We start from the raw sequence: 55,507 nt of genomic DNA, 5'->3' as shown, positions 1-55,507 counted from the left end.
CGTCTACGACGTCTATGCGACCGCAGCGACTGCATGGGCGGTCGTAATCAAAGCGCATGCAACGCGCCTGTTTTGGACGTTGGCTTTGATCAGCATGGTATGGACTTTCGGCATGATGGTTTTACGGAGCGCTGACGTCGCGGAATTTTTCGCCGAGTTCATCAGATTTACGATTTTCACTGGCTTTTATTGGTGGCTGCTCGACAACGGTCCAGCTATCGCTATTGCGATAATTGACTCCATGCGATCAATCGGTGGGAGCGCAAGCGCAGGCACCCATGCCTTTGGCTATCCTCTCCCGTCCCCCAGCAGCATCGTTGACATAGGGTTCTCAATCTTTGCCAAGGTAGTCGCGAACTCATCGTTCTGGTCTCCGTTTACCAGCCTAGTGGGCGTCCTGATTAGCTTGATCATATTGCTTGCACTAGCTCTGATGGCCGTCAATATCCTCATCGTGCTGATCAGCGCGTGGATTCTTGCCTATGCCGGCATCTTTTTCCTTGGCTTCGGGGGATCGCGGTGGACGTCGGACATGGCCATAAGCTACTTCAAAACGGTTCTCGCGGTGGGCGCACAGCTCTTGGTCATGATACTTCTGGTCGGCGTAGGAAAGACATTCATCGACACCTTTTACTTGCGGATGAGTTCGGGTCTAAAACTGACCGAGATGGTTGCCGTCATGGTCGTCGTGGTAGTGATGCTCTCACTGATCAACAAGCTCCCTGGCTTGGTCGCAGGACTGGCTACAGGCGGCGGAGCAGGCGCGCTAGGTAGCGGATACAACGCTGGATCAGCACTAGCTGCCGCTTCGATGGCGGGAGCAGCCATCTCCGCAGTTGGAGCGGCTATTGGCGGTGCCGCAGCGAACGTCGCAGGCGGGGCGCAAGCGTTAATGGCAGCGGTGGCAAAGGGAAGTGCAGCGGAAAGCGACTCCGGCGGATCAGCCAGCGACTTCATGCCTGGTGAGTCGAGTAGTAAATCCCAAGGCGGCGGCACCGGCGAAAGCTCCTTTGCCCAAGCTATGGGTGGCGATTCATCTGGCGGCGCCACAAGTGCGTCAGGAAATGCATCCAGCCAAGGCGAGTCACAGTCTGGCAGTACGTCTTCTGGCCAGAGCGCCGCAGGCGGTACCGGAAGTACTAAAAGTCATGCCAGCACATCGTCACGTGCTACCAGCAGCCCTGGTGCGAAAGCAGCCAGAGTTGCTGCTGGTGCCGCCAGCAGCTTGATCGGTGGCATCGCTCAAATGGCAAAGGAATCGATGAATGATCGTATCGCCAATACGGTCGGCGGTAGGCTCGCGAGTACCATTCGCGCTAGCATCGACGGGGACAAAGCTGACGGCGGTGGGAACTCTCTCTCGGCTGGCAAGCAAGGCGACTTCGATCCGAAAGCGGAAGTTGCCGCGTTCCGCGACCGTGACAAGAAAGATGGCGACGACTCTGAACCGCCAAAAAAGTAGGCACCAAACCAAGGCGAAGCCATGCCCCCCGCCGACTTTCCACCTCAGCTTCACGACAGCGTGTCCTGCAGCATTGCGGCGGCCGCCCGCTACGGCATTCCCGCCAATATCATGCTGGCGGTCGCCGAAAGCGAGGCAGGCTCGCCGGGGCTGTGGGTTAAAAACCGCAACGGCACAAGCGATGTAGGCTCCATGCAGTTCAACACCGCCTATCTGGCCACGCTTGGCAAATACGGAATCACGCCGCAGGCGGTGGCCGCGCCCGGCTGCTATGCCTACGAGTTGGCGGCATGGCGCTTGCGACGGCACATACAAAAAGATCAAGGCGACTTGTGGACCAAAGCTGCGAACTATCATTCGCGCACGCCCATCCATAATGTCCGCTACCGCCAGGCCCTGATAACGAAGTCCGCACGCTGGGCTGAACGGCTGGAGCGCTGCACGGCAGGCTCCTGCGGATACGTGCCCACGCAACGGCTGACTTCATTCGCGACACCAGGCCATTCGGCGCAACTGCCGCAACAAACCGTGGCGCGGCCCGGCTACGTGCCTCGCGCTATCGTCGCTATCCCTGCACGCTGACGTCATGACAGGCATACTCAAAATCCATTCGCGTGCCGCTGAGGCGGGCCGCCTCGGGCACAGCTGGATAGAGTATTGTCCCATCGATGGCAAGCCGGTCACATTCGGAACATGGGGCAACAATCCCACCGGCCAAGGCAACGGCCTGCTGGAGAACGCAGAGGCTGAGTTCCAGCCACATGCCACACGTAGCCGCATCGTCGACCTTCAACAAGAGCGACGGCTATTCGAATTCATTCAGGATTACAGAGGGCGAGGCGAGCAAGCATGGACACTGCTGAGGCCATGCTCCACCTTCGCAGCCGAGGCATGGGAATACGTTACCGGCGAAACCTTGGCACATCAGACCGCGCTAGTTAGCAATCCTGGGCGGCTCGTGCGGTCAATTGCCGAGGCAAACATCCTGGATAGGCCTGCCAGATCCGCGCCCAAAAGCGCGCCGGAGACGAAGCAGAAAAACCGACCTACCGGGGCCTCCAACAAGTCGAGCAAACCGGACTCTCCGCGAAAACGGCATCCGCGCCGCCACTAGAGAACTATACTAAAAGCGAAAGGAGAATCGTCATGAGCCATATTCGTTTTGCCGAATCCGCCGATGTTCACTTCCACAATATCGCCGAAGTGAACCTGAACGGAACGCGTCTCTTGTGGATCAAGGGCCTGATCATGCATAGCTCGGTTGTCGCCGATCACATTGACCTGCATCATGAAAAGCATGCCGTACACATACTCGTATCAATGGCGCTGGCCGTCCGTCCCGGCAAGAGTGGACTCTTTGAACTCTACATCCCGATCCCCGACCAGATCAGCCAAGTGACTTTTGGGAAGGAACGGGCTGTATTGTGGGCCTCCGAACAGAATAATCAGGATCAGCCTGCAAGGCAGTTCGCCAATCAGAATTTCGGATAGCTGATCTCGTCCACAATGCAGCAGATCAGCCGGTGGTCGAGCACGCGAAACAGAGCAGCATCGGCCCCGTCCTGATCGTCAAGGAAGAACACGAAGGCCTTCTTCTGCTTCTGGCCAGCCTCGAACGCCTGCTTGGCTTCCTCGCGGGCCGCTTCGATCTCCTTGCGCACAGCGTTCTTCCTGGCGTCGCTCCAGCCAGCCCATTCGATGCGCACCCGGTGCCCGACGAGCAACTTTCCGCCTTCGCGCTGACCGGCATCCAATCCGATTTCCATGTAGGCGTCGCCCTCAACCGGTTTCGCCCAGCGCAGCGCCGCGTAAAAGATCCTTGGCTCGGGATAGCGCAGCATGTCATCCCACTTCAGCTTCTTGAACGCGGCATAGTACTTGTCGGCTTCAACGCCAGGCAAGCTCAGTCCCAGGTCGCGATCGTAAGGGAAATTGATGAAGGTCCGGCATATCTGGCGAATGGTCCCGACCGTGCGATTGCGCGGCATGCCCGGCGCGCTGTGCGAAGGCGGTACCGGCGCATCGCGCCGTCCTTCGCGCGAGGCATCGGTTGCCCTGTCCGCTATTTCGCGACGATCATTCAGCACCAGCCTGGAAGGATATGGGACCGGAAATCCATCGTGCGAGGTTGTTACCCGCTGCTGGCGGCCACGCTGAACCAGACGCTGCTCGCCATCCACATCGCATCCGGGACGGTGCGCACCGGCGCTTCCCACGGTGAAGTACGGCCGAACCAGATTCGTTGGCCTGTAGGATGCCGGGAGCACCTTTACGCCGCAGCCCCGGCACGCGTAACTCTCCCTGTCCACCTGGTCGAGCAGCCAGAGCTGCTCGGCCTCGACAACCTCGCCTGTGACGCTGTCCAGCGCTGACTCCATGCTCCCCCCTCAAGACAGCTTTCCGCTGTGGTGCAAGTACAGATAGGCCAGGCCCACGGGCGCAATGAAGATCGCGAGGAACCAGCACATCAGCATCGTCATGAATTTGAAGCCGATAAGCAAGAGCGCAGGCAGGATAAACAAGTTCTTCCCGACAATGAAATCGACTACTCCCTCGTAAGCGAACCGGGAGTACGGATAGAGGAAGGTGGTTGCAAACGCCCACAGCCAGCCGCTGAATGGCGTTGCACCGCCTTTAACCGTCGCAAGCAGGTAGATGCCCAAGAAGATGCAGCCGAAGAACAACTGGCGGCCGTAGTAGCTGGGGGTTAGGCCCCCGAAGGTTTTCTGGATAACGGGATGCATGACATTTCTCCTCTCAGTGAGTACTACACCAGCGCAACCCACGCGCCGGTCGCCAGCATGAACGACGGACGCGTGGGCACAGATTTCTTCCGCCTACGTCACCGGCCGACCGGCCTACCCCATTTTGATCGCGTGGCGCTGCCCCAGCGCCTGTCGCTGCTCATGGGCGAGGCGTTCCATCGCTGCCTGGTGCTTCTCGACGGCATCGGCGACGACCGGCCGGACCTGCCGGTCCACGCCATCCATTCCTAGCTTGCTTTTATGGGCAAGGTCGTTGAAGTCGGTGTAGCCCTTGGGGTCCTGCCCCACTTCCCCAGGCGCGAAAATCGGCAGCACCACGCGGCCATTGGTGATGCGCGCCGCTTCCTGCGCCTTCTTCTTGCCCGGATTGATGCCTTGCGTGGCTTCAAGGTGCTGGTCGTTGTCCCCAGCGATCACGACGGGCTTGTCGGGAAACTTCTTGTGCAGCGCCATGGCCACGTCCGGCAAATTGCCTGAGTCGAAGGCCGCGACCGTGGCGTGGCCAAGCGAGCGCGCCAGGCTGCTGGCAGTGGCGTAGCCCTCGGCGATCACCAGCGCCGGTGCTTTGGCCAGAGCTTCCAGCCCGCCGACCGCGTGGAAGCATCCGGCTTTGCGGCTGTCCTTGGCGAACCTTTTGGTGCCGTCCTCCTGTATGTATTGGGTCGTCCACTGCTTGCCGTCGGCGTCCGTGGCGGGTATATATGTCGTCTTCCCATCCTTGTCCGTGAGTGCGCCGGGCATAGGATCGAGCCCCTTTGTCTGCATGTAGGGCGTCGGCTTTGCGATGGGCGTCAGGTCCGCCATCTGCCGTGACACCCGGTCGGCAGCCTGCTCGTGCTGGCGCGCCTGCTCCTCGCCGCGCACCTGCAGCTTGGTCGCGGCCTGCGCGCGCAGCTTGGCCTTCTGTTCCGGATCGAGAGCGTAGCCCTTCGACTTCCAGTTCATCTCAACGCCAGTCTTGTTGTTCTTAACGTAGCCAGCGGGATGTCCGTCCAGGTGGCCGACGTAAAAACCAGCGCCGCTGTTTTCGCTGTGCTTTTCTCCTGCGACGCTGATCCGGTGCTTCTGCCCATCCATGATCGGATGCTCACCCGCCACCACGCAGCCCACGGCCCGCAATGCGTCTGCGAACTCGTCGCGCGGCGTCATGGCGGGATTCTGCTCGACGGCGTGGTTGTCGACTTTCCACCGTGCGAGCGCTTCCGCATCCGCGTCCGGCCCCGCATACCAGGACTTGGCCGTTTTGTCCCATTCCGCGCCCGCCGCCTTTGCAGCTATGCGCTCGCCGTAGGGCACAGCGAGGTAGACGCGGCTCGCTACGACGTCATCGGCTTGCGCCACAGTCTCGGGCGTTCGGCCGATATGCTGCGCACCATCGGCCTCCCTACCGCCTTGACGGGCAAATTTTTCGAAGGGCGCCGGGTCCACGCCGGACGGTACATACCACGCCTGCTCGCGGCGGTCCCACTTTGCGCCGAGTGCCTTAACCTCGTCCTTGTCCTGATAGGCTACATCAAGATAGGTCAGCGCTCCAGCTTGCGTCTGCGGGCTTTGCGCCACCGTGTCCGGCAGCGCCGCCCGGGCCCTCTCCTGTTCCGCTATGCGGCGCAGCAAGTCGGCATCGTTCTGGGTGGCGTTGAATTCGGCGTCCTTGCGGGCCTCGCGCGCGGCGGAAATATCTTCCGCCGTACTCTGTGGATCAAGCCGCACGGCCTCCTCTCGGATGCGGGCCAGCTTCGCCGCCTTCTCGAACGCGTTTTCCTCCGAGTGCGCGTCGATCAGTTCCAAGCGGCTGGCAAGCCGGTTGGCATCCTGCTGCGATGGCGCATCGGTGAGCCATTGTTCCCTGCCATCCGCACGTGCGGCAAAGATGCTCCAAGGTACGGCCCCCGATTCTGACGCGCTGCGGCCATCCATGCCGGCAGGTTCCAGGCTCTCCTGCACCCGGACACGTCCATTCCAGTCAAGCGGCAGTTCAAACCCGAATTCGCGCATTGCGGCGGCATCGAGTGCACCACCATTGCCGCTGTCGCCAAGGCGTGCGCGCACCACTGCGGCTTCCCCTTCAGTCAACTGCATCGCCTCGCTGTCATTTGCCGCAGGCCGGCGCGCAGCCTCCTCCGCAGGCGTCCGCCGCATGGTTCCGGCTTTCATACTCACCTCCATCTGGCTTTGTTCACCCATCACGACACCTTCCACCTCGGCCAGTATCGATTCCGAAGGACGCCGCACTCCTGCAGTGGCCGCAGCCAGCGTCTGCGCGACGTAGGCGGGAACTATCCCCTCCAGCATGCCGGACACTCGAGGCATAAGGCCCTGAACCCTTTGCTCGTCGCCTAGCAGCTTGCGTAGCTCGGGCGGCGCCTCCCGGGCGTGCTCCTCCACCTTCTCGGGGAACAAGTTGTGGTTCGCCGCGATGAAATCCGCCAGCATCTGGGCCTCTTCACCCTCGCGGCCGGGGGCAGCAGGCAGCGCGGCGCGCGAACGGTTGGCGCGTTCCGCCCGCTCGTGAGCGTCTCCGCGTCCAAGGGTCGATGCGATGATGGCCTGCGTCTCGTCGATATAGGCCTGGTTCAGGTTATGCAGCAGCTGGTCGACCTGCTTGTCGAGCGCCTTCATCCTCACATCGTCGGCAAGCAGCGCTTTCAATGCCGGCGGTGCCGCTTCGGTGTTGGCCGCAACCTTTTCCGGCAGCAGATTCATGTTGGCTGCGATGAAATCGGCAACCATCTGCGCGTCGTCCAGGTCGGAATCCGGCACCGCCGGGTAGGCAGCGCGCACGGACTGCGCCGTCACCGATGCAAGCCCTGCGTCGTCCCTTCCCAGCGTGGAGGCGATCACCGCCTTGGTTTCCTCGATATAGGAACGGTTGATGCCCTGCAGGAGCGCGTTGACGCGCGCGTCCAATGCCTTCATCTTTACCTCGTCGGCCAGGATCGCCTTTAGTTGGGGATCGGCGTCCAGCGTGTTCTGGACCACCTTGCCAGGCAAAAGACTTTGGTTGGCGGCGACGAATTCGGCCACCTTTTGCGCAGCGGCTTGTTCCTGCATCTGCTTCTGTTCGAGTCCAATCACGTAGTCCTGGATCTTCTCGGCGTCGGCGGCCGCGCGGAATATCTCCAGCGGATCGTCCTGTATGGCCTTGATCCACGAACCGACATAGGCAGCGTGCTGTTTCGGGTCGTGCCCGATGCCCAGCTCGTCGCCCATGATCATGCTCGCTATCTCGGCGCGCAACTCCTCGCGCGCGTAGCCTTCGCTGCCGAACGGGTGCGCCATGTCCCGGTCGAGCCGCGATTGGTGGCCCGTCCAGTGACCCAGTTCGTGGAGCGCGGTCGCATAGTACCGGTCAGCGCTGTCGAACTGCCCCTTGTTCGGCAAATGGATCGTGTCCGTGGCCGGACGGTAGAAAGCGCGATCCTGTTCGCCGTGCCTGACGTTGGCGCCGGTCGCTTGCAGGATTCCTTCGGCGCGCTCGCTGGCGGCCCACGCCTGCTCCTTGCGCGGCTGCTGAGGCGGCAAGCCGTCTATCTGCTCCGCGTTGAACACGGTCGCCATGAACAGCGCGGGGCGCTCCAGCCTCACGGTGTGCTTGACGGCCTTCCCGTCCGCATCCAGCATCGGTTTGTCGTTCGCGTCAGTCTGCGTTTGCTCCTCGCTGAACTTCCAGTACTGGATCGGCGTGCCCTTCTCGCCCTTGCGCACCTGCGCGCCGATGGATGCGGCCTGCTTGTAGGTCATCCAGCGCTGGTCCTCGTGGTCCTGGCTCATTAGATGCAGGGCGTTGATGCCCTTGTAGCGGTTGCCCGTCACCGGATTGGTCGGCATCGCCGCGCCCGCCTCGCCGGGCTGCCAGGGCTTCTGCCAAGGCGCCACGCCTTCCTTCAGTTGATCTATCAGCCGTTCCGCCACCGTTTCCACGAATGACTTGCTCATTTCGCTCATGATTTTCACTCCTTCGCTGCGCTCATTTCCGGCGGCGGCAGGTCGATGTCGCTTGCCTCTGCCTCCGCTTCTCCCAATGCTGATTCCTCGAACGCGCCCGCTAGCTCGGCCTCGTCGGGCGCGAACTCGGCCCAGAAACCGGGCGTCTGAGCGTCCGCCAGTTTTTCGTTCAGCACCGCCGCCGTCACCGGGTCGGCATTGCCCGCCGCCTTTTTGCTGGATTCGTCCATGCCCCTACCTCTCTGGTTTTGATGGTTTTCCCCAAGTGAAAACCGGGGTGACAACGTCCTTCACCTGGCCGCGCTGCACCGGGCCGAAGTAGCGTGCGTCGAACGAGCGCGGGTTGCTGTCGCCCATCAGCAGAAGCTGGTGTTTGCTCAGCACATACCTATCCGCCTGAAAGCGCGGCATGGTCCGGCCGCCTGCATCCGCTTGCAGCGGTGCGCTCATGTCCAGCAAGCGGCCGTTGATTCGCACGCCGTCGTTGCCAATCTCCACCTGGTCGTCCGTCACGCCGGCCACCTGCTTCATGATGTAACCGTAGCCACCGGGGCAAAAGCCCGCGCCAAGATAGCCCCGGCGCTTCGCCTGATCGAAGACTTCCACCGGCGGCGGGCAGAACATCACATACGCGCCCTTCTCCACCGGTTCGCTCACACGCCAGTACAGGCCGACCGGAATGCTCAACGTCGTGTTGACGCGGGCGCCCAGCAGATACAGGAAGACACCCTGGACCAGCAGCGCCAGCGCACAGATGGCGATGCCGATGCCGACTTTTCTCGCCAGCCCTTTCATAATTTGATCCCTTCCGTGTCGTACATGCCGCGCAGTTTGTCGCTCACTTCCGGCGCGGGGACGGCGGCGCGCGCCTTGAAGATGGGGTCCTGGAAGTACAAGGGCTGCTTCCCGTAGATCGCCGGATAGCCCGCCACGTAGATCACCATGTCGCCCGCCTGCTTGATGTCGCCGCTGGCGTCCTTGACCGGGCCCGGCATGCGCAGACATTCGTCCGGCGTCAGCAAGGGACGCTGGGTTTCCTGTATGGTGCGAGACACCTGGCCAAGTAAAGCGCTCGTGCGGCGCCCGCTGGTGGTGATCTGCTCCTTCGCCACGGTGGTCTGCCCGGTGAGCTTGGACAGGTGTTCCGCCGTCTCCACGCGGTTCGGCGGATAGGCGTTCTGGATATGGCAACTGGAGGTGATGCTCTCGTCGTGCCCGTAGCCCGTCTCGCGGCTCTTCAGCTGGTTGATGTCCTGGCAGATCAGATAGCATTTGATGCCGTAGCCCGCCAGGAAGCCGAGCGACTCCTGCATGATGTCGAGCCGGCCAAGGCTGGGGAATTCGTCCAGCATGGCCAGCAGGCGGTGCTTGTAGTGCGCCACCGAGCGCCCCTCCTGGAACGTCATCCGGTCGGCCAGCTGGCGCACGATCATGTTGACCATCACTCTGACCAGTGGGCGCAGCCGCGCCTTGTCGTTGGGCTGCGTGACGATATACAGACTTACCGGGCTGTCGTGGTTCATCAGGTCCTTGATGTGGAATTCGGACTTGCTCACGTTGCGCGCCACGATGGGGTCGCGGTACAGGGCCAAGTATGACTTGGCGGTGGACAGCACCGATCCGGCCTCCTCCTCCGGCCGGTCCAGCATGTCGCGCGCCGCCGAACCGATGGCCGGATGGCTTTTTCCGTCCACATGCGGATAGGTGATCATTTCCATCCAGAGTTCACCGATGGCCCGATTCGGATCGGACAGCATCGCGTCCACCGCAGGTAACGTTGCGGGCGTGCCTTCGGCGCGCGCCTTGTACAAAGCGTGCAGGATAACTCCGACGATGAGCGCCTGGCTGGTTTTCTGCCAGTGCGTTTCCAGCCCTTTGCCGTCCGGGTCGACGATCAGCGTTGCGAGGTTCTGCACGTCGCCCACTTCGTTCTCGGTGCCGACGCGGATTTCGTCCAGCGGATTCCAGCACACGCTGCCGCTCGCCGTGGCGGGCTCGAAGCGCAGTACCTTGTTGCGCGCGTGCTTCTGGCGCCAGCCCGCCGTCAACGCCCACAACTCCCCCTTCAGGTCGGTGATGACGGCGCTGCGACTCCACGACAGCAACGTGGGAACCACTAGGCCGACACCTTTTCCTGAGCGAGTGGGCGCATAGGTGAGAACGTGTTCAGGGCCATCGTGGCGCAGGTACTGCGTGCGCCCCTTGCGGTCTATCCACGCACCGACATAGACGCCGCCATGGCTGGGCGGCAGCTTGCCGGTCAGCCGCTGCAACATGGTCTGTGTTTTCGGCAGCAGCCCGGCCGCGCGGATATCCTTTCCGTTGGCCCAGCGCGCCGAGCCGTGCAAGTACTCGTTGGCCTTGGCGGTGTTCGCCAGCACCATTTTGACGACGACCAGCACAATCAGCCCCACGCCGGCGACGCAGATGCCGACGCTGCCCGCGCGCATGAAGGCGTCCGGGTAGGTGCCGTACCATCTTGCCGCCCACTTGAAAATGTCCCATGGGGCGTAGACCTGGTTGACGTGGTGGCCCAGCACCGGCTGGTACTTGAAGCTGTGCGCGAAAAATTGGGTCGCGCTTTGTAGTCCGGCGGCGAGCACCAGCAGTGCCAGGATCGGTATGGCCAGGTTCGCGTGCTTGGTTGGCAGCCGCACCTGCGGCCCGACGGCGTTGTTGAAGCGGTCTTTCATCGGCTCCTCCCTTTTGTCCTGATGACGCCGTTGCCTGCGACCGTCACCGTGTCGCCGCGCGCCAGCCGCTTGAGCCGCCGCGCCGTGGCGTCGTCAATCGGAACGACCACGATCTCGCCCCCGCGTTTGAGCAGGGCGAGCACTTGGTCGTCCACTGTCCGCAGCCCTGCGAAAGCGGCCTGGCCTTGAAATCCATCATAGGCAAGGTGTTTCGGTATATCGAAAAAAGTGAGCCTTCTTTGCTCCCGCTCAAACACAAACTTCGTGGAGGCTGAAATTGCTGAGATTTCGTGCTGCGAAACAGGTGGAGGCGTGGTGCTGGACACCGGCGCGCGAGCCGCAATCGCGCCGCCCTGGGGATCGCTCCACCGCGCCGCGCGGGAATCGGCTGCGCCACCAGCATCTTGCAGACCGCGCAGCCGATTGCGTCCCGCTGGCGGTGGCTTGCGTCCCGTGCGATGGCGTGCCGCCTTCGCCTGCCGACGCGCGGCGCTTGCCGTTTGCGCTTTGGGGGGGCCGTCATTCTCCGCTAATCGTCCTGTCCCAGAAACAGGCCGTCGCACGCGGTGATCTGCTGCGGGTCCTTGCTGCTCCATGTGACCAGGTACATCACCCGGCAGTAACACCTCACTTCCACCGGGGATGCGAACCATACCGAGTTGGGACAGCCTTCGCAGACGGTCTTGGGATTCGGGCGGCGGTTTCTTTCCAATGCCGCCAACGTTCGGCTTTCTGCCGTAGGCTGCGCCGCGTGTGGTGTTGCCGGCGGGTCGGCTTCCTCCACTTGTCTGAATGCCGCTGTCAGCAGGTCTTCCCTGCCGGGGGTGCTGTCGGTTTTCATCGTTTGCCTCCTTGGTGGTTGACGCTTGAATGAGTTCGAGCCGGCGCGCCTCCAAAGCCACGTCGTCGAACGTGACGGAGAGCCTCGCGCTAACGGCCGCGCGCGCGATTCGCTCCCGGAATTCGGCCGTGCCGTCCACGCGCAGGCAAGTGCCATAGCGCTCCGCCGCGAGACGCAACGCCGCCTGCAGGCCCGCCTGCTCGAACCCGCGCGTGACGGCAAGCTTGCTGCCGTCGTCGCGCAATACTGTGGTCCCGGCGCAGATGATGATCGTGCCGTGCTTGGTAACGCCGTCGATACCGTCCGCGCGTGGCGATTTGTTGCGGCGCCGTCCCGTCAGCGTGTTCCCGGAGAGTCCACCCGCCCCCTCGCGCGAGCGCAATGCGGACAGGGCTTCGTCGTTTCCCCGCTTGGCCTCCGAATGAAGCCAGTCCGCCCAAGTCCCGCGCTGGTGTTTCTGGTAGATGCGCTCGCGCTCCTTGAAATACTCCTGATTGATCTGCTTGATTTCGGACAGCAGCGTTCTGCCAACCGCAGCGAACAGGAAGCGCTTGCTGAATCGGTCGCAGGACAGCAGCTTGATTGCCGAGCGTTTGAACTTGGCTTTGTACTTGGCGGCGGCAACCAGGCGGTTCTTGCGCTCGCGTGCTGCCGCCCACTCCTCGGCACGCGTGCTGCCTTGTCGATCCTGTTCTCTCAGTTCCTTGTATCGTTTGTAAAGCTCCGTCGTATCGGCGCCGAAGCGGAACGGTTTGCTTTCGTACCGCTTGGCCGGCTCGAAGCCGCCAGCTTCCCCGCCAGGCTGGAACGGCCCGAACCGCTCTTCCAGCCGAGCCTTGGAAAATTGCCTGTCCAGCGAACTGGCTTTGACAGTGGTGCCGTCTTCGGCCGTGATGACCAAGCCGTTACCGCGCGCGTGCAACCGCAGTCCATTGGCTGACATGATCTCGTGCAGCGCGTCCCAACTGGTGGCGACGCGCATCTCGTCCCAGCATTCGCGCTTGATCCAGCCCAGCAGGCTTTCCACGCCCGCGTGCCGTTCCATGTCGTCCGCCAGGTTGTCCGCGCGGTGCTTGCGCGCCGTGTGGTTGTCGCGCTGCAGGCCGAACTCCTGTTCCAGCTTCTGGCAGACCTTGCCAAGGGTGAGGTGGTCGTTGTAGGGGCTATGTATCGTGTGCCGCGTCGGATGGATCTTGTTGATGGCGATGTGGACGTGCAGGTTGTCGGTATCGTGGTGGACCACGCTGATGCGCTGGTGCTCCGCGTAGCCGAGGGCAGCGCAGACGCGGGCTTCCAAGCCGTGCAGGGTCGCGTCGTCCGGTTGCTCGCCGGCGCGGAAGCTCAGCATCAAATGATAGGTCTTGTCGCCGGTGGCGCGCTGGTTCAGGGACTGGGTGTTGAGGATCTCGATGGTGGCCACGCCCGGATCCATCGACTGGCAGTTCGTCACGCGCACGTCGCCCACGCGCTCGTTCTTGTTCTGCGGCCCAAGCAGATATTGCATCAGACCTGCGTAGTCGCTCTGTTTCAGCGCGCGCATGGACATGTGCTTGGCGATCATGGCCGCCCCTATTCCGCTTTAGCCGCTAAAGATGCTTGCGCCCGGCAACGGGAAGGACCACTTCGCGCATGATCCGCTGCATCTCTCGTTGCGAGTCTTCGATCTTGGACAGCACGGCAAGTATCGTTGTCTCGCCGAATTTGACCGTGCGAGGATCGTCGGTGAGCCACAGCTTGAGCAAGCCTCCCAAACGGCCGAGGTCGCCGTTGATGCGCGCCAGTTCCTCCACTCGCTGGTGGTCGAGGATGCCGTGCAGCCGGTAGCCCAGGCCGACGCTGCGCAGGTAGGCCGCGACGGGCAGGCCCGCTGTAGTTGCCAGCCTGCGGATCTCCAATGCCTCCTCCGGCATGACGGGCACGCGCAGTTGGTGCGACTTCCTTGTTGGCGGTTTGCTGTTCGGGTCCATGGCGTCCACTCCTCTGGTTCGCGCATTTGGCGGCGGCAGCCGCCTGGCCTCGCAGAGCAGGTTCCCGTTGAGCGCCGCAGGCGCGAATAAGGGAAGTGAAGATAGGTAACCGGCCCGCCGGTTAGCTAACTTCACATATCCTGCCCGCGTTCGCGGGGCTATTACGCCACGAAATTGTGCGCCCGGACTTTCGATTTAACCTTTGCGAAATGTCAAATTGAACGCAACTGGAAGGGCCAATATAACGAAATGCGGAAAGTGGCGAGGCAATCGCGATTAGTGGCGATTCGGTTGCGTTTAGTGGCACGCGGTGGCGCTCAGTGGCGAGAAAATCGCACTGCAGTTGCGTTTCTGTGGCGTTCAAATATCGGCAAGAGATCAGCATGGGCAAGAACTATCCGGATCAGCTGGGCGACTGGGTCAGGCAGCGCGCCGCGACAACGCGCGACAAGAATCTTGTCGCCTTCCTGGCCGTGCGCGACGACGTGCGCGCCGCACTCGATGCCGGATACGCGGCCAAGACCGTGTGGTCCAACCTGCGTGAGTCGAAGCGCATCGCCGTCAGCTACACGGCATTCCTACGCTACGTGCGGAAATTCCTCAACCAATCTGATGACGCCGCGAGTTCACAACCAGCTCCGTCGACCAAAACTGCGGCGGTATCAGAACACAATGACCGGCCAGCAAAACCGGCCGGCTTCGTCTTCAATCCGAAACCCAAGAAAGAGGAGTTACTGTGATGGCCAGAATCCACATAACACTGCAAGGGAAAGGCGGCGTTGGAAAATCCGTCGTCGCTACAGTCGTCGCCCAATACCTCGCCAGCAAGGGTACGCGGCCGCTGTGCGTCGACATCGACCCAGTCAACGCCACCTTCCACGGCTATCAGGCGCTGGACGTGCAGCGCTTGCAGATCATGGAAGATGACGAGATCAATTCCAGAAAATTTGATGCCTTGATCGAGCTGCTGGCGTCGCTATCCAGTGCGGCCGTCATCGACAGCGGCGCCAGCTCGTTCGTGCCGCTGTCGCATTACCTGATCAGCAATCAGGTCCCTTCCCTGCTGGCTGAAATGGGACACGAGCTGGTGGTCCACACGGTCATCACCGGCGGCCAGGCGCTGCTCGATACAGTCAGTGGGTTCGCTCACCTCACTAGCCAGTTTCCCAAGGAGACCATCTTCGTCGCCTGGCTTAATCCCTACTGGGGCCCAATCGAGCACGAGGGGAAAGGCTTCGAGCACATGAAAGCGTATATCGCGAACAGAGACCGTGTTTCCGCCATCGCGCGCATTCCGCAGCTGAAGGACGAGACCTACGGCCGCGACCTTGGCGACATGCTGCAGGCAAGATTGACCTTCGATGAAGCACTTGCTTTGAGCTCGCTCACCATCATGACGCGGCAAAGGCTCAAAATCATCAAGGGCCTATTGTTCAACCAACTCGACCACACGGCGGTGATCTGATGTCCGACCAAATCGAAGAACTGATCCGGGAAATCGCCTCGAAGCACGGCATCGCCGTGGCGCGTGACGATCCCATTCTCGTCCTGCAGACCATCAACAACCGGCTGCTCCAGGACAGCGCCGCCGCCCAGCAAGCGCAGCTCGACCAATTCAAGGAAGAACTGGAGGCGGTCTCGCTGCGCTGGAAGGCCGATGCGAAGGATAAGGCCGAACGCGTTGTCAATGCGGCCCTGGCTGCCAGCAAGAGCGCGATGGATCAGATCCTTCGCGATGGCGCGCACGCCACAACTTCGCTACTAAAATCGGAGTTGGAACGCGCGTTTTCCTCCATGGCTAGCCACGCCCACGAGGCGCGGCGCACCGCCCTGCTCAACCTAGCAGCGTCCTGCATGACAATATTTGCCGTCGTCATCTCGGTCTGGCTTCTAAAGTAGCAAACTCAGCTTTATAGAGGTCCTGGCTCAGGAATGCCTACGACGCATGTGGCGGTTCAGGGCAGAGCGGCCGAGATGCTAGAATCTATTGGGAAGCGCGCTCCCGCGTTTTGCCCATGAAAATGCCGAGGAATATATGCTTGAAGAGTTTGATCGCTCCACATTGCTAATAGTCCCATGCTGCGCGGCCAAATCCGCTGGTGGCCGAATGAATGTGGCAGAGCTTGATCCGCTCAGAGATCTATCAACTCCCTCTGCCTATCGCTTGGCATTGAAAGCCAGATCGGAAATTCTTCACTACGTTCGTCGCGCTCCGAAATTCACGGCAGACAAATACCTGAAGAACATTTCAATCACTGATGGCGCGGACTTTGGCTCCGTGGCTGGCGCCGGATTAGCAATGCCAGCGTTGGATCGCTATCAAGGACTGCTGTATAGGGCTAAAGGACTCAAAGCTAGCATTCGCGAGGCAGTGTCGTCTACCGAAGGGCCGCGCGTGCTGATCCTCTCAGCGCTATACGGTCCGCTTCATCCGCTAAGCCCCATCCAGGACTACAACCTCATGATGTCCGACGCGCCTGCCAGACCTTGGTCAACAGCCTTTCCACAATTTCTCGCCGCCTTTGCCGAGCTTAATGACATTCGCCGCGTCGCCCTTTACGTCGGCACTTCGACCGCCTACTTTAAGGTCGCAAGAAAGGCCGCGCTGCCACTTCTTGCCAGCGGCCGCCTGACCAAAGCTGTGCAGTACCATGTCGTCGACGGAAGCACGCGCGAGACCCCGTCTCGCCACGGCGCGTTGTTGGCTGCGCAGTTGGCCGGCGCCGACGTATCGCCGTTCTTTGCTCAGGGTATGACACTGGAGCGCTCACTGTGAGCAGCTCAACCATCGGGCGAGAAACCGCCCGCTTTTACGCTCTCCTCTCTGCACTGGAAGCGTTGCCGTTCCAAGGCACCAGCTTGGCCTCGGTCATCGCGGTCAACTCCCTGCCCAAGCGCGGCGTATACTTTTTCCGCGAGTCAGGCGAAATGGTCGCACCTGGCACGGCCGCGTCGCCTCGTGTCACGCGTATCGGCACCCACGCCGTCAGCGCTGGTTCGAAATCGACGCTGCGCGCTCGGCTTCGGGCTCACTTGGGAGCAAAATCTGGAAGCGGAAACCACAGAGGCTCCATCTTCCGCCTTCACGTCGGTAATGCCTTGCTTCATAGGGACTCCCAGACGCTGACCACATGGGGCGTCGGGTCCGTTGCTCCTAAGGCTCTTAGGGAAAGCGACAGCGCGAAAGCGGCAGAGACCGCGCTCGAACGCCGCGTATCAATGCTGATCGGCGCAATGTCCGTCCTCTGGCTCGACGTTCCGGACGAAGCAGGGCCGGCTAGCGAGCGCTCAATCATCGAGCGCGGCGCCATCGCGCTATTGTCGAATAATTTGAATCCGCTTAACGCGCCAAGCGCCGCCTGGCTGGGGGGACACAGCGTTCGCCAAGAGATCCGCGAGAGCGGATTGTGGAACTTGCGTCACGTCGCGGAGCGGGCCAATCTTGCATTCCTCGATGCTATGGAACGCGCCGTCGAGCGCACACTAGCTGACAGTGGAAAGTCTATACCTATTACGTAAAGCCAATGGCCGACGAAGGCGCTCGTCAGCGCTTAACGCCCTTGCTCTGCTTAATCGCAGCCTCGCTGGCGAAGGCACGGTCCGCGTCATACCGAACCGCGATATTGGCGCCCACGGACGGACTTTTCGGAAAGTCGTGTGAGGAATGCCGCACGCAGGTTTGGCCAACTTGCTGATAGACATGCTCATGATCCGTGTGTAGCACGACACCATCGTAGGTCTTATCCTTGCTGGCTGCAACCGCCCCGCTGATGTTGTAAATGCCAGGCGGGATCTGGCCGGCCTTGCCGACTTTCGTCGTCACCCATTCGTTGTCGTATTCGCTTTGGACGAGGCGCTGTCCGTTCATCACCAGTATGCGCTGCTTCATCAGCCGCCTCTCCGCTTTGGGACCGTCATGGGCCTTCCTTCACATTGTAGCGGGCATCACCCGGGATCACAGGCACCGCTGCGGCGGACACGATCTGCATCAATTCCAGCTGTTGCTGTCGGGAGACGTCCAGCTCCCCGCGCAGCACCGCTTCTGCCTGCCGCGCGTCGGCCCGCACGGCTGCCAGCTCCAAAGCATGGGCTCGCATCGCCTCGCGGCCGCCGGCGTGGGCTGCGGCCAGCTCTTGGTGGGCATGATCGAGTTCGCGGCGCAGCTCACTGGCGCGTCGCTCCACTTCTTCCATTCGCGCAGCGTCGCGACGCGCATCTGACTCTGAGGCGGCCAGACGCGCGCGCAGGCGGTCAATCTCGCCCTGCAACGCCTTGCCGGTAGCGGCCGCGCTTTCGGCTTGGTCTGCGGCGGCACGCATCCCGCTGCGTAGGCCCTCAAGCTCTGCCGCCTGCGCTTCGAAGGCATCGGCCATTTCCTTGTTCAGCGTTTCAAGCTGATTACGCTCGGCGTTCCAAGCGGCCTGTGCAGCGCCAAGCGATTCGCCGGCAACGGCCTGCGCAACTTGCCATACTTGCGCCACCAGCGTCGCCTGTACCTCGGTGATTGCCGCCGGCACCTGCACCGCTGCGGGGACGGCGCGCGCCATCTGGTTGCGCCGCCACTCCCGCATGCCGCTGTTGGCATCGTTCATGTTCACGCGCGCCGCCTTCCGGACCGCATCGACGGTGGGATACGTGGCGCGTCCGTTTTGCTCGAACAGCTCATCCGCCGCCGCGCTGATGCGCTCCATGGTGTCGCTGGCAGGTCTCATGATCGCCGCTCCGGTGGAAGTCATAATAAGAATAATACGACTACTATTCTTATCGACCTTGAGGCAGATCAAACGTACGGGCAATTCCTATGATCGCCGGAAACCTGGGGCCACCCGCCTGGCAGGAATAGTATTATTCTTATTCTTATTACTCATTTGGCTCGCATGTCCTCTCCGCAATGGCAATTCGCCGCCCGCTTCCGCCGCAACGCCTTCGGCTGGAAATCCGATACCCCCATCCTGCGGCTGAAGGAAGCCCTGGCCGAAATCAAGTCGGCCGCACGGGCCGATCCGCTTCTCGCTGCCGACGGGGCGGTAATTCTATTGGAAAAGCTCTCGCCAGCGATCAGCCAGGTGGACAGCTCGTCCGGTGCCATAGGTTCGGCGGTGTCCCGCGCCATCGAGACGCTGGTGCCGCTGATCGCCGCAGCCGCCAGTACAAGCTTGGTCAGGCATCGCTGGCTGCAGCGCCTATGGGCTGCTGTCGAGGACGATGATGTCCCTTACCTGGAGTCTTTGACGGAGTTCTGGGGCGAGCTGTGCGGTTCGCCGGAAACGGCTTCGGAGTGGGCGGACATCATGCTGCCCCCGGTTCAAGCGGCCTGGCAGCCCGGAGCGCCCCGTACGAGATATCTGAAGGAGACCACCGCCTGCCTGGCCTGCCTGTACGCCGCGCGCAGGCACGACGAATTGCTGGCGCTACTGGAACGGGCACCGTTCAAATGGTGGCACGATCACCGCTGGGGCGCCAAAGCGCTGCTGGCGCAAGGAAAAGTAGCGGACGCGATTGTCTACGCCGAAGCATCCAAAGGCCTCAACGCGCCGATGGGCGCCATCGCCAGCTTCTGTGAAAGTGCGCTGCTCAATGCCGGCCAGGTGGACGAGGCGTATGCCCGCTATGCCATAGCTGCCGCCCAGGGCGGCACCAATCTCGCGGTATTCAGGTCGGTCCGCAAGAAGTATCCGGGCGTGCCGGCCGACACCATTCTGCGCGATCTGGCCGCCAGCCAGCCAGGCCAGCAAGGAAAGTGGTTCGCCGCCGCCAAGGACGCAGGGCAGTACGGGCTCGCCATCGAATTTGCACGCCGCAGCCCGGCCGATCCGCGCACGCTGGCGCGCGCGGCGCGCGATTTCGCCGAACGCCAGCCTGAATTCGCATTGGATGCGGCCATGGAAGCGCTCAAGGCTATCGCGCAGGGCTACGGCTACGACATTACTGCGGCCGACGTACTGGAGGCGCATGCGGCGGCCGTGCGTGCTGCCGCCGTGCTCCAGCTTCCAGCGGACGCGGTGGGCGAGCGGCTGGAGGCCTTGCTTGCCCATCCCGGCATTAACGGCGCCTTCATCCTGTCGGTGCTGGGACGGGTCCGGTAGCGCATTGCGCGGCGCATCGGCGGTACCGGATCGCGCCCGGAAAAGTCCATGGGATTAGCCTTCGATCAGCGCCACCAACTGGACATCGGCCAAATCGACTTCGGCCAGTTCGCAATCGTCGTCATAGCGCAGCCATGCCTTGCCCACGGCGGTGGGACGGCGCCGTATCAGCAAGCGCCCCTCCCTGCCATCATGCCGCACCGCCAGCACCGGGTTCACCCAGGATGTCGGCTTGTCGTTGTGCGTGTCACCATTCCCGTGCTTCGGCGCACCAGCGATGACCACCTCCGGACTGGGGCCGCTAGGCGCCTCGGCGCCTTTTCGCAAGCTGCTCTTCTGTTCAACGAAAGCGCGCAACATGCGCACCGACCGCCGGGTCACTTCCTGCGTCTCGTCCGACAGCCAGGCCGCGACATCGGCCGGCGCCTTGCGATGCACGAACACCAGTTCGTTGACCAGCGTGACGTCCCGCACGCGGCCGCCGCTGAAAGCCGCTGCGACGGCTTCGGGCAGATCCAGCAACGCCGCGTGCTGCGTCACGAAGGCGGCCGACTTGCTGATCTGCCGCGCGATTTCCCCCTTCCTCAATCCCTTCGCCATTTCGCGGCCGATGTAGTCCGCGATCTCGCGCGCGGTCAGTTCGTTGCGGTGCAGGTTCTCCACCACCTGGTCGGCCAGATTGTAGTTGGCGTCGATGAAACCGGGGATGGTGGCCATTCCCGCCAGGCGTGACGCGCGGTAGCGGCGCGCGCCGTGGTTGATCAGGTAGCGCCCTGGCGCGGCCGGGTTGGGACGCACAGAAATGGGCGTTTTCACGCCACGCAACTTGATCGCGGCGGCGAGCTCGGTCAGGCTCTTCGGGGAAAAACCGGGGTTGTCCCTCGTGCGGGGCTGCGCCGGATCCTCGTCGATCAGATCCAGAGGCAAGGCAAGCGGACCGCCCCGCGCCGCCTCGGCCGCCAGCAATTGCACTTTGCCTGCCACGCCATCACCTTTGTTCACTTGATCCGCCGGCGCCAAGCGCTGTAACGTGTCCGATTCGGATCGCTCTTTGAAAACGGTATTCATTCAACCAAACCCATCATGCTTGAGTCCTCGAGTTTTACGGCGGGTCCGCCTGGCTCAGCGGCGCGGCAACGGCGGCACGTACAGCACCAGATAGGTCAAGGCGCCGATTAGCAGGATATGCATCAACGCGGCAAAACCGGTCAGCCCGCCAATGAAGGCAAACCGCAGCAACTGGATGAACAGGTCCAGGCCGACGAACCAGCGCAGCACCGGCCAGGTGCAAGCGATGAAGGCGATAAACAGGCGGTAGAGCGCTTGGGTGATCGGGTTTTCCCACAGCTCCCGCCACGGGTGTGCCATGCCCCCCAACGGAGACTGGGAGGTCCGCCCGCCTTGCGCGCGGGGCATTTTGGGAAACTGAAAAATTCGAGCCATGGTCGCCGCTCCTTTGCGCGCGCATCGCGCTCACGCCATCGTCACACCACTACAGCAGCGCGTATTGATCCAGATCAAACGAACCCACCGTTCAACGCCGCCTTTAGCAGCTAAAGCGCAACCGACGCGCGAGCAAGTACCAATCGGAAAACCTAGTTGACAAACATTTGATCAATTCGATATGAACGACGTGTCGTGCTTTCAAACTTCACCGCAGTCGCCTAAAACTGAAAGTGGAAATTCGGAATATCGGTTGTTCACACCGCTGTAAGCGAAAGGGAGGGCATCGTGAGCGCGCAAATGCTGCAGGTTTTGACGCCAGGTCAGCTTCACAACAGGCAGGGGGCGACAAATGAACAGCGCTGAACCGCCAATGGCCAGCGTGCGGTCCGGCACGGATGACGGCGCACAATACCCCGACTGGGAGAACACGGTCTGGATCGGCGAGTGGCAGTCCAGTGACTACGGTGAGTGCGAAACGCGGCCCCGTGTCGTCCAATCGACAAGAGGGTTCCATACGGGCTTGGAAATCTCCTACGGCGGAGGCGACTGCACTCCGAATTGCCACTATGAAGCCTTCCCCACACAAGAGCAAGCAATTGCCAAGGCCCTCAGCAGAGAGGCCCGATGGCACCGAGAAGCGTATGCGCAGAATGACACAAACGCTCCCCACAAAGACCGCACGCAAAGAAAAGATATTTGCGACAAGACTGGCAGAAGTCGCTAACAGCGCCTTCATGACGTTCAGCGAACTTCGACTGGACGCGGTCAGCCGCGCCGAGAAGACTGGAGGGTTATTTGGAATCGGGGTCAACACCAGTGACAAGGAGGATATCGTGAGCGAACAAATGCTGCATCTAAGGAGCCCGGGGCGTTGGGACGACACCGGCGCAATTGTAGGAGACCGCCTCGCACTGCTGGCGCTCAGGCGAGCGGTGGACATGGCCCTCTCAACCGGCGGGGGAGGAGCCTTCCTGTTCAGTTCGGACGGAGAGGGTTACGCACTAGCCGTAGCGCTCGAGGAAAACATGTGGAACGTGCAGACCGCTTATGCCGATGAAGTCGCACCGGTGCGTTCACTGCGTGAGGTTGTGCCGCTATACGCAGTCGCGAATTTCGCTGCTGCCTTGCGCGTAGCCATACACGAGCGCGACCGATTCGCATCGTGCGGGGCCAAGGATTGCCATCACGCGATTGTGGAGGTGCCAAAATGAATCGCCATGATCCGTCGAATGCACGAACACTATCCGACAGCGAATTGAAGACGCCGGGGAAGGTGCTTATCAAACGCAAGCACCTGCTGCAGAAGGTGCCGTTGTGCGAAAGAACCATACTGGATATGGAAAAGCGCGGCGAGTTTCCGCGACGCTTTGCCATCACCTCCCGCATGGTTGCATGGGATCTGGATGAAGTCGAGGCATGGATCAATCTCCGACGCACCGCCGCCGCGCAAGCACCGTCCCCCGGCGGCAAGCGGAGCTAGGCATCGTGCTGATAACCAGGACGAGTCCAGGTCTCCACCATGTCCGCCCAATCCTGCAGCATCGCGCGCCGCTGCTCCGCGTATTCGGCCTTGTTGTACACGGCGCGTACCCCCTTCTGTTCGTGGGCAAGGCACTTCTCGATCCAGTCCGTGTTGTACCCCGCCTCATGCAGCATGGTCGATGCAGTCCGGCGCAAATCGTGTGGCGTGAAGTTCGCCAGGCTCTCGCCGCCTTTCTCTGCTTCATCCAGGAGCGACATCGTGATCCTGTTCAACGTGGCGTGCGACATCGGTATGTCGGGATCGTAGCGCGACGGCAGTACGAAGGGCGAGGTGCCTGCACATGTCTTGAGCGCCACAAACATATCCAGCGCCTGCCGCGACAAGTAGACGTTGTGGGGATTGCGCCGCTTCATGCGCTTGGCCGGGATGGTCCACAGCGCCTGTGAGAAATTGACCTCCTCCCATTTGGCGTCCGTCAGTTCCGATTTCCGCACCAGGGTCAGCAACAGGAGCTTGCAGGCGATGCGCAGCGTGGGCGAGCACGTCACATGGTCCAGGTACTTGTAGAACAAGCCGATCTCGCCGCTGCTCAAGGCGCGGTCGCGCGGCTGGAACACCGCGATGGACGACGGCGGCACCAGGTCGGCCGGATTCTGGTGCCGGTCGCCGCGCTGCTCCGCATGCCGGAATACCAGCATCACGACTTCGCGCGCGTGCACGGCCGTGGCTGGCGCTCCCCGCTCCACAATGCGGTCGCACAGCGAACGCAGATCGTGGTCGGTGATCTCGCGCAGCAGCAGCTTGCCAAACGGCCCTTTCAAGTCGCGCTCGTACACCGAGCGCCGCATGTCGCGTGTGGACTCCGCCATACGGTACTTCTCCAGCCAGCGCTCGGCCCATGTGCCGAACGTCCCCTCCCCCGCCAGCTTGTTGCGCGCCTGCGCTTTCAGCCTGGCCGGGGATTTTCCCTCGGCCACCGCCTTGCGCGCAGCATCGAGCTTGCTGCGCGCTTCTGCCAGCGTCAGGCCATCCGCGCCATAGCGCCCCAGTACCAGCGTCTCCTGCCGTCCGTTGATCCGGTAGTTGTAGCGGAAGGAGACCACGCCGCTTGGCAGCACTGCCACGTACAGCCCATCGCGGTCGGGCACCTTGTACATCTTCTCCGCCGGCTTCAAATTTCTTAGTTTGGTGTCGGTGAGCATGGCACCTCCAGTACCAGCATTCCAATCGTCAGAAATGAAAGTCAATTTTCTCAATAAAATCAATCATTTAGCATCAAAAATACCAACAAAAAGACCAACAAACAGGCCAAAACCGTGATGTTGGTATTGCCACCGTCAATCATGAGCCTCCCAGCTCTTACCATCTTGAGTGCCATCAAACAAATATGCTTGACGTTGCCAACTCCTGCCGAATTTCGCCAGACAGTTGAAAAAAAAGCCCCTGAAATCAGGGGCTTAGTCTCTGCGGGATGCCGGCAGCTGCGTTACGCTGCCTGATCAATAATCATTCCCACTCGATCGTCGCTGGCGGCTTGCCGGAAATATCGTAGACGACACGGTTGAGTCCGCGTACTTCATTGATGATGCGGTTGGACACCTTGCCCAGCAGCGAATGCGGCAGGTGCGCCCAGTGCGCGGTCATGAAGTCTTGCGTCTGCACGGCGCGCAGCGCCACCACGTATTCGTAGGTGCGGCCGTCGCCCATCACGCCCACCGACTTCACCGGCAGGAACACGGCAAACGCCTGCGACGTCGCCTCGTACCAGTTCTTCGGCAGCTCTTCCGTGTTCACAGCCTGGCCGGCCACGAACTCGTAAGGGGTGTTGCGCAGTTCTTCGATGAAGATGGCGTCCGCCTGGCGCAGCAGGTCGGCGTATTCCTTCTTCACTTCGCCCAGGATGCGCACGCCCAGGCCCGGGCCCGGGAATGGATGGCGGTAGACCATGTCATGCGGCAGGCCCAGCGCCACGCCCAGCTTGCGCACTTCGTCCTTGAACAGTTCGCGCAGCGGCTCGAGCAGCTTGAGCTTCATGGTGTCCGGCAGGCCGCCCACGTTGTGGTGCGACTTGATGGTCTGGCCCTTCTTGCCCTTGCCTGCGGACTCGATCACGTCCGGATAGATGGTGCCTTGCGCCAGCCACTTGGCGTTGACCAGCTTGCCCGATTCGGCCTGGAACACTTCCACGAACTCGCGGCCGATAATCTTGCGCTTCTGCTCGGGATCGGTCACGCCGGCCAGGTGGCCCATGAACTGGTCTTCCGCGTCGATGCGGATGACTTTCACGCCCAGGTTCTTGGCGAACATGTCCATCACCATCTGGCCTTCGTTCAGGCGCAGCAGGCCATGGTCGACGAACACGCAGGTCAGCTGGTCGCCGATGGCGCGGTGGATCAGCGCGGCGGCCACGGACGAGTCAACACCGCCCGACAGGCCCAGGATCACGTCGTCCGTACCCACTTGCGCGCGGATCTTCTCCACCGCTTCCGTGATGTAGTCCGGCATGTTCCAGTCCGACTTGCAGCCGCAGATTTCGTGCACGAAGCGGCCCAGCATGGCCTTGCCCTGCTCGGTGTGCGTCACTTCCGGGTGGAACTGCACGCCGTAGAAATTGCGCTCTTCGTCGGCCATGGCGGCGATCGGGCAGCTAGGCGTGTCGCCCATCAGCTTGAAGCCTGGCGGCATGTCCAGCACCTTGTCGCCGTGGCTCATCCACACTTTCAGCATGCCGTGGCCTTCCGGCGTGACGAAGTCGTTGATGCCGTCCAGCAGCTTGGTGTGGTTGCGGGCGCGCACTTCGGCGTAGCCGAATTCGCGCACCAGGCCGTTCTCGACCTTGCCGCCCAGTTGGGCCGCCATGGTCTGCATGCCGTAGCAGATGCCCAGCACCGGCACGCCCAGCTCGAACACGGCTTGCGGCGCGCGCGGCGAGTCGCCTTCCAGCGTGGAATTGTGGCTGCCGGACAGGATCACGCCGGCGGCGCCGTAGTTGCGCACGAAGTCGTCGCCGATGTCGTAGGGATAGACTTCGGAGAACACGCCGGAGTCGCGCACGCGGCGGGCGATCAGCTGGGTAACCTGGGAACCGAAATCGAGAATGAGGATTTTAGAGTGCATGGATGAGCGCTAGAAACTAAGGAGTAAATATGAAAACGCCGGCGGAGCATGCCGCCGGCGTTTGAGGGAAGCTTTATTCGCCCGAACGGTAGTTCGGCGCTTCCTTGGTGATCTGTACGTCGTGCACGTGCGACTCGCGCATGCCGGCCGACGTGATCTCGACGAATTCCGCTTTCTCGCGCAGCTCGTCGATGGTGGCGCAGCCGCAGTAGCCCATGGACTGGCGCACGCCGCCGACCAGCTGGAAGATAATCGCCAGCACGCTGCCCTTGTAGGCGACGCGGCCCTCGATACCTTCAGGCACGAACTTGTCGGCCTTCATGGTGGCGTCCTGGAAGTAGCGGTCGGCCGAGCCGTCCGACATCGCGCCCAGCGACCCCATGCCGCGGTAGGACTTGTAGGAACGGCCCTGGTACAGGATCACTTCGCCCGGCGCTTCTTCGGTGCCGGCGAACATGGAGCCCATCATCACGGTCGATGCGCCCGCCGCCAGTGCCTTGGAGATGTCGCCCGAGAAGCGGATGCCGCCGTCGGCGATGCAAGGCACGCCGGTGCCGGCCAGCGCTTCAGCCACGTTGGAGATCGCGGTGATCTGCGGCACGCCCACGCCGGCCACGATACGGGTGGTGCAGATGGAGCCTGGGCCGATGCCGACCTTGACCGCGTCCGCGCCGTATTCCACCAGCGCCTTGGCGGCCGCTGCGGTGGCGATATTGCCGCCGATAACGTCCACGTGCGGGAAGCGGGTCTTGATCCACTTTACGCGGTCCAGGATGCCTTGCGAGTGGCCGTGGGCGGTGTCGACCACCAGCACGTCCACGCCGGCGGCAACCAGCAGCTCGATGCGTTCTTCATCTTTCGCGCCCACGCCCACGGCCGCGCCCACCAGCAGCTTGCCGTGCTGGTCTTTGGAGGCGTTCGGGTGTTCGGTCGATTTCTGGATGTCCTTGACGGTGATCAGGCCGCGCAGGTTGAACGCGTCGTCCACCACCAGCACGCGCTCCAGGCGGTGCTTGTTCATCAGGCGCTTGGCCTCGGCCGTTTCGGCGCCCTCTTTCACGTAGACCAGCTTGTCGCGCGGGGTCATCTTGGCGCGCACTTCGGCGTCCAGCTCCTGCTCGAAGCGCAAGTCGCGGTTGGTGATAATGCCCACCACCTGGTTGCCCTCGACCACAGGAAAACCGGAAATGCCGTACTGTTCGGTCAGCTTGATGACTTCGCGGATCTTCATGTCCGGCGGGATCGTGATCGGGTCGCGCAGCACGCCTGCTTCAAAACGCTTTACGCGCGCTACTTCGCGGGCCTGGTCTTTCGGCTTCAGATTCTTGTGGATAATGCCGATGCCGCCTTCCTGTGCCATGGCGATGGCCAGGCGGGCTTCGGTAACGGTATCCATCGCGGCCGACAGCAGCGGAATATTCAGCGAAATGTTGCGGGTCAGGCGAGTTTTGAGAGACGTATCCGCAGGCAGAATATTGGAGTACGCAGGGACGAGGAGCACGTCATCGAACGTGAGTGCTTTTTGAAGTAAACGCATAGTACGATTTCCTATAGGCGCAAAAGTCGATTATACAGTAAGTCACGCTCTACGTCTTTACCCCTGGGAAAAATGGCGGCGCGGGTTGACAGTGCTTGGAATACATGGAGAATCTGCCGCAAGAGAGAAAGGGATCTAGCCACTATGAAACAGTACCGACTGGCCTGCGCGCCGCTGATGGGATTGCTGGCCGTGCTGGCGCTGCCCGCCCTGGCCCAGGCCCAATATATGTGGCTGGACGACAAAGGCCTGAAGCAGCTGTCCGACCAGCCGCCGCCGCCGTCGGTGCCGCAGAACCGCATCTTGAAGCAGCCGCGCGGCCAGGGCGTCGGCAACGCCGCCGTGCAGGCCGCGCCGGCAGCTGCGTCCACCACGGCCGCATCGGCCGAGCCGGCGCCGGAGGGCGCCGAACCGAAAGTGAAGCGCCCGCCCACGCTGGCCGAGCGCAATGCCGAGTTCGCCAAGCGCAAGGCCGAGAGCCAGGCGGCCGAGCAAAAGGCCGCGCAGGAGGCGGCGCAGCAGGCCGAACGCAGCGCCAACTGCGAAGCCGCGCGCAGCAACCAGGCCGCGCTCAACTCCGGCAACCGCATGACCGAATACGACAAAAACGGCGAACGCATCTTCCTCACCGACGAGCAGCGCGCAGAGCGCGCCAAGCGGGCACAAAAAACTTTGGCAAATTGCTCTAAATAAATGGCCCGTCGCAGTATAAAATAATGTTATCGCTACCAAAAACCAAGAAAAATACCGGATGACCAAACCTCACAACAGCAAGAGCCGCGCCAGCGGCCGCGTCACCCTTGCAGCAGTTGCAGCACGCGCAGGCGTTGCCACCATGACCGCATCGCGCGCCCTCAGCCAGCCCGAACTCGTGTCGCCCATGTTGCGCGCGCGGGTGGAACTGGCGGTGGAGGAACTGGGTTACGTGCCCAACCGCGCCGCGCGCGCGCTGGCCTCGGCCCGCTCCAATGTCATCGTGGTGCTGGTGCCGTCGCTGTCGAACGCCGTGTTCACGGCCGTGCTGGCCGGCATCCAGGACGCGCTCGACCCCTACGGCTACCAGATCCTCATCGGCAACACGCGCTATTCGGACGCCGAGGAGGAAAAGCTGCTCAACGTCTATATGCAATCCAATCCGGACGGCATCCTGCTGTCCGGCCTGTCGCACAGCAAGGGCGTGCAGAAAATGCTGGACACCTCGCGCGTGCCGGTGGTGTCGATGATGGACCTGTCGGCCAACGTGGGCCAGCTCTCGGTCGGCTTCTCGCAGGTGCAAGCCGGCTACACCATGGCGCGCTACCTGATAGACAAAGGCTACAAGCGCATCGGCTTCATGGGCGCGCAGCTGGACGAGCGCACGATCAAGCGCGCCGAGGGCTACCGCAAGGCCATGGAAGAAGCCGGCCTGGCCGACCCCAAGCTGGAGCTCATGGTGGCGGACCCGTCGACGATTGCCCTGGGCGCCGAGCTGGTCGGTCGCATGCTGGCCGTCACGCCCGACTGCGACGCCATCTTCTGCTGCAACGACGACTTGGCGCACGGCGCCATCTACCAATGCCAGCGGCGCGGCATCAGCGTGCCGGAGCAGCTCGCCATCTGCGGCTTCAACGACCTGCCCGCCTCCGCCTGGATGAACCCATCGGTCACCACCATCGGCACGCCACGCTACCGGGTCGGCTTCGAAGCGGCCAGCCTGCTGCGCGGCGTCATCCGCGGCGAGCAGCCGCCCGCCACCCAGATCGACCTCGGCTTCACCCTCATGGCCCGCGAAAGCGCCTGAATCCCCTTTCCGCCTAGAAGCGAGCTGAGCCGCACGTCCTACATTCGGGGTCTGACCCCGGTTGTAGGACATGCGGCTCAGTCCGGCTGAAATTTTGTGCGACGCAGCATCGAATTTTCTTTACTTTTTTTTGCACGACGTTAAACTTCGGCCCACTGATAGCGCTAACAGATAGCGCTACCAAATAGGGCCTACTATGACTGAAAAAACGAAATCGACGCGCTGGGTGGTGATGGGGGTTTGCGGCTGTGGCAAGAGCTCGGTGGGCGGCCGCCTGGCCGAGAGCCTCGGTGCCAAGTTCCTGGAGGGCGATGCCTTTCACTCACCGGCGAATGTGGCCAAGATGTCGGCCGGCACGCCGCTGACCGACGCCGACCGCGCCGAATGGCTGCTGCAGCTCATGGCCGAGATCCGCAATGCGCGCGAGACCGGCGCCAGCCTGGTGCTGTCGTGCTCGGCATTGAAACGCCGCTACCGCGACCTGCTGCGCGAAGGCGATCCGGAACTGCGCTTCGCCCACCTGGCCGGCGACCGCGAGCTGATCGCCAACCGCATGCTGGCCCGCATCAACCACTACATGCCGCTGTCGCTGCTGGACAGCCAGCTCAACGTGCTCGAGCCGCTGCAAGCGGACGAGGCCGGCATCACGCTGGATATCCGCAAGGAACCTGCCCAGCTCATCACCGACATTCTCAACAGCAATCCATAACTACATCCAACAAGGAGACAACATGCATATTTCACGCCACAAAATCCTGACCACTTCCCTGCTGGCTATGGCCGCCCACGTTTCCGGCGCCTACGCTGCCGACGACGCGCCCGCCGCGTCCAAGGCCGTTGCCGACAGCGGCAACGTGGCTGAAGTGATCGTCACCGCGACCAAGCGCTCCACCTCCCTGCTGAAAACCCCGCTGGCCGTCACCGCCCTGAGCGGCGCCGCGCTGGACGACGCGCACGTGAAGAACCTGGAGGACATGACCCACCTGTCCCCGAGCTTCCAGGCCACCAGCCAGGGCGACCACGCCGTGCTGCTGCTGACCATGCGCGGCATCGGCAACGATGGCGCCAAGACCGAGCAGGCCGATCCGGAAGTGTCCGTCTACGTGGACGGCGTCTACTCGCCGCGCGCCGAAGGCGCCACCGCCCTGCTCTACGATATGGACCGCGTGGAAGTGATGCGCGGCCCTCAGGGCACGCTGTGGGGCCGCAACTCCACCGCCGGCGCCGTGAACATGGTGTCCGCCAAGCCGAAGTTCGGCTTGACCGAGGGCAGCGCCGAGATCACGCTGGGTAATTACAACCGCACCGGCACGCGCTTCATGTACAACCTTCCGGTATCGGATACCTTCGCGCTGCGCGTGGCTTACGCCGGCGAGTCGCACAACGGCTATGTGGATTACCAGCAGCCGCCGAACACGCCTGGCCTGGACAAGAACGCCTTCGTCACCAGCGGCGACAAGTACAACGCCCAGGATCAGAAGGCGCTGCGCCTGTCCGCCGCCTGGCAGCCGACCAGCAACCTGCGCACCGACCTGTCCTTCGAAACCTTCCGCGACGACGGCACGCCGTCCATGAACCTGAACCAGGAACCGCGTCCGGGCGAGAAGCTGTGGTCTGCGCTGATCCAGATCGCGCCATACCTGCACCGCAAAGTGGATACCATCCGCACCCGCACCGACTGGAGCGTGAACCAGGACATCGACCTGGCCTTCATCGCCGGCGCCCAGCGCACCGACGGCGCCATGCAGTTCGACGCGCGCGGCGGCTACACCGTCCCGACCAGCAATACCACCGGCGGCGTGCTGCGCAATACGCGCATCAACTGGGAGCATTACACCAACGCCAGCGCTGAGCTGAACCTGAAGTCCTCCGGCAAGAAGACCGTGGACTGGCTGGTGGGCGCCTACGTGTTCCACGAGAAGGCCGGCATCCGCCTGGACCAGCCGGCATGGTCCGGCACCCAGGTCGGCTACGGCTGCGCCACTTGCGGCTGGCCTGCGCTGACGCAGAACAGCTTCGTCCAGCCTAACCAGGACGTCAAGTCGCACGCCTTCTTTACGCAGGATACCTGGAACGTGTCGGACGTCCTGCGCATCACGGGCGGCCTGCGCAAGACCTTCGACGAGAAGCACAACCGAGGCGGCGTGAACTTCTACTGCCCCACCACGCAGCCCGGCACCACCAAGGCCTGCCTGCCGATCACGCCGCAGGACGATCCGCGCACGGTGGGCTTCGTGCCCAACCCGTCGGTCATCGGCCCGGACGGCAAGCCTGCGCTGAACAACGAAGGCCAGCAGAAGTGGAGCAAGCCGACCTGGCTGCTGAAGGCGGACTATGACGTGACCAAGGACATCATGGCCTACGCCAGCGTAAGCACCGGCTACAAGTCCGGCGTGCTGACCGACGGCGGCGTGCACACCGAGCCTGAAACGCTGACCAGCTACGAGCTGGGCGCCAAGGGCAAGCTGATGGGCGGCAAAGTCACCTGGGCCACCTCGATCTACTTCGCCGACTTCAAGGGCTACCAGATCTCGGTGCCGACCACCTTCCCCAACGGCGCCAGCTTCCTGCTGACCGCCAATGCGAAAGGCGCAACGGCCAAGGGCATCGAGGGCGAGCTGACGGCGCGCGTCACGCCGGTCGATACGCTGAACGTGGCCATGTCGGTGCAGCGCACCGAGATGGATACGCTGCTGACGGCGGACCCTAACAACTCCAGCTACAATACCCTGCCCGGCCCGAACGGCAGCAAGGTGCGCGACCTGAAGGGCAACGAGCTGCCGCACGCTCCGCACTTCTCGCTGAACGTGGGCTACCAGCACCACTTCAACCTGGATAGCGGCGCCCGCATCTCGCCGCGCATCAACACGCACTACGAGACCGCGAGCTGGCTGGATGTGTTCAACGACGGCGCGCCGGACCGCCAGCAGGCTTACACCCGCAGCGACTTCACCGTGCGCTACAAGCCGGCGGGCGACAAGCACTGGCAGGTTGAGGCCTTCGTGCAGAATCTGGAGAACAAGAACGTCAAGACCACCGTCAACATCGTCAACCTGCCGCCGGCAGCGAGCGACCGTCCGGTGTGGCAAGCGATGTACCTGGCGCCGCGCACCTTCGGCGCACGCCTGACCGCCGACTTCTGATCGGCTCCGGCACGGCGGGTTACGGCTCCGCCTAACCCGCCCTACGAACAGCAATTGTCACTATTGGATCGTAGGGCGGGTTAGCAGAGCGTAACCCGCCAAGCTCCGCCTATGGATTAAACTGCCCGTCCCCCATCACCGAAAGCACTCCGTGGCTGCAGTACTCAACACTCCCTTGTCGTGGCGCGAGAAGTTCAGCTACGGCATTGCCGATATGGGTTTCAATTTCTATTGGACCAATATCGCCACCTTCCTGCTGTTCTTCTACACCGACGTATTCGGCATTTCGGCCGCCGCAGCGGCGTCCATGCTGTTCATGATCAAGATCGTCAACGCCTTCACCGATCCGCTGATCGGCGCGCTGGCCGACCGCACCACCACCCGCTACGGCAAGTTCCGCCCCTACCTGGTGTGGATGGCCGTGCCGCTGGCCGCCGCCGCCGTACTGACCTACACCACGCCTGACCTGGACCACGACGGCAAAACCGCCTGGGCCTACGGCACCTATCTGCTGATGATGGTGTGCTACACCGCCATCAACATCCCCTACAACGCGCTGTCCGGCGTGATGTCCGGCGATCCGCAGGAGCGCTCCACCATCAACGGCCTGCGCTTCATCTTCGCCTTCGCCGGCAGCACGCTGGTGACGGCCGCCACGCCCTTCATGGTGCGCCTGCTGGGCGGCAGCGACGACAAGCAGGGATGGCAGCTCACCATGCTGGCCTGGGGCATCGCCGCGACGGCGCTGTTCGTGCTTACCTTCGCCAACACGCGCGAACGCATCGCGCCCGCCGCCGCGCAAAAGAGCAACGTGGCGCAGGACATCAAGGACCTGAGCCGCAACCGCCCCTGGCTGGTGCTGTTCTTCCTGGCCCTGGTCATCATGATGACGATCACGCTGCGTACGTCCACCGCCGCCTACTATTTCAAGTACTTCGTCGGCCGCCCCGAGCTGATGGCCAGCTTCGTCCCGGCCTATATGCTGGCCGCTGCGGCGGGCGCCTCGCTCACGCCGCTGATGACGCGCTTTATCGACAAGAAGAAGCTGCTCATCATCCTCATGAGCTGCACCACCGTGCTGTCCAGCGCCTTTTTCTTCGTCGGCAAGGACCAGGTCTGGCTGATGTTCGCGCTGCAGATCGCGCTGGGCTTCGTGCTCGGCCCCAAGTCGCCGCTGGCCTTCTCGATGTACGCCGACACCGCCGACTACAACGAATGGCGCACCGGCCGCCGCGCCACCGCCATGACCTTCGCCGCCGCCACCTTCTCGCAGAAGCTGGGCACCGCGCTGGCCGTGGCGGTCATCGGCTCGCTGTTCACGGCGCTGGGCTATGTGCCGAACGCCGCGCAGTCCACCGGCTCGCAGGCGGGCATCGTCTGGCTGATGTCGCTGATTCCCGCCTTCTTCGCCGTGCTGGCCGTGGCCGTGATGTTCTTCTACAACCTTGATCAACAAAAGCTGGAGCAGATCCAGTCTGAACTGGCCGCCCGCAAGGCGGAAGTTTAAGCTTACAGATATACCGGAGATACCCAATGCTACGCCCAACCCACGATGGCGACCGCTATGAACTGACCAGCCCGACGGCCATGCCGAAAGCAGGCGGCTTCCTGTGGAACCAGAAAATGATGATACAAGTGACCTGCCGGGGCTACGCCACCGCGCAGTTCATGCAGCCGGAGCCCGCGAAGTACGCCTATGCGCCCAACCTGGAGGCCAAGACCTTCATGCAGCCGGAGCAGAACTACTACGCCCACCATCCGGGCCGCTTCGTGTACATCAAGGACGAGGAAAGCGGCGAGCTGTTTTCCGCGCCCTACGAGCCGGTCCGCGCGCCGGTGGACAGCTTCCGCTTCTCGGTCGGCAAGAGCGATATCGAATGGGCGGTGGAGCACCTGGGCATACGCGTGGAGCTGACCCTGAGCCTGCCAACGCAGGACGTGGTGGAGCTGTGGTCGGTCAAGGTGGTGAACCTGTCCGGCCGTCCGCGCAAGATCAGCGTCTACCCCTACTTCCCCATCGGCTATATGTCGTGGATGAACCAGTCCGCCGAATACCGCCTGGACCTGGGTGGCGTAGTGGCCAGCTGCATCACGCCGTATCAAAAGGTTGCGGACTACTTCAAGAACAAATTCTTCAAGGACCGCACCTACTTCCTGTGCGAGACGCCGCCGGATTCCTGGGAGACCATGCAGCAGGCTTTCGAGGGCGAAGGCGGCCTGCATGCGCCGTCCGGCATCCAGCGCGCAGAACTGGAACGCAGCGACGCACGCTATGAAACGCCCACGGCCGCCGTGCAGTACCGCTTGGCGCTGGACGCAGGCGCCGAGCGCGAACTGCGCTTCATCTTCGGCCCGGCCTTCGACGACGCGGAAATCCGCGCCATGCGCGGCAAGTACCTGAGCCAGTCCGGCTTTGCCGATGCCAAACGCGACTACGCCTGGTATATCGAGCAAGGCCGTGGCGTGCTGCAGATAGAAACGCCGGACGCGGAACTGGACAACTTCGTCAACAACTGGCTGGCGCGCCAGGTCTACTACCACGGCGACGTGAATCGCCTGACCACCGACCCGCAGACCCGCAACTACCTGCAGGACAATATGGGCATGAGCTTCATCAAGCCCCAGGTGGCGCGCGCGGCCTTCATGCACGCGCTGTCGCAGCAGGAAGCCAACGGCGCCATGCCGGACGGGATCCTGCTGGTGGAAGGCGCTGAGCTGAAGTATATCAACCAGGTGCCGCACACCGACCATTGCGTGTGGCTGCCGGTGTGCCTGAAAACCTATCTGGACGAAACCGGCGACTACGCCATGCTGCGCACACTGGTGCGCGGCGCGGAGGACGGCGTGGAGCAGACGGTGTTCGAGCGCATCAGCCGCGCCATGGACTGGCTGCTGGAAGCGCGCGACGAGCGCGGCCTGAGCTTCATCGCCCAGGGCGACTGGTGCGACCCGATGAATATGGTGGGCTACAAGGGCAAGGGCGTGTCCGGCTGGCTCACCGTGGCCACCGCCTACGCGCTGAACCTGTGGGCGGACATGTGCGCCCAGCTGGGCCGCGAAGACCGCGCAGCGCACTACCGCGAAGGCGCGGCCGAGGTGAACGCCGCCGCCAACACCCACTTCTGGGACGGCGACTGGTTCTCGCGCGGCATCACGGACGACGGCGTCACCTTTGGCACCAAGAAGGACAAGGAAGGCCGCATCTGGCTCAATCCGCAGGCCTGGTCCATCCTGGGCGGCGCGGCCAGCCCGGAGCAGCGCGGGAAAATGCTGGCGCAGGTGGATGAGCAGCTCAGCACCCCGTATGGCGTGGCCATGTTTGCGCCGCCGTTCAGCGCCATGCGCGAGGACGTGGGCCGCGTCACGCAGAAGCATCCCGGCTCGGCGGAAAACGGCGCCGTGTACAACCACGCGTCCGTGTTTTACATCTACAGCCTGTACACGGTGGGCGAGTCCGACCGCGCCTACAAGCTGTTGCGCCAGATGATACCCGGCCCGACCGAGGCGGACTACCTGCAGCGCGGCCAGCTGCCGGTGCTCATCCCCAACTACTATCGCGGCGCCTGGCACCAGTATCCCAAGCAGGCGGGCCGCTCCAGCCAGCTGTTCAACACCGGCACAGTGTCGTGGGCCTACCGCTGCTTTATCGAGGGCCTGTGCGGCCTGCAGGGCGACGCCGAAGGCCTGCGCATCAATCCGCAGCTGCCCAAGGGCTGGAACAGCATGAAGGTGACGCGCCTGTTCCGTGGCGCCAAGTTCGTGCTCGACATCCGCCGCACCGACGTGAAGGAAGTGATGGTCACGCATGCCGGCCAGTTCCTGCCGTCCGCGCATATCAAGGACATCGCGCCGGGCGCCACCTACAACCTCAACGTGTTCGTGCCGGCATGACGCTCCGGGCGGCAAGCGCAGGCGCCGGCCTGCTGGCGCTGTTGTCGACGCTTGCGCTGGCCTGCCCCGCGCAGGCCGCGCCCGGCTCGGACGAGCGCGCCGCCCGCCTGGTGGAGGGCATGACGCTGGAGGAAAAAATCCAGACCGTGTTCGGCTACTTCGCCACCGATTTCAAACCTAAGAACCATATTGCCCCTAAAGAAGCGCGGCGCGACTCGGCCGGCTACGTTCCAGGCGTGGCCCGGGTCGGCCTGCCGCCGCAATGGCAGGCCGATGCGGGCGTGGGCGTGGCCACGCAAAGCAGTTCCAAACAGCCGTACGAGCGCACCGCCCTGCCCTCCGGCCTGGCCACCGCCGCCACCTGGAACCCCGCGCTGGCCTACGCGGCCGGCGCCATGATAGGCAAGGAAGCCCGCCAGTCCGGCTACAACGTCATGCTGGCCGGCGGCGTGAACCTGATGCGCGACCCGCGCAACGGCCGCAATTTCGAATACGCGGGCGAGGACCCTCTGCTGGCCGGCGTGATGGCCGGCGAGCAGATACGCGGCATCCAGTCCAACCACATCATCGCCACCGTCAAGCATTTTGCCTACAACGGGCAGGAGACCAAGCGCTTCACCGTCAGCTCGGAGCTGGGCGACGCGGCCGCCCGCATGTCGGACCTGCTGGCCTTCCAGATCGCCATCGAACGCGGCGATCCGGGTTCCGTCATGTGCGCCTACAACCGCGTGAACGGCGTGTATTCCTGCGAAAACCCCTACCTGCTCAACGAAGTGCTCAAGCGGGACTGGGGCTACAAGGGCTATGTGATGTCGGACTGGGGCGCGGTGCATTCGACCATCCCTTCCGCCAACGCGGGCCTGGACCAGCAGTCCGGCTGGCCTTTCGACCATTCGGCCTACTTCAGCGACGCCTTGCGCGAAGCCGTGACCAACGGCCATGTGCCGCAGCAACGGCTGGACGACATGGTGCGCCGCATCGTGCGCGCCATGTTCGAGCATGGCGTGATGGACCATCCGGTGGCAATCGAACCGGAAGCCAGCATCGACTTCAGCGCGCACGCCGCCGTCACGCAGGCGGGCAGCGAGGAGGCCATGGTGCTGCTCAAGAACAGCGGCGCGCTGCTGCCGCTGGGCGCGGGCACGCGCTCCATCGCCATCATCGGCGGCCATGCGGACAAGGGCGTGCTGTCCGGCGGCGGCTCGTCGCAGGTCCACGCGCACGGCGGCATGGCGGTGCCCAACGAAGGCCCGGCCGAGTTCCCCGGCCCCATGGTCTACCATCCCTCGTCGCCCATGCAGGCGCTGGCCGCGCGCAGCAAGGCCCGCCTGGCCTACCTGGACGGCAAGGATATCGCGGCAGCCGCCACGCTGGCCGCAGCGAGCGACATCGCCATTGTCTTCGCCACGCAGTGGACCGCCGAGAGCGTGGACGCGGCCTCGCTCTCGCTGCCGGCCGGACGGGACGAACTGATCGCCGCCGTGGCGCGCGCCAATCCGCGCACCGTGGTGGTGCTGGAAACCGGCGGCCCCGTCGCCATGCCCTGGCTGGCGGACGTGGGCGCGGTGCTGCAGGCCTGGTATCCCGGCACGCGCGGCGGCGTGGCCATCGCCCGCGTGCTGAGCGGCGAAGTGAATCCTTCCGGCCACCTGCCCGCCACCTTCCCCGCCTCCGAATCCCAGCTGCCGCGTCCCGCCATCGAGGCGGACCAGCCGCGCGCGGACTACAACATCGAAGGCGCGGCGGTCGGCTACAAGTGGCACGACCTCACCGGCCGCAAGCCGCTGTTCGCCTTCGGCCACGGCCTCTCCTACACCAGCTTCGCCTACAGCGGCCTGACGGCGCAATTCAAGGACGGCGTGCTGTCGGTCACGTTCAGCTTGAAGAACACCGGCGCGCGCGCCGGCAAGGCGGTGCCGCAGATCTACGTCGCGCCGCTGGCGGGCGGCTGGGAAGCGCCGCAGCGCCTGGGCGCCTGGGACAAGGTGGCGCTGCAGCCGGGCGCCGGCGCGACGACCACGGTGACTGTCGATCCGCGCCTGCTGGGCGTGTACGACAGCGCCAGCAAGACCTGGCGCGTGGCCGAGGGCGGCTACCTGGTCACGCTGGCCAGCGCCGCCGACGCACCGGCCGCCGCGATGCAGCTGCATTTGCCTGCATTCACGGTCGATGTGCGTGGCCAGCTGCGCCGTTAATCGTAGGCCAACGCGGGATACCAGCCGCTGCCCCGCCCGGCCGGCGTGAGGTCGAGAATATTCCACAGCGGCGTGGGGTCGGGCGCGCCGCGCGCGTCCTGGCCCGGGTCTTCGGTGCCGCCCATCTCGGCGCCCCAGAAATGGCGGACCTTCGCGCCGTCCTTCACCCATACGTCCAGCGCGGGCCATTCGCTGCCGTCCGGCGCCAAACCGCGATAGTCGCGCGCAAAATCATCGCCGGCGGTGGCGTAGAACGTCAGGTTGCGCCAGCCCCGCTCGCGCGCGAAGGCCAGCTGGCGCTCCACCGGCGAGCGGCCCAGCACCGCAAACGCCACGCGCTGCGAGATGTCGCGCACGGGAATGTCCAGCGCGCCGAGAAAGGCGGTGCACATGGGGCATGGGCGCTCGCGCTGCGGGCCGTACATCCAGAAGTAGGTGACCAGTGTGTCGTGCCGGCCGAACAGCGCGGCCAGCGGCACGGTGGCGCCGTCTTCATTCTTGAAAAGATAATCGGGCGCTTCGCCGCCCGCCGGCAAGGCGCGCCGCTGCGCCGCCACACGCTCGATGTGGCGGCGCAGCTCAATCTCCTCGGCCAGCAGCGCCGTGCGGGCGGCGCGGTACTCGGCGCTGTCGTTCGGATAGGGCTTGCTTGCGGCTGAGGCAAGTTCGGCGGCGGGTTTGAGCTGATCCATGGCAGTCTCCCGGGTTCTGAATCGGCCACCCTAGCCTGGTCCGCACCCGCTTTCGGTGCGCGACTTCACATATAGGTTATGATTCCTCAACTAAACGCCTCAATGCCCCTTCATGCGACTTTCCCTGTTTATCACGCAGCACCTGGAGGGCATACTCGCTGAATGGGAAGCATTCGCCCGTACCCAGGGGCCGTCCGCCAGTCACATGTCCTCGCTAGCTCTCAGAGACCACGCGAAACTCATCCTTACAGCCATCGCCGCCGAGATCGAAACGGCCCAGACGCCGCACCAGCAGCAGGAGAAGTCTCGCGGCCTGGCGCCGGAGGCGCTGGGCCAGGAGAGCGCCGCCGCCACGCATGGCACGCTGCGCCAGCTGAGCGGCTTTTCGCTGATCCAGCTGACGGCCGAATTCCGTGCGTTGCGCGCCACCGTGCTGCGCCTGTGGCTGCCGCATGTGTCGGCCGTGACGGACACCACGGCCAGCGACATGGTGCGCTTCAACGAGGCCATAGACCAGGCACAGGCCGAATCCGTGGTCACCTACTCCCGCCGCGCGGCTGCCGCGCGCGACACCTTCCTGGCCATACTCGGCCATGATTTACGCAGCCCGCTGGCCACCATCTCCCTGGCCGGCTCCTACCTGACCACTTCCGCAGTGGACCCGAACAAAAGCCGCGAAGTGGGCAAACGGGTGCAGCGCGGCGTGGCGTCGATGACGTCCATGATCAACGATCTGCTGGAATACGCGCGCGTGCAGCTGGACGGCGAAATTCCCATCGCCGCCGAGCTGATGGACCTGGCCGAGATCTGCCAGGCAGCGCTGGAAAATGCGCGCGCGGTGCATCCGAACTGCCCTTTCGAATTCGCCGTCTCGGGCGATCTGCACGCGCGCCTGGACAAGCACCGCATGCAGCAAGTGCTGTCCAACCTGCTGAACAACGCGGCCCAGTACCGCGACCAGAGCGCGCCCGTAGTCATGGCGGCCGTGGGCGAACAGGATGCGGTGGTGGTGTCGGTGCAGAACTACGGCCAGCTGATTCCGCCGGAGGCGCGCCAGGCCATTTTCGATCCCATGGTGCGCCTGCCCGGCGACGACGGCGGCAATGGCCGTTCGCTGCGCAGCATAGGCCTGGGCCTGTTCATCGCGCGCGAAATCACGGCCGGCCACGGCGGCACATTGGAAGTGGAATCGGACAGCGCGCACGGCACCGTGTTCACGGCGCGCATTCCGCGCTGAGGCCTGTCAGCGCAGCAGGTCCGACAGCACGCGGGCGGCGAAGCTGGCCATGCAGGCGCCCATCAGCAAGGCGATGGCGGACATCAGCCAGCCGCCGTTCTCCTGCGCCATCTCCGGCCGCGCGGCGCGGTACTCCACCTTCACCGTCAAACCGGCGGGCTGCGGCTCATTGTGCTGCCAGCTGCTTTCAAAGCGGTGGCTCTGCCGCCCCGCCGTGAATTCGATCACGCTGTGGTAGTGGATGCCTTCGGCGTCCGGGTCGGTGCTCTTCCAGGGCCGCGCCACGGTATCCACCACCCGTCCCTCGGTGCGCACGCAGGAGAGCTTGAACCACACGCGGTAGATGCACAAGGCCACGCCGATCAGCAGCAGCGGCAGCAGGAACAGCAGGATGGCGAGGCGCATGCGAGCGGCGCGCTATTCGGGCTTGCGCACGCGGCGGCGGCGGGCGTTCTTGGGGTCGGCGATCAGCGGACGGTAGACTTCCACCCTGTCGTGCTCGCGCAGCACCGTGTCCAGCGTCTTCTTCTTGCCGTAGATGCCGACCGCCATCGCGGCCAGGTCGACGCCAGGCACTTCCAGCGCCAGCCCGCTCACGTCCAGCGCGCGCTGGATGGTGGCACCGGCCTCCAGCCGCAGCGCGCGGCGGAATTGCAGCGTGCTGGTGGCGTAGCACACCTCGACGTTGATCTGTTCAGCCGCCATAGACCGTGTCGGCCCGCTTGCAGAAGGAGTCGACCATGCTGTTGGCGATAATGCCGAACACGGGGCCGACCACTTGCTCCAGCAGGCGGCTGGAAAATTCGTAGTGCAGGTCGAGTTCGACCTTGCAGGCGTCCTCGCGCAGCGGCTTGAAGGTCCAGGTGCCGTCGAGGGTCTTGAAAGGGCCGTCCACCAGCTTCATCTTCATGCTGTGCGGCGGCGTGTTCACATTGGACGTGGTAAAACTCTGGTGGATGCCGTGGTAATGGATGGCCAGGCTGGCCACCACGGTGTTCTCGCCGCGCTCGCGCACGTCAACGCCGCCACACCAAGGCAGGAATTTGGGATAATCTTCGACCTTGGCCACCAGCTCGAACATCTGTTCCGCGCTGTAGCCCAGGATAACCGACTTGTGCACTACTGCCATTGTGTTACCGTTTGCTATGATGTTGGTTTATCCGCGCTCCGCGCGCGGCGAAACCGTAGTTTAACCGACCCGCACTGTTTTACCCACCACCCATGACTATTGCCGATAACAAAAAAGCCTTTCACGATTTCTTCATCGAGGACCGCTATGAAGCGGGCCTGGTGCTCGAAGGCTGGGAAGTGAAGGCAATCCGCGACGCGCGCGTCCAGATCAAGGAAGCCTACGTCACCATCAAGGGCGACGAGCTGTTCCTGTTCGGCGCCCATATCAGCGCCCTGCCCACGGCGTCCACCCACATCAGCCCGGAAGCGGTGCGCACGCGCAAGCTGCTGCTGCACCGTAACGAGCTCGACAAGCTGATCGGCAAGGCCACCCGTTCCGGCTACACCCTGGTGCCGCTCAATCTGCACTACAAGGGCGGCCGCGTGAAATGCGAGATCGGCCTGGCCAAGGGCAAGAAGCAGCACGACAAGCGCGCCACCGAGAAAGACCGCGATGCCTCGCGCGAAGTGGCCTCGGCCATGAAACAGCACCGTCGCTAATGCGCCACGGCGTGGCCGCCGCGCCGGGTTTCACCGCCGCAGACATTTCTATCTAGAAACTGTCATGGTAAACTGGCGTGGCAGCACTAATTCACGAGGCGAGGACAATATGGTGACGAAAACGGCAGCAATCTTGATTTCCGGCGCGCTGCTGGCCGGCTGCGCCGGGCGGCAGATTCCCCAAACGCCGTACAGCCCGGTCCCGGTCGCCAATAATTTCCCCACCAGCAACCAATACACGCTGCAAGCGACGGCGCACTGGGCCGCCATCGCCCAGCATATCGAGCAGGGCCTGGCGGCGGACCTGAAAAAGAGCCCGACCCGCCCCTTCTTCATCGCCGAACCGCCGCCGCAGGCCTCGCCGTTCCAGCGCGCGCTGTCGGCGCAGCTGGTGTCGGCGCTGGTGCGCGACGGCCACGTGGTGTCGCGCACGCCGGCCGGCTCCTTCAAGATCGATATCGACGTGCAGGCGCTGACCTTCGCGCCCGGCCGCACGCAGTACCGCTATCCGGGCGAACCGACCGCCATCGCCGCCGGCGTGCTGGCGCTCACCGCGATCAAGCCGGTGGCCGGCGTGATCGCCGGCGTGGCCGCCTACGACGCCTACCAGTACCAGCACGCCAAGTTCGACGCGGGCGCCACGCCGCAGACGGAGCTGCTGGTGACCGTGTCCGTGTCCGACCAGTACCGCTACTATGCGCGCAACAGCTCCGCCTATTACGTGGCCGACAGCGACCGCACCCTGTACGGCATTCCGCCGGAAGCGCCGCCAGAATCCAAGTTGTTGAAAACGTTCCAAGTCAAGGGTGACCGATAATGCGCAAACTCGCGCCGCTGTGCGCCATGCTGTGCGCCGCAACACTGCCGCTGCTGCTGGGCGCCTGCTCCAGCACCCCGGCCAAGGAAGAAACCAATTACGCCACGGTGTCGTCCAACCAGTTCATCGCGTCCAACTACAAGGCGGCGGACACGCTGCTGTCGCAGCTGAACGGCAAGCTGCTGGCGGACAAGCCGCTGATCATGGCCACCGTGGTCAATATCGACGCGCTGGAGCAGACCACCACGCTGGGCCGCCTGGTGTCCGAGCAGATTTCCACCCGCCTGTCGCAGGGCAACCTGAACATGGTGGAAATGAAGCTGCGCAACAGCGTCTACCTGAAGCGCGGCCAGGGCGAGCTGATGCTCACCCGCGAAATCGGCCAGGTGGCGCAGCAGCACAATGCGCAGGCCATCGTAGTGGGCTCCTACGCCGAGACCAGCGACATGGTGTTCGTCAATGTGAAGGTCATCCAGCCCAACACCAACCTGGTGCTGGCGGCGCATGACTACGCGCTGGCCAAGGAAGGCATCGTCCGCTCGATGCTGATGCAGCACTAGGCAGCGCCGCCCGTGATCGCCACCCGGGTTGAGCTGCTGGACGATCTGCTGCAAGAGCATGAAACCGCGCTGGGCCTGGATCTCCAGGCCTACCGCAACCACGCTTACCGCGTACTCAATTTTTGCAATGCCCTGTCGCCCGCGCAGCCGGACCGCACGCCCAAGCTGGCCATTGCCGTGGCCTTCCACGACCTGGGCATCTGGACCGCGCGCACCTTCGACTATCTGCCCCCATCCGAGGCGCTGGCCGCCGCTTATCTGGACAGCAAGGGCTTGAACGCCTGGCGCGGCGAAGTGCTGGGCATGATAGGCCAGCACCACAAGATCACCCGCTGCGAGCCGGGCACGCCGGCGCTGGTGGAAACCTTCCGCCGCGCGGACTGGGTGGACGTGACGCACGGCGTGATTTCCCACGGCCTGCCGCGCGCCTTCCTGGGTGAAGTGTTCGCCGCGTTTCCCGATGCGGGCTTCCACAAGCGGCTGCTGCAGCTGTCCTGGCGGCGGCTGCTCAGCCATCCGCTAAGCCCGTTGCCGATGATGCGGTTGTAGGACGCGCCGGCGCGGCCAAATTGGCGGGTTACGGCTTCGCCTAACCCGCCCTACAGGATCCTGCGGCGTCACACCAGCATCGGCAGCACCGTCTCGGCGGACGCGGCGACTTTCAGCGACAGCAGATGGTCCGCCCGCGTCACGCCCGCATTGATGGCGGCGATGGGCTTGCCCGTTTCGGCCGCCAGCTTGCAGAAGCGGAAGCCGGAAAACACCATCAGCGACGAGCCCACCACCAGCAGCGCGTCCGCGTCCGCCATGGCCTGCAAGGCTGCTTCGGTGCGCGGCTTGGGGATGGTGTCGCCGAAGAACACCACGTCCGGCTGCAGCACGCCTGCGCAGCGGGCGCAGTGCGGTACCAGGAAGTGCTCCAGCGCCTCCGGCTCCAGTTGCGCGTCGCCGTCCGGCAGCGGCTGGGCGTCGGCGGCGGCCAGTTGCGGATTCTCGCGCAGCAGCTGGTGCTGGATCTCCGCCCGCGCGTACTGCGCCTGGCATGCCAGGCACACCACGCCGTGTATATTCCCGTGCAGTTCGATCAGATTGCGGCTGCCCGCGCGCTGGTGCAGGCCGTCCACGTTCTGCGTGATCACGCCACCCACCCTGCCCGCATGCTCCAGCGCCGCCAGGGCGCGGTGGCCGTCGTTGGGCGCGGCCTGCGCCAGCGTGGGATAGCCCACCATGCTGCGCGCCCAGTAGCGACGGCGCACCGCGTCCGAGCGGCGGAACTCCGGCCCCTGCACGGGAGCGCGGCCGCGCCGCACGCCGTCCTTGTCGCGGTAATCGGGAATGCCGGAAGCGGTGCTCAGGCCGGCGCCTGTGAGCACCAGCACTTTGCTGTGGCGCGCCAGGAAGCCGTCCAGCGCGGCGACGCCGGCGCTGGCTTCGTGTTCGGAATAGATCTGCATGCCGTCATGCTAACCCAAGGCGCTTTATTTCGCCTGAGGGAAGCTGAAACCGGCCTGGTACTGGTGGTAGCCGTCGAAGTCCTCTTTGCCGACAGGGACGCCCTGGCTGCGCAGAATGGCGTGCGCGGTGACGAGGTGGAAGAAGAAGTTCGGCAGCGCATAGGACAGCACGTAGTCCCTTCCCGAGAAGACCGGCGACACCAGGCCGGCCGTGGTGACCACCTGCATGTCCTCGGCCGCGTCGATGCGGTCTTCGGGCACATCCTCCAGGAAATCGACCGTGGCGGCGATGCGGGCGCGCAGCTGGTCCCAGTCCTGGCCGCCCCCGCCCAGCACCGGCAGGTCCGCCGACAGCAGGGGGCAGCAGGCGCGCACGGCGAAGGAGCAGGCGGTCGTCACCTGCTGGGCGAAGGGGAACATCCCTTCCGCCAGCGCCGCGCCCACCAGCGCCCGGCCGGTGCGCCGCTCATGATTTTCACCCACGCGCAGCGTTGCATGCAACTGCTGCAGATAATGTATAAACACCGGCACGCTGGCCGTGTAAAGCGTGGTCCCCACGATATTCTCTGTTTCTATTGTCGACAAGCTACACTTTGCCATTGTGCTGGGGCAATGGCAAACATTACGATATAAAGCGTCGCATTATGGTGCGGACGTAGACGGCGTCAGCAGTATGCGTGCCTGCAGGTCCGCGACGGCAGCACGCCAGTCCTCGTAGTGCTCGCTGTCCTGCCACAGTTCGCGCAGCTCGGAGCGCTCGGACAGGATATGCTCGATGGCGCGCTGCGATTTCTCGATCAGGTCCGCGCGGCGCTTGGTGGTCTTCTGGCTCACTTCCGCCACCCAGGCGGCCACGTCGGCGGTGTTTTCGTCATCCTCGCCCGGCTTGCCGTACAGCCGCGCCAGCACTTCGATCGCCGCCAGGCCTTCCGCCGCGAACGGCGCCTCCAGGTAGTCCGCGCTGTCCGGCGACAGCACGTTGTTCAGCGTGTCCTCGATGAAGAACAAGTCCTTCGATTCCTGCAGATCCTGCGCCCAATCCAGCGCGAAGTCGTTGCCGAATGCGCCTACCGCCCAAGTACCCATATTCTTTCCTGTCTGCCCAAGTTTGCGATAGGCGCCATGTTATTACACTTCCCACAGCTGGAGATCCGCTTCTTGCTGAAACAGGCTGCTCAGCCAGTCGGCGAACACGCGCAGCTTGGGGGCGGCCATGCGGCCCTGCGGGTACAGCAGGGAAATCGGCATGGGCACGGGCGGCCAGGCCTGCAGCACTTCCACCAGCTCGCCGGCCTGCAAATGCGGGCGCGCCTGGTAGGCGCCGACCTGCGCCAGCCCCATGCCCTGCAAGGCACAGCTCAGGTAAGCGTCCGCGTCGTTGACGGAGATGGCGCCCGCCATATCGGCCTTCACCACCTTGCCGCCCACCTGGAAATCCCAGTCGAAGGCGCGGCCGGTACGGCCGGAAAAGTGGACCACGGCCTTGTGCGCAGCCAGGTCGTCCAGCGTGCGCGGTACGCCGTGGCGCTGAAGATAGCCGGGCGCGGCGCAAGTGAGGAAGCGCATGCTGCCGATCTGGCGCCCCACCAGCGAAGAGTCCTGCAACTGGCCCACGCGCAGCGCGCAGTCTATGCCCTCCTGCACCAGGTCCACGATGCGGTCGCTCAGGCTGAGCACAAGCTCGACTTCGGGGTAGGCCGCGCAGAACTCGCCGATGCGCGGCATCACCATGCGGCGGCCCAGCGTGCCCGGCAGGTCTATGCGCAGCTTGCCTTTGGGCTGGCCAGCGCTGGCGCCACGGAAGCCCGCCTCTGCCGCCTCCACCGCGCCCAGGATATCCACGCACTGGCGGAAGTAGTCGGCGCCGTCGGGCGTGAGCGACAGGCGGCGCGTGGTGCGCTGCAAGAGCCTGGTGCCGAGGAAGGCCTCCAGGTTCTGCATGGTGGCCGTCAGCGCCGCGCGCGGCAGGTTCAGCGTCTCCGCCGCCTTCGTGAAGCTGTTCGCTTCCACGATGCGGACGAAGGTTTGCATGGCTTTTAGCCTGTCCATTGTTCAGATTAAGTGAAAAGTGTATGAGGATTATGCCCTAATTATCTGAAGACGGCTTCTCCCTAGAATGGGTTGTATCGCATATCCATTCTGAGAGGCAAAAATGAACAAGGACATTTCCAAAGGCATGGTCTGGCTGCTGGCGATCGCCTGCGGGCTGATCGTCGCCAATCTCTACTACGCGCAAACGCTGGTGGGGCCGATCAGCGCCGCCACCGGACTCTCGCCCGAGGCGGCCGGCCTCATCGTCACACTCACGCAGGCGGGCTATACCCTGGGGCTGCTGTTCGTGGTGCCGCTGGGCGACCTGCTGGAGAACCGCAAGCTGGTGGTTGGCGCGCTGCTGTTCACCGCCGCCGCGCTGGCCGCAGCCGCCAGCAGCACCAGCGCCTGGACCTTCCTCGCCGCCGCGCTGGCCATCGGCCTGGGCTCGGTCGCCGCGCAGGTGCTGGTGCCGTTCGCAGCACACCTGTCGCTCGAAGCGACGCGCGGCCAGACCGTGGGCAAGGTCGTCAGCGGCCTGCTGATGGGTATCATGCTGGCGCGGCCGGTGGCCAGCCTGGTGGCGGACGCATCGAGCTGGCACGTGGTCTTTGGCGGCGCCGCCGTCGCCATCGTGGCGCTGGCGGCGGTACTGCGCTGCCAGCTGCCGGAACGCGTGCCGGCCTCGCCCGTGCCCTACCGCAAGCTGATGGCGTCGCTGTGGCATTTGTTCCTCACGCAGCCCGTGCTGCGCCGCCGCGCCGCCTACCACGCAGGCCTGTTCGGCGCCTTCAGCCTGTTCTGGACCGTCGCCCCGCTGATGCTGGCCACGCCCGCCTTCCACCTGTCGCAGACCGGCGTGGCCGTGTTCGCCCTGGTCGGCATGGCAGGCGCCATCGCCTCGCCCATCGCGGGCAAGCTGGCCGATTCGGGCCATACGCTGATGGCAACCGCCGCCGCGCTGATACTCGGCGTAGCCAGCTTCCTGCTGCCGCTGTTTGCGCCGGACTCGGCCGCCATGCGCAACGTATCGCTGGCTATCCTCGCCGTGGCCTCTATCGTGCTCGACATGGGCGTGGCCGCCAACCTGGTGCTGGGCCAGCGCGCCATCTTCAGCCTGGGCGCCGAAGTGCGCAGCCGCCTGAACGGCCTGTACTTCGCCTTGTTCTTCGCCGGCGGCGCGCTCGGTTCCGCGCTGGGCGGCTGGGTCTACGCCAGCCACGGCTGGCACGCCGCCCTGCTCACCGGCGCGGCCTTCCCTGGCCTGGCATTGCTGTACTGGATGTCCGAATACCTGGCCAGCCGCCGCACCATCCAGTCAATTCATTACACGATGTAATAACAGAAGCTCCTGGGGCGGCCTTTATCGGCCGCTGGGTTGGAAGTAAAGTGCATCCCATCAACCACCCATCAGGAGCACAGCATGACCCAACAGCAAAAAACGATCATCGTGACCGGCGCATCCCAAGGTATAGGCGCAGGCATTGTTGAAGCATTCCTGGCGCGCGGCTACAACGTGGTGGCCACTTCGCGCAGCATCAGCAAATCCGAAGCCTTCAAGCCGTCCGCCCACCTGGCGCTGGTGGATGGCGACATCGGCGAAGCCGCCACCGCCGCGAAGGTGGCAGCCACTGCCATCGAACAATTCGGCGGCATTGACGGCCTGGTGAACAACGCCGGCATCTTCATCGCCAAGCCCTTCCTCGACTACACGCCGGAAGACTTCGCCGCCCTGTCGCACACCAACCTGGAAGGCTACCTGTACATCAGCCAGCTGGCCATCAAGCAGATGCTGGCGCAGGAGCGCGGCGGCAGCATAGTCGGCATCTCAAGCACGCTGGTAGGCAGCCCGAACCGCGCTTTGACCGCCGCCGTGCCGATGATCACCAAGGGCGGCATCGAGGCCGTGACGCGCAGCCTCGCGTCCGAGTTCGCGCCGCAAGGTATCCGCGTCAACGCGGTGGCGCCCGGCATCGTCGATACGCCGCTCACCAGCGGCATCCCGTCCGACTTCCTGAAGTCGCTGGCGCCGAACAATGCAACCGCCAGCATTGAAGACATCGCGCAAGCCGTGGTATACCTGACGGAAGCCAAGCAAGTCAGCGGCGAAGTGCTGCGCGTCGACGGTGGCGCCCACAATGGGAAATGGTAATCATGGAGGCAGTATGAGCAAAGGATATTGGATCGTCGCCTACCGGTCCGTCTCGGACCAGGCGAAAGTGAAGGCCTACGCCGAGCTGGCGCGGCCGCCGATCGAAGCGGCCGGCGGACGCGCGCTGGTGTTCAACGCGCGGCCGGAGGTGCAGGAGGCCGGCGTGCAGCAGCTGACGGTGGTCATTGAGTTCCCGTCCATCGAAGCGGCACGCCAGGCCTACGCCAGCCCGGCTTACGCGGCGTCGCTGGAAGCGTTGGGTGACGGCGCCGAACGCGATTTCCGCATCGTCGAAGGTCTTCCGCAATAAGATAGGCTCACCAAGCTGTGCCGGCGCCCCCATGCCGGCATGGCCCCCTCCCACTAGCAGACCGCTATCGGTCAGTCCCTTGTGTCTTCACCACATGACGTCGGTCAAACGGAGACAGAGACCAAGCATCTTCATTGACTTTCACCAAAATCTACCGCGCCGCTGAGACCCAAACTGACTCAGGTTCGCTTCGAACCGGGAAACTAAGGGGAACTCAAATGGCCTACGAATATGGGAAAGTAGATGATCTGGAAAAGCATGAGCTAGTAGGTTCGCATCAATGTGTCGCTCTCGTACAGCTATATGCGGGTGCGCCACGGACATTGAGCTGGAAGCCAGGAAAGGCCGTTTTAGGCAACACCTCACTAAAAAAGGGAACGGCAATAGCTACTTTCGTCAATGGCCGATACCAGAACCTTAGCCATGGCAACCATGCAGCACTGTACTTGCGTCAAGGAATCAATGGCATTTACGTAATGGACCAGTGGAAGAACAAAAAGGACAAAAAAATATCGTCCCGATTCATCCCCTCTCTCGGAAAGGACAAAAAAGGAAGATTTGTCTCCCCAAGCGATAATGCCGACGCCTTTTTTGTAATCGAATGAGCGATATGAACACGCCGACAATCTTCAGCCTCCTCGTCGCCGCGACGGCTCACGCTGCCATCGCGGCGCCGACACCGGTCAGCTGCCCGTTATCCGTCTCTATCTCTGCGGCGCAGGTCCCCGGCTGGACCTCCAGCGTAAGATCCGAGCTCTTTCTAAACTCTGCAGCCCCAATCAGCGGCCCGCCCGAAATGCGCGGGGATCTTGCAGAATTTACCAGCAAGCCCGGCAAACAGGAATGGTCATACACATATGACCTTGTTAGACCCTTTCCAAACGGGAAGTGGCTAGAGTGCGGCTACGGCGCTCACAATGAAGTCACGCTCTCTAAGGCGCTCCCGGACAAGCTGAAATCCTGCTCATTCACATATAGAAAAGGCGAAAAAGCAGGCCAGCATGAAATCAGGATTCATTGCGTCTAAGGGGTGCGCAAGGTGCTCAGCGCCTTCCGGCAGCGCTGCTGCAACTCTGGCTCGGGGCTGGCGGCTGCTGGTTCGATATATGATTCCGCAGCCGGCAGCTTAGCTCTTTTGCGTCTTCACCACCTGCATCGCGGTGGCGATCAGGCCGCTCATATCGCCCAGGTTGGCGGGGACGATCAGCGAATTGTTGGTCTTGGCCAGTTCCGCGAAGGCCTGGACGTATTTCTCCGCCACTTTCAGGTTCACCGCGTCCGAGCCGCCCGGCGACTGGATGGCGGCGCCCACTTCGCGCAGGGCGTTGGCGGTGGCGTCGGCAATGGCGATGATGGCAGCCGCCTCGCCCTGCGCGCGGTTGATGTCCGCCTGCTTCTCGCCTTCTGAACGCGCAATCGACGCCTCGCGCTCGCCGGTGGCGATGTTGATCTGCTCCTGCTTGCGGCCCTCGGATGCGGCGATCAATGCGCGCTTGCTGCGCTCAGCGGTGATCTGCGCCTGCATGGCGTGCAGGATCTCGGCCGGCGGCGTCAGGTCCTTGATCTCGTAGCGCAGCACTTTCACGCCCCAGTTGGCGGCCGATTCGTCAATCGCGTTGACGATGGCGGTGTTGATGTGCTCGCGCTCCTCGAAGGTCTTGTCCAGCTCCATGCGGCCGATCACCGAACGCAAGGTGGTCTGCGCCAGCTGCGTGATGGCGGCGATATAGTTGGACGATCCGTAGGAGGCGCGCATGGCATCGGTGATCTGGAAGTAGAGGATGCCGTCCACCTGCAGCTGCGTGTTGTCGCGCGTAATGCAGACCTGCGGCGGCACGTCGAGCGGGATCTCCTTGAGCACGTGCTTGTAGGCGATGCGGTCCACGAAGGGCACCACGATGTTCAGCCCCGGCCCCAGCGTGGCGTGGTATTTGCCCAGCCGTTCCACCACCCAGGCATGCTGCTGCGGCACCACGTTGATGGTCTTGAAGACGAATACCAGCGCCAGGATAAAGATGACAAAGCTGACGTTGCCTATGCCGATTTCCATTTAATTCTCCACGTTGTTGACAAGCAGATTCAAGGTTCAGGCGCCGACGATCAGCCGGCTGCCCCGTACTTCGCGTATCGTGTACAGCCCAGGCGCGGCCAGCGGCGTCGCGCCCGGCGCCAGTTCCACGTCCCACAGCGCGCCCCGGTACATCACGCGCGCCACGCCGTCCTGCCACGCGGGCACGCTGACGGTCTGGCCGATATCCATATTCACGTTCGGGTCCACCGCCGCGTCCACGCCGGTGTGACGGCCGTACTTGCTGCGGTACAGCAGCCCGGTGGCCAGCACGCCCACCACGGCCGCAATCACCGTCTGCAGCGGGCCGGACGCGCACGCGAACGCCGCCGCCGCGCCGGCAGCCAGCCCGATGGCGATCATCAGCAGGTAGAAGGTGCCGGTAAGCAGCTCCAGCACCACCAGCACGCCTGCGGCCAGCAGCCACATACTCCAGTCAGACATGATGCCTCCTCGTTGTGAAAAATAAAAAACCCCCGCTGCCTGCGAAGGCGACGAGGGTTCTTGCTGCAATGTGTAAGGTTTTGATGATTTTTTGCTAAACGTTCCAATAACTCCAGTCTAACTCAAATCGCCTTCACGTCAACTTGTTTTATTGCAATGCTGCCAGTTTCTGCCAGGTATCAATTACCGAGTCCGGGTTCAGCGACATCGATTCGATGCCCTGCTCCATCAGCCACACGGCCAGCTCGGGGTGGTCCGAAGGGCCTTGGCCGCAGATGCCGATGTACTTGCCCTGCTTCAGGCAAGCCTGGATGGCCAGCGACAGCAGCGCCTGCACGGCAGGATCGCGCTCGTCGAAGTCGGCCGCCAGCAGCTCCATGCCGGAATCGCGGTCCAGGCCCAGGGTCAGCTGGGTCAGGTCGTTGGAACCGATGGAGAAGCCGTCGAAGTACTCCAGGAAGCGGTCGGCCAGCACGGCGTTCGACGGCACTTCGCACATCATGATGACGCGCAGCCCGTTTTCGCCGCGCTTCAGGCCGTTGGCGGCCAGCAGGTTGATGACTTTCTCAGCCTGGCCCAGGGTGCGCACGAAGGGCACCATGATTTCAACGTTGGTCAGGCCCATGTCGTTGCGCACGCGCTTCATGGCGGCGCATTCCATCTCGAAGGCGCCGGCGAAGTCGGCCGACAGGTAGCGCGCCGCGCCCCGGAAGCCCAGCATCGGGTTTTCCTCGTCCGGCTCGTAGCGCGAACCGCCGATCAGCTTTTTGTACTCGTTGGACTTGAAGTCCGACAGGCGCACGATCACTTTCTTCGGCCAGAACGCGGCGGCGATGGTGGCGATGCCTTCGGCCAGCTTGTCCACATAGAACGCCTTGGGCGAAGCGTGGCCGCGCGCCACCGACTCCACGGCCTTTTTCAGGTCGGCGTCGATGTTCGGGTATTCCAGGATGGCTTTCGGGTGCACGCCGATGTTGTTGTTGATGATGAACTCCAGGCGGGCCAGGCCCACACCGGCGTTCGGCACCGATTGGAAGTCGAAGGCCAGCTGCGGGTTGCCCACGTTCAGCATGATCTTCGTTTTTAGCGTCGGCAGTTCGCCGCGCGCCACTTCCGACACTTCGGTTTCCAGCAGGCCGTCGTAGATCTTGCCCTCGTCGCCTTCGGCGCAGGACACGGTCACGAAGGTGCCGTCTTTCAGGATGTCGGTCGCGTCGCCGCAGCCCACAACGGCTGGCACGCCCAGCTCGCGCGCGATAATCGCTGCGTGGCAGGTGCGGCCGCCACGGTTGGTGACGATGGCGGAAGCGCGCTTCATGACCGGTTCCCAGTTCGGGTCGGTCATGTCGGCCACCAGCACGTCGCCCGGCTGCACGCGTTCCATTTCGGACGGGTCGCGGATCACGCGCACGGGACCGGCGCCGATCTTCTGGCCAATGGCGCGGCCGGAGGTCAGCACGGTGCCGGTGGACTTCAGTTTGAAGCGCTGCTGCGCGTCGGTGGATTTCTGCTGCGATTTCACGGTTTCCGGACGCGCTTGCAGGATGTACAGCTTGCCGTCGCGGCCGTCCTTGCCCCACTCGATGTCCATGGGACGCTGGTAGTGGTTCTCGATGATGACGGCGTACTTCGCCAGCTCGACGATTTCGGCGTCGTTCAGCGAGTAGCGGTTGCGCATTTCGATAGGCACGTCCACGGTCTTGACGGAACGGCCGGCTTTCGCTTCGGCGGTGAATTCCATCTTGATCAGCTTGGAGCCGATGTTGCGGCGGATCACAGGCGACTTTCCCTGCTCCAGCATAGGCTTGTGCACGTAGAATTCGTCCGGATTGACCGCGCCCTGCACCACCGTCTCGCCCAAGCCGTAGCTGGAGGTGATGAAGACCACGTCCTTGAAGCCCGATTCGGTGTCGATGGTGAACATGACGCCTGCGGCGCCCACGTCCGAGCGCACCATGCGCTGCACGCCGGCCGACAGGGCCACTTCGGCGTGGGTGAAGCCTTTGTGCACGCGGTAGGAGATGGCGCGGTCGTTGTACAGGGAAGCGAACACGTGCTTCATTGCGTCCAGCACGTTTTCAATGCCGACCACGTTCAGGAAGGATTCCTGCTGGCCAGCGAAGGACGCGTCCGGCAAGTCTTCCGCGGTGGCGGAGGATCGCACGGCGAAGGACATCTCGGTTTCCGAGTCGGCCACCAGGCGGGCGTAGAACTGCTCGATTTCAGCCTGCAGGCGAGGCTGGAACGGAGTGTCCACGATCCATTGGCGGATTTCGGCGCCGGCTTGCGCCAGGGAGCGCACGTCGTCGATATTCAGGCCGTCCAGGCGGTCGGCGATGCGTTCGGCCAGCGGCTTGCCGCCGTCGACACTGTGCGACAGGAAGTCGCGGAAGGCTTGCGCCGTCGTTGCGAAGCCGCCCGGAACCCGGACGCCTGCGCCAGCCAGCTGGCTGATCATTTCGCCCAGGGAGGCGTTCTTGCCGCCGACGGATTCAACATCCGTCATGCGCAAGTTTTCAAACGAGGCTACGTAGACGGCATCGCCGTTCTGCTGCTCCTTCAATGCTGCGTTAGTCATAGTGACACCCTTACTGATGATAGAAATCTTGACGCAGGCTGGCCGATATTGATTCTTGTTATTCTTGGCATCGTGCAGCACAATCTTACTGTTGCTGTGCATTCTACAGCCTGCGGCGCAAATTGACGATTCACAACATAGCTCTGAGCACTCCCCCATGACACAAGAACAACGTCCGCCCCTACCCGCCGCCGCGCGTACCGTCTTTTTCGTCTCGGACGGCACCGGCATTACCGCCGAAACTTTCGGCCACTCGGTGCTGACCCAGTTTGAACTGCGCTTCCGCCAGATCCGCTTGCCCTTCATCGATACGCTGGACAAGGCGTATGACGCGGCCCGCAAGATTAATGAAGCCGCAGCGGCCGACGGCCAGCGGCCGATTATCTTTTCCACGCTGGTGAAGAATGATTTGTCCGAGGTCATCCGCAAGTGCAACGGCATGCACATGGATTTGATCCAGACCTTTGTGGCGCCGCTGGAACAGGAATTGGGCGTGAAGTCGACGCACACCATCGGCCGCTCGCACAATATCGTCGACAGCGAAGAATATAAAAACCGTATCGAGGCGATTAATTTCTCGCTGGCGCATGACGACGGGCAGTCGCATAAAAACCTGTCGTCGGCGGATGTCATCCTGGTGGGTGTATCGCGCTCGGGCAAAACGCCGACCAGCTTATATTTGGCGATGCAATACGGGATCAAAGCGGCAAATTACCCGCTGATTCCGGACGATTTCGAGCGCGGCAAACTGCCGTCGTCGCTCTATGAATTCAAATCGAAGATATTCGGCCTGACCATTACACCGGAGCGACTGGCGGAAATCCGCAATGAACGCCGCGCCGGAAGTAAATACGCGTCCATTGAGAATTGCCGCTACGAAGTCAATGAAGCCGAAATGATGATGAAGCGCGAAGGCATACGCTGGCTGTCCTCCACCACCAAATCGATCGAAGAAATTTCGACCACCATACTGCAAGAAATCAAGCCTAACCGGCGCGAGTACTAATCCGCATTACCCGGCGCCGTCGCAGCGGACGGCGCCATTCAGCAGCACCCTCCGTAATATCCCCCTGCCAAATCCATAACGCCGCGAAAGTGCCGTTAAAGGCTGTGCTCGCGCGCACGGTGCACCGTTTTGCCCT

General features: G+C 63.3%; 55 protein-coding genes (1 of these 55 cut by a window edge). 29 read left to right on the top strand and 26 right to left on the bottom strand.

What is annotated here, in order from left to right; all coding sequences use genetic code 11:
- The 3 genes from trbL to GTP77_RS16325 all read left to right on the top strand — a co-directional run.
- A protein-coding gene (gene trbL / locus GTP77_RS16335; RefSeq protein WP_161073203.1) for a P-type conjugative transfer protein TrbL crosses the window boundary here: on the top strand, positions 1 to 1,462 show its 3' portion. The gene continues 95 nt to the left of window position 1, outside the view; the window shows 1,462 of its 1,557 coding nt (coding positions 96–1,557); its start codon lies beyond the left edge, outside the window; the stop codon is at positions 1,460 to 1,462.
- 21 nt (positions 1,463 to 1,483) lie between these two features.
- Positions 1,484 to 2,044: a transglycosylase SLT domain-containing protein gene (locus GTP77_RS16330; RefSeq protein ID WP_161073202.1), complete on the top strand. Its 561-nt coding sequence runs from the start codon at positions 1,484 to 1,486 to the stop codon at positions 2,042 to 2,044.
- 564 nt (positions 2,045 to 2,608) lie between these two features.
- Positions 2,609 to 2,953, top strand: a complete 345-nt coding sequence (locus GTP77_RS16325; protein WP_161073201.1) for a hypothetical protein — start codon at positions 2,609 to 2,611, stop codon at positions 2,951 to 2,953.
- On the opposite strand, the gene GTP77_RS16320 is transcribed toward GTP77_RS16325, so the two are convergent.
- The 8 genes from GTP77_RS16320 to traJ all read right to left on the bottom strand — a co-directional run bounded on the left by GTP77_RS16320 (position 2,938) and on the right by traJ (position 13,673).
- Positions 2,938 to 3,840: a hypothetical protein gene (locus tag GTP77_RS16320; RefSeq protein ID WP_161073200.1), complete on the bottom strand. Its 903-nt coding sequence runs from the start codon at positions 3,838 to 3,840 to the stop codon at positions 2,938 to 2,940. The genes GTP77_RS16325 and GTP77_RS16320 overlap by 16 nt on opposite strands.
- A 9-nt stretch (positions 3,841 to 3,849) precedes the next feature.
- Complete coding sequence (locus tag GTP77_RS16315; protein WP_161073199.1) at positions 3,850 to 4,206, bottom strand: hypothetical protein; 357 nt, start codon at positions 4,204 to 4,206, stop codon at positions 3,850 to 3,852.
- Positions 4,207 to 4,320: 114 nt separating this feature from the next.
- A complete protein-coding gene (locus GTP77_RS16310; protein WP_443094215.1) occupies positions 4,321 to 8,181 on the bottom strand; it encodes a zincin-like metallopeptidase domain-containing protein in 3,861 nt (1,286 codons plus the stop codon).
- The gene (locus GTP77_RS16300; RefSeq protein WP_161073198.1) at positions 8,178 to 8,402 is read right to left on the bottom strand and encodes a conjugal transfer protein TraD; all 225 of its coding nucleotides are present in this window, start codon (positions 8,400 to 8,402) and stop codon (positions 8,178 to 8,180) included. The genes GTP77_RS16310 and GTP77_RS16300 overlap by 4 nt, the downstream gene beginning before the upstream one ends.
- A gap of 4 nt (positions 8,403 to 8,406) precedes the next feature.
- Positions 8,407 to 8,967, bottom strand: coding sequence for a conjugative transfer signal peptidase TraF (gene traF / locus GTP77_RS16295; protein WP_161073197.1), 561 nt, complete (start codon positions 8,965 to 8,967; stop codon positions 8,407 to 8,409).
- Positions 8,964 to 10,865 carry a type IV secretory system conjugative DNA transfer family protein gene (locus GTP77_RS16290; RefSeq protein WP_161073196.1) on the bottom strand — a complete coding sequence of 634 codons (1,902 nt, stop codon included), beginning with the start codon at positions 10,863 to 10,865 and terminating at the stop codon, positions 8,964 to 8,966. Before GTP77_RS16290 ends, traF begins: the two co-directional genes overlap by 4 nt.
- Positions 10,862 to 13,267 carry a TraI/MobA(P) family conjugative relaxase gene (gene traI / locus GTP77_RS16285; protein ID WP_161073195.1) on the bottom strand — a complete coding sequence of 802 codons (2,406 nt, stop codon included), beginning with the start codon at positions 13,265 to 13,267 and terminating at the stop codon, positions 10,862 to 10,864. Before traI ends, GTP77_RS16290 begins: the two co-directional genes overlap by 4 nt.
- Before the next feature lie 25 nt (positions 13,268 to 13,292).
- Positions 13,293 to 13,673, bottom strand: a complete 381-nt coding sequence (gene traJ, locus GTP77_RS16280) for a conjugal transfer transcriptional regulator TraJ (RefSeq protein ID WP_161073194.1) — start codon at positions 13,671 to 13,673, stop codon at positions 13,293 to 13,295.
- A gap of 383 nt (positions 13,674 to 14,056) precedes the next feature.
- Here traJ and GTP77_RS16275 point away from each other — a divergent pair, with 383 nt between their 5' ends.
- The 5 genes from GTP77_RS16275 to GTP77_RS16255 all read left to right on the top strand — a co-directional run bounded on the left by GTP77_RS16275 (position 14,057) and on the right by GTP77_RS16255 (position 17,192).
- Positions 14,057 to 14,413, top strand: coding sequence for a TraK family protein (locus GTP77_RS16275; protein WP_161073193.1), 357 nt, complete (start codon positions 14,057 to 14,059; stop codon positions 14,411 to 14,413).
- A complete protein-coding gene (locus GTP77_RS16270; RefSeq protein ID WP_161073192.1) occupies positions 14,413 to 15,138 on the top strand; it encodes a PRK13886 family protein in 726 nt (241 codons plus the stop codon). The genes GTP77_RS16275 and GTP77_RS16270 overlap by 1 nt, the downstream gene beginning before the upstream one ends.
- The gene (gene traM / locus GTP77_RS16265) at positions 15,138 to 15,572 is read left to right on the top strand and encodes a conjugal transfer transcriptional regulator TraM (RefSeq protein ID WP_161073191.1); all 435 of its coding nucleotides are present in this window, start codon (positions 15,138 to 15,140) and stop codon (positions 15,570 to 15,572) included. The genes GTP77_RS16270 and traM overlap by 1 nt, the downstream gene beginning before the upstream one ends.
- 208 nt (positions 15,573 to 15,780) lie before the next feature.
- Positions 15,781 to 16,449 (top strand): peroxide stress protein YaaA, encoded by a 669-nt coding sequence (yaaA, locus tag GTP77_RS16260; protein ID WP_161073190.1) that lies wholly within the window; start codon positions 15,781 to 15,783, stop codon positions 16,447 to 16,449.
- Positions 16,446 to 17,192, top strand: a complete 747-nt coding sequence (locus GTP77_RS16255; RefSeq protein WP_161073189.1) for a GIY-YIG domain-containing protein — start codon at positions 16,446 to 16,448, stop codon at positions 17,190 to 17,192. The genes yaaA and GTP77_RS16255 overlap by 4 nt, the downstream gene beginning before the upstream one ends.
- Before the next feature lie 25 nt (positions 17,193 to 17,217).
- Here GTP77_RS16255 and GTP77_RS16250 read toward each other — a convergent pair whose 3' ends face one another.
- Together GTP77_RS16250 and GTP77_RS16245 are read right to left on the bottom strand one after the other, a co-directional pair.
- Positions 17,218 to 17,562 (bottom strand): KfrB domain-containing protein, encoded by a 345-nt coding sequence (locus GTP77_RS16250; protein WP_161073188.1) that lies wholly within the window; start codon positions 17,560 to 17,562, stop codon positions 17,218 to 17,220.
- Positions 17,563 to 17,587: 25 nt separating this feature from the next.
- A complete protein-coding gene (locus GTP77_RS16245) occupies positions 17,588 to 18,385 on the bottom strand; it encodes a DNA-binding protein (RefSeq protein WP_161073187.1) in 798 nt (265 codons plus the stop codon).
- Between the two features lie 165 nt (positions 18,386 to 18,550).
- Here GTP77_RS16245 and GTP77_RS16240 point away from each other — a divergent pair, with 165 nt between their 5' ends.
- On the top strand, positions 18,551 to 19,759 hold the full coding sequence (locus GTP77_RS16240) for a hypothetical protein (protein WP_161073186.1): 1,209 nt from the start codon (positions 18,551 to 18,553) through the stop codon (positions 19,757 to 19,759).
- A gap of 54 nt (positions 19,760 to 19,813) precedes the next feature.
- Here the strand turns inward: GTP77_RS16240 and GTP77_RS16235 are convergent, their stop codons facing one another.
- Together GTP77_RS16235 and kleE are read right to left on the bottom strand one after the other, a co-directional pair.
- On the bottom strand, positions 19,814 to 20,827 hold the full coding sequence (locus GTP77_RS16235) for a ParB/RepB/Spo0J family partition protein (RefSeq protein ID WP_161073185.1): 1,014 nt from the start codon (positions 20,825 to 20,827) through the stop codon (positions 19,814 to 19,816).
- Between the two features lie 54 nt (positions 20,828 to 20,881).
- Positions 20,882 to 21,202, bottom strand: coding sequence for a KleE stable inheritance protein (kleE, locus tag GTP77_RS16230; protein WP_161073184.1), 321 nt, complete (start codon positions 21,200 to 21,202; stop codon positions 20,882 to 20,884).
- A 653-nt stretch (positions 21,203 to 21,855) separates the two neighbouring features.
- Between kleE and GTP77_RS16225 the strand changes: the two genes are divergently transcribed.
- Complete coding sequence (locus tag GTP77_RS16225; RefSeq protein WP_161073183.1) at positions 21,856 to 22,416, top strand: hypothetical protein; 561 nt, start codon at positions 21,856 to 21,858, stop codon at positions 22,414 to 22,416.
- Complete coding sequence (locus GTP77_RS16220) at positions 22,413 to 22,685, top strand: helix-turn-helix transcriptional regulator (protein WP_161073182.1); 273 nt, start codon at positions 22,413 to 22,415, stop codon at positions 22,683 to 22,685. Before GTP77_RS16225 ends, GTP77_RS16220 begins: the two co-directional genes overlap by 4 nt.
- Here GTP77_RS16220 and GTP77_RS16215 read toward each other — a convergent pair.
- The 3 genes from GTP77_RS16215 to guaB form a co-directional block, all read right to left on the bottom strand.
- Entirely contained in the window at positions 22,682 to 23,890 is a 1,209-nt protein-coding gene (locus tag GTP77_RS16215; protein ID WP_161073181.1) for a tyrosine-type recombinase/integrase, read from the bottom strand. The two genes, GTP77_RS16220 and GTP77_RS16215, sit on opposite strands and share 4 nt — an antisense overlap.
- Before the next feature lie 304 nt (positions 23,891 to 24,194).
- Positions 24,195 to 25,805, bottom strand: a complete 1,611-nt coding sequence (guaA, locus tag GTP77_RS16210; protein WP_161073180.1) for a glutamine-hydrolyzing GMP synthase — start codon at positions 25,803 to 25,805, stop codon at positions 24,195 to 24,197.
- Positions 25,806 to 25,878: 73 nt separating this feature from the next.
- A complete protein-coding gene (guaB, locus tag GTP77_RS16205; RefSeq protein WP_161073179.1) occupies positions 25,879 to 27,342 on the bottom strand; it encodes an IMP dehydrogenase in 1,464 nt (487 codons plus the stop codon).
- A gap of 144 nt (positions 27,343 to 27,486) precedes the next feature.
- On the opposite strand from guaB, the gene GTP77_RS16200 reads away from it, so the two are divergent.
- The 7 genes from GTP77_RS16200 (at position 27,487) to GTP77_RS16170 (ending at position 38,351) form a co-directional block, all read left to right on the top strand.
- Positions 27,487 to 28,035, top strand: coding sequence for a DUF4124 domain-containing protein (locus GTP77_RS16200; RefSeq protein ID WP_161073178.1), 549 nt, complete (start codon positions 27,487 to 27,489; stop codon positions 28,033 to 28,035).
- 58 nt (positions 28,036 to 28,093) lie between these two features.
- Complete coding sequence (gene gntR / locus GTP77_RS16195; RefSeq protein WP_161073177.1) at positions 28,094 to 29,122, top strand: HTH-type transcriptional regulator GntR; 1,029 nt, start codon at positions 28,094 to 28,096, stop codon at positions 29,120 to 29,122.
- A 196-nt stretch (positions 29,123 to 29,318) separates the two neighbouring features.
- Positions 29,319 to 29,831 (top strand): gluconokinase, encoded by a 513-nt coding sequence (locus GTP77_RS16190; protein ID WP_229202224.1) that lies wholly within the window; start codon positions 29,319 to 29,321, stop codon positions 29,829 to 29,831.
- A 22-nt stretch (positions 29,832 to 29,853) separates the two neighbouring features.
- Positions 29,854 to 32,265: a TonB-dependent receptor gene (locus GTP77_RS16185; protein WP_161073176.1), complete on the top strand. Its 2,412-nt coding sequence runs from the start codon at positions 29,854 to 29,856 to the stop codon at positions 32,263 to 32,265.
- 151 nt (positions 32,266 to 32,416) lie between these two features.
- Positions 32,417 to 33,772: an MFS transporter gene (locus GTP77_RS16180; RefSeq protein ID WP_371869364.1), complete on the top strand. Its 1,356-nt coding sequence runs from the start codon at positions 32,417 to 32,419 to the stop codon at positions 33,770 to 33,772.
- Positions 33,773 to 33,798: 26 nt separating this feature from the next.
- A complete protein-coding gene (locus GTP77_RS16175; protein ID WP_161073175.1) occupies positions 33,799 to 36,156 on the top strand; it encodes a GH36-type glycosyl hydrolase domain-containing protein in 2,358 nt (785 codons plus the stop codon).
- Positions 36,153 to 38,351, top strand: a complete 2,199-nt coding sequence (locus tag GTP77_RS16170) for a beta-glucosidase (protein ID WP_161073174.1) — start codon at positions 36,153 to 36,155, stop codon at positions 38,349 to 38,351. Before GTP77_RS16175 ends, GTP77_RS16170 begins: the two co-directional genes overlap by 4 nt.
- Here the strand turns inward: GTP77_RS16170 and GTP77_RS16165 are convergent.
- The gene (locus GTP77_RS16165) at positions 38,348 to 39,043 is read right to left on the bottom strand and encodes a DUF899 family protein (protein WP_161073173.1); all 696 of its coding nucleotides are present in this window, start codon (positions 39,041 to 39,043) and stop codon (positions 38,348 to 38,350) included. The genes GTP77_RS16170 and GTP77_RS16165 overlap by 4 nt on opposite strands.
- Positions 39,044 to 39,155: 112 nt before the next feature.
- On the opposite strand from GTP77_RS16165, the gene GTP77_RS16160 reads away from it, so the two are divergent.
- A complete protein-coding gene (locus tag GTP77_RS16160; protein WP_161073172.1) occupies positions 39,156 to 40,280 on the top strand; it encodes a sensor histidine kinase in 1,125 nt (374 codons plus the stop codon).
- 6 nt (positions 40,281 to 40,286) lie between these two features.
- Here the strand turns inward: GTP77_RS16160 and GTP77_RS16155 are convergent, their stop codons facing one another.
- From GTP77_RS16155 to GTP77_RS16145, 3 genes are read right to left on the bottom strand one after another with little or no spacing between them, the layout of a single operon-like run.
- Entirely contained in the window at positions 40,287 to 40,685 is a 399-nt protein-coding gene (locus GTP77_RS16155) for a DUF3592 domain-containing protein (RefSeq protein WP_161073171.1), read from the bottom strand.
- A 12-nt stretch (positions 40,686 to 40,697) separates the two neighbouring features.
- Positions 40,698 to 40,985 carry an RnfH family protein gene (locus tag GTP77_RS16150; RefSeq protein WP_161073170.1) on the bottom strand — a complete coding sequence of 96 codons (288 nt, stop codon included), beginning with the start codon at positions 40,983 to 40,985 and terminating at the stop codon, positions 40,698 to 40,700.
- A complete protein-coding gene (locus GTP77_RS16145; protein WP_161073169.1) occupies positions 40,975 to 41,409 on the bottom strand; it encodes a type II toxin-antitoxin system RatA family toxin in 435 nt (144 codons plus the stop codon). The genes GTP77_RS16150 and GTP77_RS16145 overlap by 11 nt, the downstream gene beginning before the upstream one ends.
- Before the next feature lie 92 nt (positions 41,410 to 41,501).
- Between GTP77_RS16145 and smpB the strand changes: the two genes are divergently transcribed.
- The 4 genes from smpB to GTP77_RS16125 all read left to right on the top strand — a co-directional run bounded on the left by smpB (position 41,502) and on the right by GTP77_RS16125 (position 43,877).
- A complete protein-coding gene (smpB, locus tag GTP77_RS16140) occupies positions 41,502 to 41,951 on the top strand; it encodes an SsrA-binding protein SmpB (RefSeq protein WP_161073168.1) in 450 nt (149 codons plus the stop codon).
- Between the two features lie 109 nt (positions 41,952 to 42,060).
- Entirely contained in the window at positions 42,061 to 42,768 is a 708-nt protein-coding gene (locus tag GTP77_RS16135; RefSeq protein WP_161073167.1) for a hypothetical protein, read from the top strand.
- Positions 42,768 to 43,328, top strand: a complete 561-nt coding sequence (locus GTP77_RS16130) for a FlgO family outer membrane protein (RefSeq protein ID WP_161073166.1) — start codon at positions 42,768 to 42,770, stop codon at positions 43,326 to 43,328. The genes GTP77_RS16135 and GTP77_RS16130 overlap by 1 nt, the downstream gene beginning before the upstream one ends.
- A 12-nt stretch (positions 43,329 to 43,340) precedes the next feature.
- Positions 43,341 to 43,877, top strand: coding sequence for a hypothetical protein (locus GTP77_RS16125; RefSeq protein WP_161073165.1), 537 nt, complete (start codon positions 43,341 to 43,343; stop codon positions 43,875 to 43,877).
- A 68-nt stretch (positions 43,878 to 43,945) separates the two neighbouring features.
- Here GTP77_RS16125 and GTP77_RS16120 read toward each other — a convergent pair whose 3' ends face one another.
- The 4 genes from GTP77_RS16120 to GTP77_RS16105 form a co-directional block, all read right to left on the bottom strand.
- Positions 43,946 to 44,782 carry an NAD-dependent protein deacetylase gene (locus GTP77_RS16120; RefSeq protein ID WP_161073164.1) on the bottom strand — a complete coding sequence of 279 codons (837 nt, stop codon included), beginning with the start codon at positions 44,780 to 44,782 and terminating at the stop codon, positions 43,946 to 43,948.
- Positions 44,783 to 44,806: 24 nt separating this feature from the next.
- Positions 44,807 to 45,340 (bottom strand): DUF1993 domain-containing protein, encoded by a 534-nt coding sequence (locus GTP77_RS16115; RefSeq protein ID WP_161073163.1) that lies wholly within the window; start codon positions 45,338 to 45,340, stop codon positions 44,807 to 44,809.
- An 84-nt stretch (positions 45,341 to 45,424) separates the two neighbouring features.
- A complete protein-coding gene (locus GTP77_RS16110) occupies positions 45,425 to 45,868 on the bottom strand; it encodes a DUF4259 domain-containing protein (RefSeq protein WP_161073162.1) in 444 nt (147 codons plus the stop codon).
- Between the two features lie 42 nt (positions 45,869 to 45,910).
- Positions 45,911 to 46,813, bottom strand: coding sequence for a LysR family transcriptional regulator (locus tag GTP77_RS16105; protein WP_308807742.1), 903 nt, complete (start codon positions 46,811 to 46,813; stop codon positions 45,911 to 45,913).
- Positions 46,814 to 46,934: 121 nt separating this feature from the next.
- Here GTP77_RS16105 and GTP77_RS16100 point away from each other — a divergent pair, with 121 nt between their 5' ends.
- The 5 genes from GTP77_RS16100 (at position 46,935) to GTP77_RS30355 (ending at position 50,302) form a co-directional block, all read left to right on the top strand.
- Positions 46,935 to 48,152 (top strand): MFS transporter, encoded by a 1,218-nt coding sequence (locus GTP77_RS16100; RefSeq protein WP_161073160.1) that lies wholly within the window; start codon positions 46,935 to 46,937, stop codon positions 48,150 to 48,152.
- Between the two features lie 84 nt (positions 48,153 to 48,236).
- Complete coding sequence (locus GTP77_RS16095) at positions 48,237 to 48,965, top strand: SDR family NAD(P)-dependent oxidoreductase (protein WP_161073159.1); 729 nt, start codon at positions 48,237 to 48,239, stop codon at positions 48,963 to 48,965.
- A gap of 13 nt (positions 48,966 to 48,978) precedes the next feature.
- Positions 48,979 to 49,275 (top strand): DUF1330 domain-containing protein, encoded by a 297-nt coding sequence (locus tag GTP77_RS16090; RefSeq protein WP_161073158.1) that lies wholly within the window; start codon positions 48,979 to 48,981, stop codon positions 49,273 to 49,275.
- A 218-nt stretch (positions 49,276 to 49,493) separates the two neighbouring features.
- A complete protein-coding gene (locus GTP77_RS16085) occupies positions 49,494 to 49,880 on the top strand; it encodes a BPSL0067 family protein (protein ID WP_161073157.1) in 387 nt (128 codons plus the stop codon).
- Positions 49,877 to 50,302, top strand: coding sequence for an STY0301 family protein (locus tag GTP77_RS30355; RefSeq protein WP_223149359.1), 426 nt, complete (start codon positions 49,877 to 49,879; stop codon positions 50,300 to 50,302). The genes GTP77_RS16085 and GTP77_RS30355 overlap by 4 nt, the downstream gene beginning before the upstream one ends.
- A 99-nt stretch (positions 50,303 to 50,401) precedes the next feature.
- Here the strand turns inward: GTP77_RS30355 and GTP77_RS16080 are convergent, their stop codons facing one another.
- From GTP77_RS16080 to ppsA, 3 genes are all read right to left on the bottom strand, one after another.
- Complete coding sequence (locus GTP77_RS16080; protein WP_161073156.1) at positions 50,402 to 51,325, bottom strand: SPFH domain-containing protein; 924 nt, start codon at positions 51,323 to 51,325, stop codon at positions 50,402 to 50,404.
- A 36-nt stretch (positions 51,326 to 51,361) separates the two neighbouring features.
- Positions 51,362 to 51,787, bottom strand: coding sequence for an NfeD family protein (locus GTP77_RS16075; protein WP_161073155.1), 426 nt, complete (start codon positions 51,785 to 51,787; stop codon positions 51,362 to 51,364).
- A 148-nt stretch (positions 51,788 to 51,935) separates the two neighbouring features.
- Positions 51,936 to 54,365: a phosphoenolpyruvate synthase gene (ppsA, locus tag GTP77_RS16070; protein ID WP_161073154.1), complete on the bottom strand. Its 2,430-nt coding sequence runs from the start codon at positions 54,363 to 54,365 to the stop codon at positions 51,936 to 51,938.
- Between the two features lie 157 nt (positions 54,366 to 54,522).
- Here ppsA and ppsR point away from each other — a divergent pair, with 157 nt between their 5' ends.
- Positions 54,523 to 55,371 (top strand): posphoenolpyruvate synthetase regulatory kinase/phosphorylase PpsR, encoded by an 849-nt coding sequence (ppsR, locus tag GTP77_RS16065; protein WP_161073227.1) that lies wholly within the window; start codon positions 54,523 to 54,525, stop codon positions 55,369 to 55,371.
- The last annotated feature ends 136 nt before the right edge of the window (positions 55,372 to 55,507 follow it).

The organism is Pseudoduganella aquatica (genome assembly GCF_009857595.1).
Classification (GTDB): Bacteria; Pseudomonadota; Gammaproteobacteria; order Burkholderiales; family Burkholderiaceae_D; genus Rugamonas; species Rugamonas aquatica_A.
This window is presented reverse-complemented; position numbering and strand designations above follow the sequence as displayed.

Excerpts from the sequence above, each read along its gene's own strand:
- GTP77_RS16330 (WP_161073202.1), top strand. The coding sequence starts at position 1,484 with ATGCCCCCCGCCGACTTTCCACCTCAGCTTCACGACAGCGTGTCCTGC.
- GTP77_RS16325 (WP_161073201.1), top strand. The coding sequence starts at position 2,609 with ATGAGCCATATTCGTTTTGCCGAATCCGCCGATGTTCACTTCCACAAT.
- GTP77_RS16320 (WP_161073200.1), bottom strand. The coding sequence starts at position 3,840 with ATGGAGTCAGCGCTGGACAGCGTCACAGGCGAGGTTGTCGAGGCCGAG.
- GTP77_RS16315 (WP_161073199.1), bottom strand. The coding sequence starts at position 4,206 with ATGCATCCCGTTATCCAGAAAACCTTCGGGGGCCTAACCCCCAGCTAC.
- GTP77_RS16300 (WP_161073198.1), bottom strand. The coding sequence starts at position 8,402 with ATGGACGAATCCAGCAAAAAGGCGGCGGGCAATGCCGACCCGGTGACG.
- traF (WP_161073197.1), bottom strand. The coding sequence starts at position 8,967 with ATGAAAGGGCTGGCGAGAAAAGTCGGCATCGGCATCGCCATCTGTGCG.
- GTP77_RS16290 (WP_161073196.1), bottom strand. The coding sequence starts at position 10,865 with ATGAAAGACCGCTTCAACAACGCCGTCGGGCCGCAGGTGCGGCTGCCA.
- traI (WP_161073195.1), bottom strand. The coding sequence starts at position 13,267 with ATGATCGCCAAGCACATGTCCATGCGCGCGCTGAAACAGAGCGACTAC.
- traJ (WP_161073194.1), bottom strand. The coding sequence starts at position 13,673 with ATGGACCCGAACAGCAAACCGCCAACAAGGAAGTCGCACCAACTGCGC.
- GTP77_RS16275 (WP_161073193.1), top strand. The coding sequence starts at position 14,057 with ATGGGCAAGAACTATCCGGATCAGCTGGGCGACTGGGTCAGGCAGCGC.
- GTP77_RS16270 (WP_161073192.1), top strand. The coding sequence starts at position 14,413 with ATGGCCAGAATCCACATAACACTGCAAGGGAAAGGCGGCGTTGGAAAA.
- traM (WP_161073191.1), top strand. The coding sequence starts at position 15,138 with ATGTCCGACCAAATCGAAGAACTGATCCGGGAAATCGCCTCGAAGCAC.
- yaaA (WP_161073190.1), top strand. The coding sequence starts at position 15,781 with ATGAATGTGGCAGAGCTTGATCCGCTCAGAGATCTATCAACTCCCTCT.
- GTP77_RS16250 (WP_161073188.1), bottom strand. The coding sequence starts at position 17,562 with ATGAAGCAGCGCATACTGGTGATGAACGGACAGCGCCTCGTCCAAAGC.
- GTP77_RS16245 (WP_161073187.1), bottom strand. The coding sequence starts at position 18,385 with ATGAGACCTGCCAGCGACACCATGGAGCGCATCAGCGCGGCGGCGGAT.
- GTP77_RS16240 (WP_161073186.1), top strand. The coding sequence starts at position 18,551 with ATGTCCTCTCCGCAATGGCAATTCGCCGCCCGCTTCCGCCGCAACGCC.
- GTP77_RS16235 (WP_161073185.1), bottom strand. The coding sequence starts at position 20,827 with ATGAATACCGTTTTCAAAGAGCGATCCGAATCGGACACGTTACAGCGC.
- kleE (WP_161073184.1), bottom strand. The coding sequence starts at position 21,202 with ATGGCTCGAATTTTTCAGTTTCCCAAAATGCCCCGCGCGCAAGGCGGG.
- GTP77_RS16225 (WP_161073183.1), top strand. The coding sequence starts at position 21,856 with ATGACACAAACGCTCCCCACAAAGACCGCACGCAAAGAAAAGATATTT.
- GTP77_RS16220 (WP_161073182.1), top strand. The coding sequence starts at position 22,413 with ATGAATCGCCATGATCCGTCGAATGCACGAACACTATCCGACAGCGAA.
- GTP77_RS16215 (WP_161073181.1), bottom strand. The coding sequence starts at position 23,890 with ATGCTCACCGACACCAAACTAAGAAATTTGAAGCCGGCGGAGAAGATG.
- guaA (WP_161073180.1), bottom strand. The coding sequence starts at position 25,805 with ATGCACTCTAAAATCCTCATTCTCGATTTCGGTTCCCAGGTTACCCAG.
- guaB (WP_161073179.1), bottom strand. The coding sequence starts at position 27,342 with ATGCGTTTACTTCAAAAAGCACTCACGTTCGATGACGTGCTCCTCGTC.
- GTP77_RS16200 (WP_161073178.1), top strand. The coding sequence starts at position 27,487 with ATGAAACAGTACCGACTGGCCTGCGCGCCGCTGATGGGATTGCTGGCC.
- gntR (WP_161073177.1), top strand. The coding sequence starts at position 28,094 with ATGACCAAACCTCACAACAGCAAGAGCCGCGCCAGCGGCCGCGTCACC.
- GTP77_RS16190 (WP_229202224.1), top strand. The coding sequence starts at position 29,319 with ATGACTGAAAAAACGAAATCGACGCGCTGGGTGGTGATGGGGGTTTGC.
- GTP77_RS16185 (WP_161073176.1), top strand. The coding sequence starts at position 29,854 with ATGCATATTTCACGCCACAAAATCCTGACCACTTCCCTGCTGGCTATG.
- GTP77_RS16175 (WP_161073175.1), top strand. The coding sequence starts at position 33,799 with ATGCTACGCCCAACCCACGATGGCGACCGCTATGAACTGACCAGCCCG.
- GTP77_RS16170 (WP_161073174.1), top strand. The coding sequence starts at position 36,153 with ATGACGCTCCGGGCGGCAAGCGCAGGCGCCGGCCTGCTGGCGCTGTTG.
- GTP77_RS16165 (WP_161073173.1), bottom strand. The coding sequence starts at position 39,043 with ATGGATCAGCTCAAACCCGCCGCCGAACTTGCCTCAGCCGCAAGCAAG.
- GTP77_RS16160 (WP_161073172.1), top strand. The coding sequence starts at position 39,156 with ATGCGACTTTCCCTGTTTATCACGCAGCACCTGGAGGGCATACTCGCT.
- GTP77_RS16155 (WP_161073171.1), bottom strand. The coding sequence starts at position 40,685 with ATGCGCCTCGCCATCCTGCTGTTCCTGCTGCCGCTGCTGCTGATCGGC.
- GTP77_RS16150 (WP_161073170.1), bottom strand. The coding sequence starts at position 40,985 with ATGGCGGCTGAACAGATCAACGTCGAGGTGTGCTACGCCACCAGCACG.
- GTP77_RS16145 (WP_161073169.1), bottom strand. The coding sequence starts at position 41,409 with ATGGCAGTAGTGCACAAGTCGGTTATCCTGGGCTACAGCGCGGAACAG.
- smpB (WP_161073168.1), top strand. The coding sequence starts at position 41,502 with ATGACTATTGCCGATAACAAAAAAGCCTTTCACGATTTCTTCATCGAG.
- GTP77_RS16135 (WP_161073167.1), top strand. The coding sequence starts at position 42,061 with ATGGTGACGAAAACGGCAGCAATCTTGATTTCCGGCGCGCTGCTGGCC.
- GTP77_RS16130 (WP_161073166.1), top strand. The coding sequence starts at position 42,768 with ATGCGCAAACTCGCGCCGCTGTGCGCCATGCTGTGCGCCGCAACACTG.
- GTP77_RS16120 (WP_161073164.1), bottom strand. The coding sequence starts at position 44,782 with ATGCAGATCTATTCCGAACACGAAGCCAGCGCCGGCGTCGCCGCGCTG.
- GTP77_RS16110 (WP_161073162.1), bottom strand. The coding sequence starts at position 45,868 with ATGGGTACTTGGGCGGTAGGCGCATTCGGCAACGACTTCGCGCTGGAT.
- GTP77_RS16105 (WP_308807742.1), bottom strand. The coding sequence starts at position 46,813 with ATGCAAACCTTCGTCCGCATCGTGGAAGCGAACAGCTTCACGAAGGCG.
- GTP77_RS16100 (WP_161073160.1), top strand. The coding sequence starts at position 46,935 with ATGAACAAGGACATTTCCAAAGGCATGGTCTGGCTGCTGGCGATCGCC.
- GTP77_RS16095 (WP_161073159.1), top strand. The coding sequence starts at position 48,237 with ATGACCCAACAGCAAAAAACGATCATCGTGACCGGCGCATCCCAAGGT.
- GTP77_RS16090 (WP_161073158.1), top strand. The coding sequence starts at position 48,979 with ATGAGCAAAGGATATTGGATCGTCGCCTACCGGTCCGTCTCGGACCAG.
- GTP77_RS16085 (WP_161073157.1), top strand. The coding sequence starts at position 49,494 with ATGGCCTACGAATATGGGAAAGTAGATGATCTGGAAAAGCATGAGCTA.
- GTP77_RS30355 (WP_223149359.1), top strand. The coding sequence starts at position 49,877 with ATGAGCGATATGAACACGCCGACAATCTTCAGCCTCCTCGTCGCCGCG.
- GTP77_RS16080 (WP_161073156.1), bottom strand. The coding sequence starts at position 51,325 with ATGGAAATCGGCATAGGCAACGTCAGCTTTGTCATCTTTATCCTGGCG.
- GTP77_RS16075 (WP_161073155.1), bottom strand. The coding sequence starts at position 51,787 with ATGTCTGACTGGAGTATGTGGCTGCTGGCCGCAGGCGTGCTGGTGGTG.
- ppsA (WP_161073154.1), bottom strand. The coding sequence starts at position 54,365 with ATGACTAACGCAGCATTGAAGGAGCAGCAGAACGGCGATGCCGTCTAC.
- ppsR (WP_161073227.1), top strand. The coding sequence starts at position 54,523 with ATGACACAAGAACAACGTCCGCCCCTACCCGCCGCCGCGCGTACCGTC.